Below are 57,671 nucleotides of genomic sequence, written 5' to 3'. Positions count from 1 at the left end.
CTATTACCGAGCATATAGACATGAGCCGCGAACGGGCGGTGAAAATCGCCAGGGAAATGGTCGCCAAGTTCTTTCTAACGGGCGCGGCAGTTTCCGAGAAGGTAATGCTAACTCCGGAAGTCTCTGGTATCCAAGATTTTGAAAGTTGATCTCGAAGACTCGTTTTACGGCCAGTCAACGTCCGTCCCTGATGGGGTAACCCCCCTCATTTTCAGCAGTAGGCGGCAGTAGAGCGAGTTAACGGGAGCCATTCCACTGCTATCCCGCATTGAGGAAAGAGCGGAAGTACTCAGCGGTTTCGTTGTCAGTGCAATACACATAGCATCCCTTCATTCCACGCGTCATGAGGGTTCTATAGGTGTTTTTGATAATCAGGTCGACCTCAGCTCTGGCCCGATCAGGGTCAGTCTTGAGTCGTGTCTTATATCCGCGAATAGTCTTGTCATGGCGATCCCTGTGTTCGGCATTCGTTATCATTTTCCCGTCACGTACGATAAGGTCATCGCCAATGATCACACCGATATAGTCCACCTCCAGGCCTTGACAGGTATGAATACAGCCGACCTGCTCGATGGATTTGGGCGCGATGATCCATAGACTGCTGTCTTTATCGAGATTCCACTGACGGCGATAGTCGCCAATGACGATGTCGCTAGCCTGAGGGTTTTTTTTGCTCAACCAAGGCCAACAATAGCCAGCAACAACGCGCGCTTTGTTCTCACCATTCTTGGCTTCTATGGCGTCATGCAACGCTTGCGGCGAGTCAAAGACTTTGAAATCATATTCGCCCACATCAAGCATCGGATTCGCCGTCTGACGGATATCAAGCGTGTTGTCCAACCAAGCCAGATAGCCATCGGAACCGCTGCATCGAAATTGTGAGGCGAGTTCATATTCTTCGATCGATGCACCTTTCGCCGCAGCAAAATCACGGATGGCTTGTTTGGTGCCGATATCGTTCAGCGTGACACGTTGGTCTTCGTCGATGAAAAAGATAGTGCATGCCGATGCGTTGATCAGTTCCTTGACCTGGTTTTCCCCCAGGTTTCCATAGAGCCCGCTTTTTTCGTTCAAGCGATGCGCCTCGTCGACAATCAGGAAATCGTACGAGTTTGGCTCGGTGTCGAAGAATCGTCCCGAGCCGGAGAACAGACTGGCGAATTTTGTCTTGGTGATGGTTCCAACCAGCTTTGATTGATACACCTCGCGCGGCGCGGCGTTCTTTGAAACGTATTGCCCTAACAGGCCCGAGCTCGTCAGCCGGACCAGTAGATTGATAGCGAGCACCGTCTTGCCCGTACCTGGCCCGCCTTCAATGATGATGACTTTTGGCGCATCGGCCGACGCAGTGCGGCCCGCCGCCAAGGCGGCCTCAAAGACCTCTTTTTGATCGTCGATCAGAACGAACTCTGGCTTGGCGGTCAACAGGCCCTTCAATGCGTCTGCCAGGGCTTTCGAGGGACGAATACGGCCGTTTTCGAGTTCGTAGAGAATCTCTTTTGAGTCCCCATATTTAACGTGCTTTTTAATGAAATCTCGCAGCTGCTGCCGTTCTTTCGCGCCCTTTAAAAACAGTGGGGCCTTTACCGTATATCCAGAATAATGAGGCGCGTCGATGACGCCGTCGCGTGTGTAGTTGTGTAAATAGGCACATGGCCTGATGGCGATTCCGCCGTCGTAAACCGCCTCGTTAAAACCCTCGAGCAGAGATGCGTATGACCAAGCTTGATACGACGGGTGCACGACCTCTCTTTGTCCTCCGCCCAGATACGTCACGACAATAGCGTCTTTGTCAGTCGCGACGGCTTTTTCCCATTGCTTGAGTTCGATGACGACTACGTTTTTGTTGCCGGCGTCATCTCGGCCAGTCAGCGTGACATCGATTCGCTTTGATGATTGCGGGATATGCAGCTCGACGGCGACGCCCATATCGTCGGGGATGTCATCATCACGCAGCACCATTGCCACGTGACTGAGCGATTCTCTCCAAGATCGTAGCTCGGATGTGTTGACGCCCTTCCCCGTGACTGTCTTGAAGCTCGTTAAGATGACGTTTTCAATGTCGTCATAGTCAGTGTGGTGTAGAAACTGTTTCTTATCGGCTTCGTAGACGATCATTACTGCTTGCTCCGCGCAATGAATGGGTGAGCTTTAGAGTTTTGTGTATTTCTTGCTTGAACCTTTTGCCTTGTCGGCAGGGTACTTTTCGGCGTTCTTTTGAAGCTTTGATTGCACAGCTTCGTTGAGATCGACGCCCAGTACCGATGCCAGACGGACTAGGTAAAGCTGCACGTCTGCGAGTTCGTCCTTTACTGCCTGTGCAGTATCAGGGTTGGTGCCGGCGGCGTGCGATTGCTCTTCGGTCATCCATTGGAAGATTTCCGTGAGTTCGCCTACCTCGCCGGTTAGGGCCATGACCAGGTTTTTGGGTGAGTGGAATTGAGTCCAGTCGCGGTCTGTGGCGAACTGATCTAGTGCCTTGCGGAGCGCAGTCACGTTGATCAGTGGCTCTTGTGGGGAGCTGTCGTGGGGATTTGTGGTCACGGGGTTGTCCATGTGCGTACTTCTACTTACACGACATGTTACCCGGTAGTTGCACTCAGGCAAATTGTTGCGTTATGCGGGTGTTCGTCCTAATCGAGCACTGTGCTGCAAGCGTCCTTGCTTTGATGTGGCAACGCGTCTACATCCATTCTGTTTACGTTGTTTTGGGACCGACGTATCGCGTCGTGAAATCTCTCGTTTAACGAGGCCGACGTTAACTAGGGGGCTTGATCTCATAGTGCGTGCTTCTCCCTCCACCAGTGGCCTTGCGCAAAACGCCGTGCTGAAGCAGCTCGGTAATATCCCGCAGTGCGGTGTCCTGCGAACACTTGGCCAGCGCTGCCCATTTACTGGTTGTCAGCTTTCCTTCGAATCCATCCAGCAGTCGATTTAGCACCTTGATCTGTCGTTCATTCATCGGGATAGATGCGGCGTGTTGCCAGAACTTCGCTTTGGTGAAGACCTGGTCCAGTACGACATGAGCACGTTCGATGGACTTGAGCAGAGTGGCCAGAAACCAGCCTAACCACGGCGTCACGTCCATGTCGTCCTTTTGTGTGCGTTCGAGGACGTCGTAGTAGGCTTTTCTCTCGCGTTGAATTTGCGCGGACAGGCTGTAGAAGCGTTGCGGGCTGCCATCTGCACGGGTTAGGAGCAAATCACCGATCGCACGCGCAATGCGGCCATTGCCGTCGTCAAACGGGTGCAGCGTGACGAACCATAGATGACCGAGGCCGGCTCGAATGAGGGCAGGTTCTTTTGGTGCGGGATTATTCAGCCACGTTAAGAACTGTTCCATCTCTGCTGCTAGCCGGTCGGCGGGGGGAGCCTCGAAATGCACTTTCTGTCGGCCAATAGAACCTGATACGACCTGCATGGGACCTGTGGAGTCGTTTCGCCAACGGCCTACGCGGATGGTGTTGATGCCAGAATAGCCGGTGGGAAATAACGCGGCGTGCCAGCCGAATAGGCGAGCAGAGGTAAGAGCGGCCGTTGCGTGAGATGTGGCATCCAATACCATGTCCACCGTGCCCTCGACGTGACGATCAACCGGCTCTAGGGCGCCGATGTCAACGCCCAAGTGACGTGCGACGGAGGATCGAACTGAAGCGACGTTCAGGGTTTCGCCCTCGATGGCGCTGGTTTGAACTACATCTTCGGTTAGCGCGGCTAGGCTGGCTTCGTCGCGTAGTGCCATGCCTACGTCTGCGAGGCGGCCGAGCAGCAGGCCTTGGGCGCGACTAACGGCCGCCAAAGGCTCTGCCAGGGCGGTGAGGTCGTATTGCCAAGTGGGCCAATGCGGCGATTGCCAGATATATTCACCGTAATTCATGCGGTGATTGTGGCGGGCTTAAGCCTTTTCGTCAAACCCATACGGGGGGGGTTATTACGATCCCCGGCAGCATTGCAGTAGCGGCTCTTCAATTGCAGGTGCGTTGGCCGGGAGCGGTACGGCGGGGGTCGACGTCTGTCGGCAGCCTGGAGTGTCGAAGACAACCTTCTACACATGGAAGAAGAAGTACGCCGATTTTGACATAAGCGAGTTGCGCAAGCTCAAGCAGTTCGATCGCAAATGCGACGGCTAGGTTTACGGTCGCTTGTTGATGAGATGAGCTACCATTGGAATAGATTTGTTACTTCGGTGAAGGTTATGCCTAGCTTCGTTTCCATTGACGTAGAGACGGCTAACCCGAACATGGCGAGTATTTGCCAAATCGGGCTGTCCGTGTTCCGAGGTGGGGAGGTGGTCGATCAGTGGTCGTCCTTGGTCGATCCCAAAGACTTTTTCGACCCTGTAAACGTGTCTGTCCACGGCATTGACGAGCTTGCGATTGCCGGCGCGCCTACGTTCCGCGAGGCGGCCAGAGAGTTAGAGACAAGGCTGCGCGGGTCAGTTGTGGTCGCTCATACAGGGTTTGACCGAGCCGCATTGGCTCAAGCATTTCGCGCCTCTGGAGAGCGACTGTTTGATTGCATATGGCTGGACTCAGCTCGGGTAGCAAGACGGGCATGGCCGGCGGTAGCGCAAAAAGGCTACGGCCTCGCCAATGTTGCCCATATGCTTGGCATCCGATTCCGCCATCATGACGCATTAGAAGACGCTACAGCGGCGGGAATGATCGTTGTCCGTGCGGTCAGAGAGAGTGGCAAATCGTTGGACTGGTGGCTGAAGCGCGTCGAGCGGCGATTGCCTAAACCTGATGGCAGCTACATCGCACCTATTGCGCAGGAGGGTAACGCCGAGGGCCCATTCGCAGGAGAGGTAGTGGTTTTCACTGGGCAGTTATCGATGTCACGACCTGAAGCCGCCAGGCTAGCCGCGGAAGTTGGCTGTGATATTGCCTCTGGGGTGAACAGAAAGACGACCATTTTGGTCGTTGGGGATCAGGATATTACGAAACTGGCGGGCAAGAGCAAGAGTTCCAAGCATCTGAAAGCCGAAGCGCTTATTGCTCAGGGTGCCTGCTTGAGAGTCTTGGGAGAAAGTGATTTCTTGGCCATGGTGACGGGAGCGCAGAATGGTGATTGAGCGGTCAGCACAAGCAAGCAACAGAACAGGGCTGTCAAACAAACAGCTTTGGCATGGGGAGGATGGTGGGTTAATAGCCTGTTGGGAGAGGGGCAAGGAGTTGGCGCGAGAACAGCCAAATTTGGCGGAGCGAGCCCGAAAGGGCGAGTTGGTCGTGCTTCCGTGGAAAGGAGGTGTTGAGGCTGCTATCAAAGGCAGGAAGTATGGTTCTCATAGATACTTGGCAATGTGGCAAGGCCTACGGGGCGATGATCTTCATATACACCCTGATTCCGAGGTTGAGATGTCGTGCCCAGTACATAAGGCGAAGGTCATATTTGTCAATGACGTGGATTTATTGGACACCTTGCCTGATTAGCATCATTCCGTTCGCGCCCTCGCATTGCTGCGGCAGAATTGATGTCACCGGTGCCTCCAGGGACTGACCGACGAGTGAGACGGGTAGATGGTTGCGGTAGTCCCCAATTGGGACTGAAATCAGTTCTGGGACACGCATCCGGATGCGGAACAACCTCTGAAGGCCTGGGCAGATGAGATTGCTAAAGCGAAATGGGCTCAGTCTGCTGACATCAAGGCAGACTATCGCAGCGCCAGCACCTTCAAGAGGCGGCGTGTGGCCTTCAATACAAAAGGCAATGACTACGATTAATAGTTGTTGTTGCGGTCAAGCTCGGCACCGTTTACGTGGAGTTTGTCGGCATGCACGCCGAATATGACCAGATCGACGCCGAAACCGTGGAAATGCAGTGATTATGGAAATCCGCACCGTACATACTGAGGCCGATTACAAGTCGGCTCTAAAGATAATTTCTAGGCTAATGGAATCGGATCCAGAATTGGGTACGCCTGATGGCGATCTGCTAGATGTTCTGACCACGTTGGTTCAGGCCTATGAGGCCAAACACTATCCGATCGATTTGCCGGATTCTGTCGAGGCCATCAAGTTTAGAATGGAGCAGGGCGGTCTTAAGCCGAAAGATTTAGAGCCTATGATCGGCAAACGCAATCGCGTCTATGAGGTGTTGAGCCGTAAGCGTAATTTGACGTTGCCGATGATTTGGCGCTTGCATCAAGAGCATGGCATTCCGGCTGAGAGTTTGATTCGGCACACGCATAGTCTCGCCTCCTTTCTAGAGCCAAACAAAAAGCCGCTCTGCATAGGCAACCCCTCTCCAATTTTAAACCGTCCAATTTCCGGGGGCACGTCAAAAAAACACCCCTAAAGTTGGATCGGTGTCCAACTTTAGGGGTGCAGTTCAGCAGTAGCGGCTTTCAAATTCTGGTGGTTGGGGCGGGAATCGAACCGGCACGCCTTGAGGCGGGGGATTTGTCATCCTAGCCTTATTGGTTATGTGAAGAGCACCACGGCCTCGTTGCAGCTGGGGCTTTGGCTGATTTCGGGCATGCTCATCTTGGGGGCCGCTCTACTGTCGTTTGTGGCGCTCAATCAAGGCAGGCGATAGCGTGGAGAGCAAGTATCGTACGGGCTAGGACACAAAAAGCAATGGTGTGGTTAGGCGATCGGCTGGTTACGGTGGTGCAGACCTGGTTTTCCCGATAGCCTTCCCATGACTAAGTCAACCAGCCCGCCGACCAAGGCCACGCTGATGTGGCGTTAAATGAAGAGGCGGCCAAACGGTGCATCTCCACTTCACTGAAACAGGATTTTGCTAGCGATAATGGCTTCTAACGGTAAAAAACGACGGTAAGGGGCCGTATCGATCACAGCCAATCCCTTTCAGCGAGGGCTTACGAGTCCCGTTGATGATTCGAGTGAGCCATAGTCCAGCAGGCAGCGGCACCGCTTTAGAGCGGTATCTGCCAATTTCGTGAAGCTCATGTGTTCCTGCATTAGCTCGATCACATTACGTTCGGAAGTGCCTGTCCGGGTACATACCGGGCACCTGCCCGTCGATAGATCAGCGACGCACGCGAGATGCGCGTTCAGTGAACAACTGAGCAATGCGGGTGTGGGCTGCCTCGATGATCTCGTCTTGGCGGCGTTCGATGTGCTTCCTTAGACGCGCCGTGCAAGATTTGATGTTGCCGTTCTTCAATGCTTGCACAATCGCCTTGTGGTCATGGTGCGTGGCTCGGCGAGTCGGCGTACCCACATCGATCCAGCGCACGAATTGTATGCGCGCGTTGATGTTGTCCAGTAGACGGCACATCTCAACGTTTCCGGCCAGTGCAACGAGGCGCTCGTGAAACTGCTCGTCCTGAGCCACTAACTCTGCTGCCGAACATTCCTCTCTGGTCGCGTCGTCACCCACCATTGCCGCGAGCGCATCAATCTGCTCAGTACTCGCACGCGTGGCAGCCAATTGCACCGCCGCTAGTTCAACCGTCAAACGCAATTCGTACAGATCAAAAAGCTCCTTTGGGTCGAGCTCCCTAAAGAAGAAGCCTTTCCCTGATACAGAGCGCAAAAAGCCTTCTGTAGCCAGTCGGTTGAGCGCTTCCCGTAGCGGAGTACGCGAAACGCGTAGTTCGTTAGCCAGCACGCCTTCGTTCAGGCGTTCGCCAGGAAGGAAGGAGTGCGTGATTGCTTTTGCACGCAGCGCTTCGTAAACCGTTGCACCAATTTTTTCAGATATTGCGCAATCGTCTACAGCAGAGATAGAGGCGTTCATTCGATCAAAGGGTGAGTCTTCTCGGAAGGGCGGCCGCAAATGCCCCAGGGGTTGGGGTCGAAAGACGCCAACGTCTATCCATTCTAACCCTATTGCGCTTTCTCTGAACTTAGGACAGAATTCAGTTCTGAATACAGAACGATATTCTGTTCAGCAGAATATTCCGACAAATACAGCACGGACTATTAGCACGGAGCCCGCTGTACAGCTCCGCCAATGGCACCGTTTCATTCGGAAGTCCTCTCATGACCATCAAGGGAAAAGCGTGCATCGCGGGCGCTTTCGAACACCCGCTTCGAAAAGCAGAACACCACTCGGTCGCCCAGTTGCATGCCGAATGTGCGCGAGGCGCGCTGGCTGATGCGGGGCTTTCCATCAAGGACGTCGACGCTTACTTCTGTGCCGGAGATGTGCCGGGGCTGGGGCCTCTCTCAATGCTGGACTACCTAGGACTGCGGGTGAAGCACCTGGACACCACGGAGACGGGCGGGTCGTCCTACCTCGTCCATGTCGCGCACGCGGCTCAGGCTATCGCGACGGGCAAATGCAATGTCGCCCTGATTACATTGGCCGGAAAACCACGCACCGATCCGTCAATGGCCAAGCCCCGCGAATACGGCGCCGCCTCGCCGGACGCCGCCTTCGAACAGCCCTTCGGCATGAACACCCTAGCCGGCTACGCGCTTGTCGCGCGCCGCCACATGTACGAACACGGGACGACGGCCGAGCAACTGGCCTGGATCAAGGTTGCAGCCTCTACGCATGCACAACACAACCCCTATGCGATGCTGCGGCAGCTCGTGACAGTCGAGGACGTCATCAACTCACCGTTGGTTGCGAACCCACTCCATCGGCTCGACTGCTGTGTGGTTAGCGACGGAGGCGGTGCGCTGGTGGTCACCCGTCCTGAGATTGCGCGTAGCCTGGCGCGCCCAGTGGTGAGCGTGCTTGGTGCGGGCGAAGCGGTGCGCGGCGTTTACAGCAGCTGGGAAGACCTGCTGGTCACCGGCGCGGCGCAGTCGGGAGCGCAGGCCTTCACCGAGGCCGGCGTGAAGCCGTCAGACATCCAGTACGCGTCAATCTACGACAGTTTCACTATTACCGTGCTGCTCCAGCTAGAGGATTTGGGCTTTTGCCCCAAGGGCGAAGGTGGGCGCTTTGTGCAGGACGGCAATCTTATCTCCGGCGTTGGCCGACTTCCCTTCAACACCGACGGCGGAGGACTATGCAACAACCATCCAGCCAATCGCGGCGGAATTACCAAAGTGATCGAGGCGGTACGTCAGTTACGCGGCGAAGCCCATCCCAATGTGCAAGTGCCCGGATGCGAGATCGCCTTGGCGCAGGGCATGGGCGGCAACCTAGGCGCCCGCCACGGCAGCGCCACACTCATTCTTGGACGGAATTGATCACATGTTTCTCTCAGATGACCGCGAGTGGCCAGCTCCTGCCACCAATCCCGAAAACGAGGCCTTCTTCGTCGCCGCCGCGCAGGGCCGTCTCCTGTACGGTCGTTGCCGCGTCTGCGGGCGTGCTCACTATTACCCTCGCCACAGTTGTCCGCATTGCTTTTCGACGGAAGTGGATTGGGCCGAAGCCAGCGGCCGGGGTCACATCTATACGTACACCGTGACTGGTGCGGCCTCGGACCGGCAGGTGTTGGCCTTCGTTGAGTTGGAGGAAGGCGTGCGCATGCTCAGCAATATCGTGGATGCAGCACCCGGGCGGCTTGCCGTTGGCACCCCGGTGCGCGTTGCATTCGGCCGCGCCGGTAGTGTCAGGGTGCCGGTCTTCGTGCTAGACCGGGTGGGAGAGGGCACGTGAACCTAGACGCCGTCAAGGCTTGGAGCCGCACAGTCGTCCACGACTACACCGCCCGCGACTCGGCGCTCTATGCGCTGGCTGTTGGCGCCGTGTCCGATCCTCTCGACGCACGTCAACTGCAACTGGTGGACGAGACCAACCAGGTGGCCGTCCCTTCCATGGCCGCCGTTATCGCCTCTCCAGGTTTCTGGGCGCGTGATGAGAAGTCGATGGAGATCGATGCCGCGCGCCTCGTCCACGGCGAGCAGCGGATTGCGTTGGAGCGTCCCTTGCCTGTACATGGCCGCGTCGTTGGTATTTCGCGTGTGTGCCGCATCGTCGATAAGGGGGCGGGAAAGGGCGCACTGATAACAGTGTGCAAGACGCTGCAATCGGAGAGTGGCGATCGCTACGGGCGCGCTTGGCAACTGTTCTTCTGTCGCGGCGATGGGGGGTTTTCGGCGACCGGGGCAGACGATCTCGTCTTGGGCGACGAACCCCTGCCGGCGCTGATTGCTTCGCCGGCGCGCGAGCCGGATCTGCGCGTGCAGTACTCCGTGCGTGCTGATGCAGCGTTGCTGTATCGGTTGTGCGGCGACAACAATCGACTGCATATCGACCCGCAGGCGGCGCAGCGCGCGGGCTTTCCCCGACCCATCCTGCACGGGCTAGCGACCTATGGCTTCGCGGCCATGGCGGCCATCCGGGCCTTCGCGGCGAGCGACGCACAACGGCTGACCGCTCTGGACGCACGCTTTTCGGCGCCGATCTACCCGGCCGAGGAGATCGAGTTCCGAATGTGGGACGAGCGCGACCACGTGGCGCTCGAGGGCCACGTGGTCGCGCGTGGGGTCGTGGTGATCAGCCACGCGCAGGCGCGTTTTAAATGATTAAAGGTGAATTCATGAACGAATCCATGTTAGGAAAGGTAGCTGTGGTCACGGGGGCCGGAGGCGGTATCGGCCGCGACATCGCACTGCAGTTGGCGCAAGCTGGCGCGCGCGTGGTGGTGAACGACATTGGTGTGTCACTCAGTGGCGAGGGAAGTGATGCAGGGCCGGCAGCGGCGGTGGTGGCGGAAATCCGCACCGCGGGTGGCGAAGCTGCCGTCAACACGGACTCCATTGCCACGCGCGAAGGTGCGCAACGCCTGATCCAACAGGCGGTCGACAGCTTCGGGCGAATCGACTGCGTGGTCAACAATGCCGGCATTCTGCGAGACCGCTACTTCCATAAGATGAGCGAAGAAGAATGGGACGCCGTCATGAAGGTGCATCTGTACGGCTCCTTCTATACCAGCAGAGCGGCAGCTGGGCTCTTCAAGGAGCAGGGCGGCGGGTCCTTCGTCCACATGACATCTACTTCGGGCCTAGTTGGCAACCGCGCGCAGGCCAACTATGCGGCTGCCAAGATGGGCATCGTTGGTCTATCGCGCACAATCGCCATTGATATGCAACGTTCGGGTGTGCGCTCTAATTGCATCGCACCGTTCGCCTGGGGGCGCATGGTCGCGTCAGTGCCCATCACGACCGACGCCCAGAGGTTGGCAGCTCAGCGCAAGCAGCAACTGATGACCTCGGCCAAGGTTGCGCCTCTGGCGGTCTTTCTGGCCAGTGACTTGGCCGCGGATGTTAATGGCCAGGTGTTCGCCGTACGTGGCAACGAAATCATGCTTATGAGCCAGCCGCGCCCGGTCAAGTCCGTGCACCAGTCCGAAGGCTGGACGGTGCAAAGCATCGCCGAGCATGCGCTGCCAGCGGTGCGCAGCGCGCTCACGCCACTGGAGGAGACGGCGGACGTCTTCAACTGGCCGCCTGTCTAAGCGTCGGCGCAATTACCGGTTGGGGCATCTGCGATATGGCGATGCCGCTGTGCCGCGAATGGCGGTGTGCCTTGTCCTCTCTTTGAGTCGAAATAGTCATAATTGGAGATAACGTGGATCTGACGTATAGCCCGCAGGACCTGGCATTCCGCGATACCGTGGTCGCATGGCTGCAGCAGAATTTGCCCGAGGATCTACGGGACAAGGTGCTCAACCACAGGCGGCTGAGTCGTGAGGACTTCGTGCGTTGGCACAAAATCGTGGCCGCGCAAGGATGGGTGGGGACCAGTTGGCCGGTCGATTACGGTGGAACCGGTTGGACAGCAGTGCAGCGCCACATCTGGGACGAGGCGTGCGCTGTGGCCGGTGCTCCGATTATCATGCCTTTTGGCGTCAACATGGTGGCACCGGTCATCATGGCCTTCGGCAGTGAGGCGCAGAAGCGCCATTACCTGCCGCGTATTCTGAACTGCGACGACTGGTGGTGTCAGGGCTATTCGGAGCCGGATGCTGGCTCCGACCTGGCTGCGGTTAAGACCCGCGCCGAACGCATCGGCGACCACTACGTTGTGAATGGCCAGAAGACTTGGACGACGTGGGCGCAGTACGCCAACATGATTTTCTGCCTCGTGCGTACCGATTCGAAGGCGCGCAAGCAGGAAGGAATTTCCTTCTTGTTGATCGACATGAACAGCCCCGGCATCACGGTGCGGCCCATCATTATGCTCGATGAGGAGCACGAGGTTAACGAAGTGTTCTTCGATAACGTCCGAGTGCCGGTGGACAACTTGATCGGCGAGGAAAACCGCGGGTGGACCTATGCCAAGTACCTCCTGGGGCATGAGCGCACCAACATCGCCGCTGTTGGGCGCTCCAAGCGGGAGTTGCGGCTGCTCAAACAGTTGGCACACAAGCAGCGCAAGAACGGCGAGTCGTTGATGAGGGATCCAGTGTTCGCCATCAAGGTGGCCTCCTTGGAGATCGAGTTGATGGCGCTTGAAATGCTCGTACAGAAGACCATCTCTCAGGAGGGTCACCGGACGTCGCCGGCCCCAGAGGCTTCCATGTTGAAGATCAAGGGCAGTGAGATCCAACTGGCTATCACCGAGCTGATGCTCGAGACGGTGGGGCCCTATGGTGCACCCTTTGATCCTGCGTTCCTCGCCGGGGAGCGCGCACACTGCATCACGCAGAACGACGACGCGGCGCCCCTCGCGTCGCTGTACCTAAACCATCGAAAGATAGCGATCTACGGCGGCTCTAACGAAATCCAGAAGAACGTCGTCGCCAAGCTCGTACTGGGCCTGTAAGGAGGGTCATCATGAACTTCGACTATACGCAGGAACAACAGCAATTCGCCGACGCGCTACGCCGCTGGATTGAAAAGGACTACGGCTTCGAGCAGCGCCGCGCTACCATCCATGGCGAGCTCGGCACATCCGAGAAAGCGTGGCGCGCGCTGGCCGAACTCGGCGCTATGGCATTGGCCTTGCCGGCGTCCGTGGGCGGATTCGAGGGCAGCGCCGTGGACATGTTGATCGTGATGGAGGAGCTAGGGCGCGGTCTGGTGGTCGAGCCTTGCTTCTCAACGGCGATGGGCGCGGAGTTCCTCAAACTGTCGGGCGGACATGACGCACGGCTGGAAGAGGTCGCGGCAGGCCGGCTCAAGCTGGCTTGCGCACTAGGAGAACGGCAATCTAGGCACGACCTGTTCGACATCGCGACAACTGCCAGGGCGAGAGAGGGCGATTACGTGCTCGACGGTATGAAAACGGTCGTGACACATGGCGCACAGGCCGACCACCTAATCGTGTCTGTCCGTACTTCGGGCGCGCAGCGTGAAACGAGCGGCATCTCCCTTTTTCTATTGCCGACCGACACGCCTGGTGTCTCAATGCGCGAATACCGAACCATCGACGGAATGCGCGCGGCCGACGTCGAGCTATCGAATGTCCGCTTGCCGGCGTCGCTCTTGCTATGCTCCGAAGGCGCTGGATGGGAGCCTCTGGAGGCCGTGACTGACTACGGCATCGTGCTGCTGTGCGGTGAAGCCGTCGGCGCCATGGATTCTCTGAACGCCGCGACGCTCGCGTACTTGAAAACGCGTCAGCAGTTCGGTGTGCCAATTGGCAGCTTTCAGGTATTGCAGCACCGCATGGTAGACATGGCCATCCATCTGGCCCAGGCGCGCGCCATCGCCACGCTGGCAGCAGCGAAGCTGTCGGCTGCCACCGATGCGCAGAATCGCAGGCGGATGGCATCAGCCGCCAAGGCGCGTGTCGGGCAGGCCCTGAAGTTCATCGCTCAGCAAGCGGTGCAGTTGCATGGCGGGATGGGGCTTTCGGACGAACTGCCCGTCTCCCACTACGTCAAGAGGCTTACGGTAATCGAACTGATGTTGGGGGACACGGACCATCACCTGGCCCGGTTCGCTGCGCAGCCTGCTTTTTTTGAAGATAGCGCCTTGACTTGAAATGGTATGCGGCTCATTTCCTTCCCCACGGTAACCGACTGGTTTCCTTGTTCGATACAGCAAAGGAGTCATCATGAAGCGTCGCATTATTTCCTCGTGTTGCAGGAACCTCATTATTGCTGCTGCGCTGACATCAGCGGGTACCTTGGCTGTCGCGCAGTCCAACTTTCCCGCTAGGCCAATCAAGCTTATCGTGCCAACCAGCCCGGGAGGCAGCATCGACACGATCGCGCGAATCCTCGGTGACGAACTCACCAAGGAGTTCAAGCAGCCAGTCGTTGTGGAGAACAAGACCGGTGCAGGCGGAATGATCGCTGCTACAACCGTGTCGCAAGCGGAACCCGATGGGTATACGTTGCTTGTCACGCACACGGGCGTCCTGCAAGCCGATCTGCTGCACAAGAAGCCATCCTATCGGTTGAGCGATCTCGCTCCTGTTGCAGAAGTGTCTAATACACCGGTCGTGTTCGGGGTGGGCAGCAACTTGCCGGTGACCGATTTGAAGTCGTTCGTCGCACTTGCCAAGACGGAGCCCGAGACGCTGAGCTACGCCTCTTACGGAAAAGGGACTTCGGCGCACATCTGGGCAGAGCAGTTCTCCCAGCATGCCGGCATCAAACTGTTGCACGTTCCCTATAGTGGGGAGATGCCTGCGTTGCAGGACGTTCTCGCAGGCCGCGTCACAAGCGGTTGGGGCGCCGTCGGCACATACAAGCAGCATGCCGATGCCGACAAGATCCGCATACTTGCTGTGGCGAACCCTACGCGGTCAGTTCTGCTTCCGAACGTGCCCACCTTTATCGAAGCTGGCTTCCCCGAAATGAATGCCAGCGGATGGTGTGGCGTCTTCGCCCCTGTTGGCACCCCTAAAGCTATCGTGGCGCAGCTATCGCGAGCTATCACCAAAGCCGTGCAGCGTCAGGATATTGCGCAGCGTATTCTGGCGACCGGACAGGAGCCGACCGGAGCCGACGAAGAAGCCTTCGGCAAGCGCGTGGTCCACGACCGGCAAACCTGGGCTAAGGCGATCGCCGACTTCAATATCACCCTCGATTGACCGCTTTCCAAGGAATGTGGATAAGGTCCCATGACGAAACCGCAGAATATCCGTACTTGGCCTCAGCATCTTCCGTATCAGTTGACGACGCCGGCCACGAACCTTTACTTCAACTTGGTCGTATCGGCGACCCGCTTCCCTGAAAAGACGGTCCTGATCGATTCGTTCGGCTCCCTGACGTACCGTGAACTGCTTGATCAAGTGGACCAGCTGGCTGGTTTTCTGGAGCAGGACCTGGGCGTCCAAGGCGCGGAGCGAGTCATGGTGTACATGCAGAACTGCCGCGAGTTCATCATCGCCTACTACGCGATCCTGCGCGTCGGCGCCGCGCTGGTACCCGTGAATCCGATGAACAAGCGTGGAGAGATCGGGCACTATCGAGCCGACAGCGAGGCGCGTGTCGCCTTCTGTAGCAAGGAGAACCTGGACGAACTGTTGGCCATGGACGGCGCCGCAGATCTTGTGGCGGTGATTGTTGCCAACAGACAGGCGTCGACGGGCGACGCCCCAGCTCGACTGCCGCCCGCTGCGGCGCCAGTGGTGTATGACTTCGAGTCTGCCATGACGGCCGGGCGCGTGCCAAGCCATCCTGTCGCGCATGACCCTGCACAATTGGCGGTGATCCTCTACAGCTCGGGGACCACCGGCAGCCCCAAAGGCTGCATGCATACGCATCAGTCGATGATGGCGAGCACCAACACAGTGGCGCATTGGATGGGCATGCAGTCGGAAACGGTAGTCTTGGCGGCGCTACCTTTCTTTCATATCACGGGCATGCAGAACATGATGAACGTTCCTATTTACGTTGGGGGGACGCTGGTCCTGCTGCAGCGCTGGAATCGGGACGCTGCAGCCGAGCTGATTGCTAGGCACAGGGTGACGCATTGGAATACGATGCCGACCATGCTTATTGACTTCCTGGCAAGTCCTCAGATCGCCAGCTATGATCTGCGCTCGCTTAGACGTCTTGGCGGCGGCGGGGCCGGCATGCCCCAAGCGGTGGGGGAACGCATCAAGGCGCTGATGGGAGTCGATTTTCTGGAAGGCTATGGCTTGTCCGAGGGTATGCCCTTTATGGGCAACCCGGCGGCGCACTTTAAGCATCAATGCTTGGGTGTACCTCTGTTCGACACGGATGCGCGCATCGCGGACCCCGAGAGCATGAGGGAGCTGTCGCAAGGCGAGGTGGGCGAGATCGTCATATCCAGCGATAAGATGTTCAAAGGCTACTGGCACAATGAACAGGCGACGCGCGAAGCATTCATCGAGTTGGACGAAAAAAGCTTCTTTCGCACTGGCGATCTGGGCTATGTGGACGAAGAAGGTTATTTTTTTATCGTCGACCGGCTCAAGCGCATGGTCAATGCCTCCGGCTACAAGGTATGGCCCACCGAAATCGAGGCATTGCTTCATGAGCATCCGGATGTGCGGGAGGCTTGTGTGATAGCCGCCAGCGATCCGTATCGGGGCGAGACGGTCAAGGCCGTGATTGTGCTGCATGACGCTGCAAAGGAACGTGTCGCTGCTGCAGACATCATCGACTGGTGCAAGGTCAGGATGGCAGCCTATAAATACCCCAGGCTGGTAGATTTCGTGGATGAGCTTCCCAAATTGGCCACTGGCAAGATCGCATGGCGACAACTTCAGGAAGCTCAGCGGGAAAAAGATCGAGCCGAGCCTGCGCAGATTTGACGGCCTTGCCAGATCCAATCACGCAGTGCCCGTAAAACTATCCGATCAATGGCTGCATTCTTCAAAATCAGGGTTCCGAAATGGAAAAGGGTTGCCGCAATAGGCAACCCGATCTCCATAGAACGAAGTTAACCGCCAGTCTGCAAAAGACTTACCAAATCTACTGTCGGCATTACATCGGCGTACTTGCTTGCCATGTCGAACAGGTTTACGGCATGCGATATCTGCGACCGGTCATAAACGGCGTCCTGGGGTACCACCACCTTATAGTTCAGCGCGCAAGCATCAACTACGGTGGCCCTGACACAACCGCTGGTCGTGCAGCCCGTGACCACCACCGTGTCCACGCCAAGGCCAACCAGGTAGCTTGCAAGTGCAGTACCGTGAAAGGCGCTTGCCTGGTGTTTTGGAATCTGGATGTCGCCTTCTTGTGGGCTGACCTCTTTGACGAAGTCATAGTCAGGCGCCGACACGTTCATGACGCCGGGTACCTTGGCTTCGAACTGGCCACGATCGTGGGATCGTTTCGGGGCGACATGCGGATACAGCACGGGTGCACCTATTCTCCGGAACTCGGCCAACAGTTGGGCGATATGCGGTACGGCGCGCCAGCCGTGCTCACCGCAACTAGTAGGCATGCTCTTGATGGCCTGCTCAATGGGCATAGGCTCGTAGCCCATTGAGCGGTATTGCACATCGATAACCAGCAGCGCGGGGCGCTGACCTATCCCGGTCTGCGCTCCCCAGCCCGCCGTCCGATATATGTTGAGCTCTTCGTCTGGAATGACCCCATCCCACGGGCGTACACGTTGTCCCTGAACTTCATTCATGGTGTCAGATCTCCACAGAGGTAGCGTCGTACTGAAGCAGCCAGTCGTAGCGCTCACTGACGGCCTGCTCTGACCAGTGCTTGTGGATGTACGGCCAGGCGGTGGCGCTTTCCGCGAGATCGGGGCTATGGAATATGCCAAACATGTTCAGCGACTCGGCCTTGGTGCGATTGGCGCGGTCGATCCGGGCGCGATCGTATCTTTGCAGCGCTTCGGGAATGGTGTCCGCGTTTTGCTCCAGGCAACGTGACAGAACGAAAGCATCCTCCATGGTCAGGTTAACCCCCATCCCCAGGTAGGGTGTCATGGAATGGCAGGCATCCCCAACCAGGGTCACTTGCCCCTTCGACCATGATTCGAGCGGATCACGGACGAACAACCCCCAGCGGAACAGGTTTTCCGATCCGACGAACAGATCGATGATGTCCTGGTGCCAGCCCGCGAAATCGTTCAGCGCATCGGCGAGATCGCCTTTCTCGGACCATGACTCGGTGTGCCAAGTATCGCTATCGACCTGGGCCGAGAAACTGACAAACATTTCGCCATCGCGCTGGACCGGGTAGGTGGTGACATGCGCCGTGGGCCCTACCCATGTGGAGGCCAGGGCCTCGCGGTGCTGCGGCTTCAGGTTTTTCATCGGCGCAAGGCCGCGCCAAGCCAGCGCACCGGTATAGCGGGCGGGCGCGGGACCGAACATTGACTGGCGGACCCGGGAATGCGCGCCATCGCAGCCGACGACCACATCGCCATCCACATGGTGGCCATCGTCAAGTAGCAGCCGGGCGCGCCCATCGACGGTTTCAGCGCCGAGCGAGCGGGCCCCGAAATGAACCGCATCCGGCTTGATGCTGATAACCGCTTCATACAGTACGCGCTGCAGCTCTGCTCGCAACACTTGAATCAGGGTATGGTCTGCCTTAGGCGTACTGCCTCGCAGGTTGTAGACCGATTTTCCCTCACCGGTCTTCCAGTACCGGATAAGCCGGTCCTTCGGCGGAAGATTGATGCGCTGCAGTGTTTCGGTCAGGCCAAGCGCCTCCATGACCCGCGCGCCATTCGCCGAGATCCACAATCCCGCGCCTACCTCGCGCAGCTCGGACGACTGCTCATAGATGTCGACGTCGAATCCTTTTTTCAACAAAGCGATTGCGAGGGTCAGCCCTCCCATTCCGGCGCCCGCAATAATCACGTGCGGCCGAGGACGAGTGTTCTTGGAATCAGACATTTGTTCCTCTATTGATAGTGCGATGGGTTTTGAATGAGGTCCATGATGGCCTCAAGAATCTTGACGTAGCCGGTGCATCTGCAAATATTGCCGCGCAGATAATGGCGTACGGTCTCTTCAGATGGTTTCTCGTGGCGCGCCAACATCGCCTTGACAGACAGGATCATCCCCGGCGTGCAGAATCCGCACTGCAAGGCGCCGTGCGCGATGAATGCGCGCTGGACGGGGTCCAGCTCTTTGCCATTCGCCAGCCCTTCGATGGTCGTCACGTCACGTTCGTGCGCGTCGGCACACAGCGTGGTGCAACTGGAAGTCGGGTTCCCGTCCACAAGAACCGTGCAAGCACCACAGACTTGGACGTCACATGATCGCTTGGTTCCCTTCAGCTGCAAGCGGTCACGCAGTACGTCGATCAACATCTCGCACGGTTCGATGTCCACGGAAGTGGCTTTGCCGTTGAGATTGAAATCCACGCGCATTATGGGAAATTCGTATTCGGTCTGGCTCATGGCAAGCACGCTTTAAGAGCCCGTTCGGCAAGAACGGATACAAGATGGCGTTTGTAGTCGGCGCCGCCGTGGAGGTCGTCATGGGCGTCGATGTCTTCGGCATCTTCGGCCACGGCAAGCCGCAGGTGATTCCATATCTCGTCAGCGCACAGGTCGGGGGAGAGGCCGGCCGCCACTTGCTCCGCTCGCCCCAGTCGAGTAGGCCTGGCGGATATCGCGCCGGCCCATAGGCTCAGGCGTTGCGGGTTGTCTATGGACCAGACGGCGGCCACTCCCACGGCGGGCCGCTCGGTATGCCCGAACGCTCGGTAAGCCGATCGGGTGCCCGATGACTGAGGCGCGATATCGATCGACGCCAAGATTTCGTCTTCCTGGCGAGCCGTTGCGAACTCGCCGAGATGAAAATCCCTGGACATGACTTCACGTTGCCCATCAGGGCCAGCCAGGACCAGCCAGGCGTCCAGGGCACAGAGCATGGTCGGCGCGTCGGCGTGGGGCTCGGCAAAGCAAAGCACGCCCCCCAGGGTGCCCGCGATCCGGACTCGGATATTGGCAACATGCTCGCTCAGCTCGGCATACCCCGGCAGCGATTCGCGCACGATCGGGTCATTCGCGATCTTGTCGTGCGTAGTCAGCGACCCGATTGCTATCGTGCCGTCGCTTCTTAGCCGCACCCCTTTTAGCTCATCAATTTGCTTGAGATCTATTACATGCTCGTATCGCAAGACATGGGCTTTCAACGCGACCAGCAGCTCTGTCCCCCCAGCATGGAACGCGGCGGCGTCGCCATACTGCTTCTTTAGCGCAATGGCCTCTTCGAGACTGCCAGGCCGGTGCAGAAAGAATTTCTTGGCACGCATTCAGCCACCTCGCTTGCCCAGGCTCGCAGCCGCGCCCAGTAAAGGAGCGGCCAGCCACCACCACGGCGACTGGCCAAACGCGACCGCACCGTGTGCGACCCCGATGGCGACGGCTACGTTGATACCCAGCCTGGGCCAAAGAAAAACCAGTTCGGTGCGGCCCTTTTCAGGTGCAGGCGGTGCAGGCGCGAAATGCGTGGGCTCCTGTTGCCGTGCTGCGGTGCTGGAAGGCGCGGGCTCGATCTGCACTGCAGATTCGGCGGCATGCGGTTTTCTGTCGGGTGCCGGTCTGCCCGGCGCACTGGGCTGCGGTTCCGGCGCCACGGCTCGGACGCCATCCAGGTTCGACAGTTCGGCGCGCAAGCGTTGCTCGAACTCGGCAAAAAGTTGCTCTGAACGCTTGCGCACAATCGGGTAGCCCAGGGAAGCAAGACGGCCTGCGACTTGCATGCTGGCGCTGACGTCCAGCTTGCACACCACGTCCTTGCCGTCGCGCCGTTCTTCGAGATTAACAACCATGCCTACGTCGATGGTCGTGCCCGTAGCCTTGTCTTTGCCGGCAGCTTTCAGGGAAACCTGCCGCTCTATATCGTAGGACTCGATAATGATGCGGGTCGGCACTTCCAGCTTGAAAGGCCCGATCTTCTGCCGCATGACTGCGGCGAACTCTTTGAGTTTTTCTACCTCGGCGACGTCCTCGCAACCCGGAATGAGGGCAGCAACCCGCTGTACATCGAAGAAGATGGCCCACAGTTGCGCGGCAGTGGCCGGTAATAGTGCGTCGATTCTGAAATCCATGGCGTCGCTTATTTCTCGTTTAGGGTTTTGTCTCTTAACGCGCGCCAGACGCGCTCTGGAGTCAATGGCAGTTCCTTCAACCGGATTCCCCAGCCTTGGAACAGAGCATTGGCTACGGCGGGCGCCGCAGGCAGGATCGCTCCTTCGCCGCCGCCACGTGATCCGAATGGGCCGGGTCCGTCACCGCTCTCTATCAGGGTGGTTCCAACCTGATCGGGCAGCTCTTCCATCGTGGGCACCTTGTAGTCAAAGAGTGTTCCGTTCACGACCTGGCCGTCTTCGTAGATGTATTCCTCTGACAGCGTGTGGCCCAGCGCCATTACCATGGCGCCTTCGTCCTGGCCTTCGGCGGCCTTGGGATTCATCACGTGGCCCAGGTCGGCGGCACCGCCCGCCCTCAAAACCTTGATGGCACCTGTTCCTTCGTCGAGAGCAATTTCAAATGCCCCGGCTCCCGTCTCCCAGAACAGCGGCTGCAGTTTGAAACTGCCGTCCTTGGTGTTGGGATTGACGCGGCCGACGCCCAGGAACTCGCCCGCAGCCATGCCGTTGAAGCGTCGCAGAAGCTCCATCAATGCAATAGATCCCTGTGGCCCTTCGACTGCGCCGTCCACCAGTTTGTAGTCGTCCGGGTTTCCTCCCAGCACTTGGGCAGCGGTGTCGCGCACTTGGCGCACGATGTCTTCGCATGCCATTTGCACAGCCAGGCCTATGATGACTGTCGAGCGGCTGGCTCCGGTGCCCCAGTCATACGGAGCCTGCAAAGTGTCCGGCTGCGCGACAGAGATCATGCGCAAAGGCTGGTTCAGAGTCTGGGCGGCAATAATGCGAAGCACCCCACGGCTTCCTTGCCCGATTTCAACCGTATTCGCCGAAACATTCACGGAGCCGTCAGCACGCAAGCGAACGATAGAGCCGCCGATCGGCATGATTCCGGGATCAGTCGCTCCCACAGCCACACCGACCCCGCGTCGCCCTTCGTGGCGGGACTCGGGCAAATTCTTGAGCGTGTCGAGCGCCGCACGTAACGACCGCCGCATATCGACGTCGATCGGCCGCAGATCGTGCTTCAGGGTCTGGCCTTTTTCAGCCAGGTTGCGCATCCTGAATTCGACTGGGTCATAACCCATGGCGTCGGCAATGATGTCCATCTGCGACTCGGTAGCCCATACAGCCTGCGGGCCCCCGATAGACCGGAATGCAGCGCCCGGTACCGTGTTCGTGTAAACGCCTACGGCCTCAAGTCGAAGATTGGGTATGTGATACGGCCCGATCGCCCGGATCGCGGCCTTGACGGCGATGGCGGGCCCTGTATCCGCGTACGCGCCCCCGTTCAGCACGGCGCGCACCGACTTCGCAACGATTCTGCCGCTTTTATCTACAGCCGTCTTGAGCTCCACCTCGGCGTCAAGGCGGCGGCAGGTCAACATCGACTCGGCGATCGTCAGGCAGACCCGAACGGGCGCCCGTGCCTTCCAAGATAGTGCCGCCACCAGGGGATCGATCTTTACCGATGCCTTTCCGCCGAACCCGCCTCCGACATAAGGAGAATGCACCCTGACGCAGGCCAACGGTATGCCCAGGATTTCTGAACAGACGCGCTGGATAGCGGTGGGGGTCTGGCCTCCGCTCCAGATCTCCAACGAGTTGGGCTTCCAGTCTGCGATGCAGACGTGCGGCTCCATCGCATAGTGGAAAACCATGGGAAAAGTGAAAGTATCCTCAAAGATCCGGACGTCGCCCTGGAACACGCGATCGACGTCGCCACTTTCATAGGCCCATTGCTGGAACTGGTTGGTTCCCTCGATTGGCGTGCAATGCCCTCGAAAATAATAGTCCTTGAGGACATCCATATCTTCGTGGACCAGTGCGGCGCCCTCGGCAAGAGCCTCTTGCGCCGTTGTCGAATGCGCCAGCGTCTCATAAGTGACAACGATGGCATCGACGGCTTCTTCTGCTGTGGCCTCGTCGATCGCGGCCACCGCGGCAACAGGGTCGCCCACGTAACGTACTTTTTCCAGCGCAATGACCGGACGATCGCGCAACGATAGTCCCCACCGGATCTCGGCACCCGGCAGGTCTTTGAGGTCGTCGCCTGTCAGGATGGCCACAACGCCCGGAATTGCAAGTGCCGCGCTCAGGTCCAGCTTCGCAATGCGAGCGTGCGGCACGGTGCTGCGCAGGATCTTGCCGTGCAGCATGTTCGGTATGGCGATGTCGCTCGCGTAGACTGCCGCACCCGTGACTTTTTCAATATAGTCTGAGCGGGGCTCGGTGCTGAGCGAAAACAGAGGCTTGGAATGCATGAGAAGGCCGGGTTTTAGTTTTCGAGCGAGATCTTCGAACGCGCGATCACGTCCGTCCACAATGCAGTCTCGGCGGCTTGCCGCTTTACAACGTCTTCGGGCGTGCTGGACGCGGCTTCGACGCCCACAGCGCCCAAGCGCTTCTTGACCTCTTCCGAAGCCATCGTCTTGGCGATTTGCGGCACGACCTTGTCGATGACGTTCTGCGGCACACCCTTGGGCGCATAGAGGGCAAACCAGGTAACAACGTCGAAGCCCGGAAGCACGGTTTCAGCCAACGTGGGAACGTTGGGCAAGGCTTCGGATCGCTTTGCCGTCGTGACGGCAAGCGCCTTCAACTTGCCGGACTTGATGTAGGCCAGCACCGCAGGCCCCTGCTCGATTGCCATGACGACTCGATCGGCGATCAGGTCGATCACCATGGGGCCGCTCCCCTTGTATTGCACCGGAAACACATCGACGTCAGCGCGCTGCTTGAAGAGTTCCATGAACACGTGCTGCGAGGTGCCAGCTCCGGCGGACCCGTAGCCATATTTGCCGGGGTTCTTCTTGAGGTAGGCAATTAATTCCTGGATGGAGTTGACTGGCAGCGTCGCGGGCACAACCACGTACGACGGATTGAATCCGAGAATGGAGATAGGTTCGATCTTCTCGTAGACGCCGCTCATCCGTTCGCTGAGCAGCGGCAGCACGGAAAACATGGAAGACGCGCCGATCAGCATCGTGTAGCCATCAGGCGCCATCCGGGCTGCGTAGTCTGCACCAATGATCCCAGACGCGCCTGCGCGATTCTCGACCACGACCGACTGGCCCAGCTCGTCTAGGCCCGCCGCGACCGAGCGGGCGTACAGATCAGTGGCTCCGCCCGGTGGATAGGGCGCGATGAGCGTGATGGGTCTGTCCGGATACTGCTCGGCGTTGGCTGCGCCCATCAAACAAAGACTGCCACAGGCCAGGCTTGCGAAAAGCTTCTTCCAGCTTACGTTATGCATCGTGGATACCCCTGGGAAGTTATAGGACGCAACAGCAAGAGCTGCAGCCCCGTGTTCTGTTAAGAGGAACTGTATTCTGCCTAACAGTACGCTACAATGTCAACTAGGATATGCACTAGAAAATTGAGTGAACAAATGTCGGAAGCTCCGGATAATGATGTAAAAGCGGGAGGCGTTGCCGCAGTAGAGCGGGCGATTGCTATACTCAACGCCTTTCGTGCGGGCGACAGTTCCTTATCGCTGAACGAAATCGCTCGCCGAACCAAGATGTACAAGAGCACTATCCTGCGCCTCTTAGCAACGTTGGTGCAGGAGCATTGCATCGTGCGCTTGGACGACGGAAGCTATCAGCTAGGTTCGATGCTGTTGCACTGGGGCGGGCTTTACCAATCTGCTCTGCGTCTGGACGATCATGTGCCACCGATTTTGCGTCGGCTTGTTCAGGAGACTGAAGAGGGGGCGTCGTTTTTCACTCGCGAGGGCAACCACCGCGTCTGTCTTTTCCGGGTGGACTCGCCGCGATCGATCCGGGACCATATCCGAACCGGCGACCTCGTGCCGCTCGATAAAGGAGCGGCGGGCCGGGTTCTGATGGCGTTCGACCCGGCGATCACTCCTCGATCACAGGCTCCCGTGCAGCCCTACATTATTACGATCGGCGAGCGCGAGCCAGATATTGCTGCAATCGCGGCACCCGTATTCGGCCCTCAGAGAAATCTGCGTGGGGCCCTAGCCATCTCCGGGCCGGCTGCCCGATTCTCTGCAGAGTTGATTTCGGCCATGTCCGTCCGCTTGCTGGCAGCCTCGGCCGATCTGACGCGCCGGCTGGGTGGTGATGCCACTATATTCGATAGTTGGCGTCCAGCGGACAGCTCCGTCGCATTGGGTGAGTCGGCAGACTAGGGCGATCCCACGGGTCATTCAAGCGTGGTGATCGACCCGCATTGCAGGGTGAATGACGTCGCCATCTTTCAGAATCTGTGTTCCATCTAACCAAAGGTTGCATCGGCGCATAGGCAAGTCCAGATGGCAAGCCGTGTCGTTGTCTCCCCCCACTTCCAGGTTTGGCCCCAGAGAAAAAAGTACATTGCCATAGAACGACAACGCGTTCATCACATGTTCGGCCGGCAATTGGCGTGTCACCGAGAACTGGTACCAACGCGCTTTCTCGTTGAGCCCCCAGCCTATGTGTGAAATCGCATAGGCCCGGTCATCACTGAAGCTCTTGATGTAGCTATCGATCAGTTGTGCATCAACGCCCGCGCCTGATATGTCCACGACATTGCCATTTTTTATCTTCAATGTCACCGGCGACTCAACATACTTCTTGAACGCGCAAAGAATATCGCCTGGCTGCAACACGACCGTGCCGTTGACTCCGCCATCATTACCCTGTGTGAAAGAAAATCCCGACGGGAAGTGATCCCAACGGCCAGGCTCATAGGTGTAGCCATATTCTGAGATCACAGGGTACTGGCCCAACTGATAGGTGACGTCTGTGCCCGCATCAGAGGTGAACCGAAGCTCTCTTGCTTGCTCGAGCATCTCCTTGGCGTATTCGACGCGACGCCGCAAATCTTCGGTAGGGAACATCTGCTTTAATACGTGAAAGGGTTCCATTACGCGAAGAATACGTACGCCGGCGGCCTGGATTTCCGCCTGTTCGCGCGAGAATAAGAGGCCAACCATATCGATTACCATGTCCGCCGACTTGAGCGTCCGCATTGCGAGTTCATTTCCCACAACGGGATGTCGCCCTTGCACACCCACCGCGTTTTGCTGGCTGCGGCGGACATTCAGATTGAAGGTCGTTGCTTCCAGGTGTTGGGCCGCGGCCATAAAAGCATTTGCGTTCTCTTGCCATTCATCATCGGCGGTCAATACTACGACCGTTTCTCCCGATTTGACGCCGCATAGCCTCAATTCTCTCGTGAACAGATCCAGTACTTCCGCGTCCAGTTTCAATTGCTGTTCCTCTCGATGGTCTGATGATGCTGGGCAAGAATATCGCCCAACGCCTGTTTGAATGCCTCAAAGTTCTCGGCCTGCATCTGGTGGCCTACGCCGGGTAGGCGCGCGACCGAAATATCGCTGCGCAACTGATGCATCTCCGTGACATCTGCGTCGGAAACGACCCCGCCTTTGCCCGCACAGAGCATCGAAAGTGGTTCCTTCGTCTGTGCGAGATCAGCGAAAAGATCTTCATTATGAAAATCGTCGTAGGCAACGTGCACAGCGCGCTCGTCACAGGTAGCCAGCCATTCCGCACGCAGCTGCTGCAGTTTGCCTGGCCATGGGGCGGCGCCACTTTGTTGCATCCACTCAAGCGCTTCACCACGATGGGCCGCGCGCAACAAGGCCAGGGTTCTGGACTTCGGCACTGGATAGGATCTCCGGCCGGGGCCGCTAGTGGGGGGGTCAATCAGCACGAGTGCGCCGAAAAGTCCAGGCGATAGCGTGGCAGCGCGGAGCGCGATTCGTCCACCCATGGAATGACCCACCACGATGGGTTGTTCCATACCTGTGGTCTGAACGAACGCGACTATATCGTAGGCGCAGGCAGTTACGCCGTAATCTAAATGTGGGCCGCTTTCGGATAGTCCGCGTCCTCTTACGTCTAGGATACGGCAGTCATATTCTTCACAAAGCTGTTGCCCAACGTGACGCCAGAGAGCGGCCGGACTGACGATGCCCGGGATAATGAGCACGTTGCGGCCAGCGCCGGCGAAGTGCAAATAGTGCTGGCGAATACCGTTCGCACGCACATGCGCTCCTGTCCCCGTATTCACGTCACCTCCTTTTTGGCTAGTTGCCACCGTTATCTGTCTGCCTTCAACCGGCCACCTCCTCACAGCGAAAAAAGGAATAGTGGTGCGTTAGGCAGAACTATATTCTATCAGCAGGAATTCTCAGGTCAATCTGGATATTCAAACCTACGGGTAGGCGAATAATGTGATGTACCGGAATAGAATCGGTCAGCCGGCCAGCCTGAAAACCGATCTCGACCGCTATGCGCAGTCTTGTTGAACAGACTTACGGCGTGCTGGTCGATGTCGTGACGCTGATTCCGCAGATGTTGGAATTGATCGCCAGTTGTCAGCAGCCGGGTAAATCGCTGACGGCGATTGCAATGGATCACGGGATCAATCCCAATTTGTTGCGTCGGTGGATGCTCGAACACGAGCGACTCGGACATCATGAGCCAACTCAAGGCATCCATACGTTGGCCGATCACACAGACGGATCGATGCGCAGCCTGGTTACGTGACGTCATGCGATGATCCGCATCGACCAAATCTGGCTGCGGCCGAACCAATGGACATGCGCGCGGGTACCGAGACTGCGTTGGCCCGAGTCGTAAAGGTGTTCGGTGCTGCCCACCCTCATCATGCATACCTATTTGCAAACCGCCGAGCCAACCGCCTAAAAGTGCTGGTTCATGACGGCATTGCCGTCTGGCTGGCTGCCAGACGATTGAATCAAGGTCGATTCACGCGGCCACGTCCTGACTCCCCAGGTCTGACGCTAACCGAAGAGCAGTTGCAGGCCCTGGTCATCGGCTTGCCCTGGCATCGAATGGGACCAAGCGGAATTATCGATAGTCTGTGACCGGTAGCGCGCAATCGGGGCATGCGCCAATAACCTCACCAGGGTGAACATGGCAACTGAGGGCTATGATCACGCCGCCCGCTACCGACCTCGCAAACCTGGACGCAGACGCCTTGCGCCAGTTGCTGCAGGACAGCTGGGCCGAGCGTCAGGCGTTAGAAGACAAGATCCGCTTCAAGGACACCAGAATCGCGCAACTGACTCACGAGATCACAGGGGTTGGCGTGTGCGGCGTGCAACTGCAGCCGTTGGCCGATGCCTTGCGCCAAGCCATCCTGACGCATCGCGTGGTCCATGCCGACGAAACGCCTGTGCAACAAGCATCCAGATGCGGAGCAGTCCATTAAGGCATGGGTAGATGAGATTGCTAAAGCGCAGTGGACTCAGCCTGCTGATATCAAGGCGCACTATCGCAGCGCTAGCATCTTCAAGAATCGGCATGTGGTTTTCAATATAAAAGGTAATGACCACCGACTAATAGTTGCTGTTGCATTCAAGCTCGGTATCGTTTACGTGAAGTTTATTGGCACGCACGCTGAATATGACAAGATTGACGCCGAAACCGCGGAAATGGAGTGATTATGGAAATCCGCCCCGTACATACTGAGGCCGATTACAAGTCGGTTCTAAAGACAATTTCGAGACTAATGGAATCGGATCCGGAATCGGGTACGCCTGATGGTGATCTGCTCGATGTTTTGACTACGTTGGTTCAGGCCTATGAGGCCAAACACTATCCGATCGATCTACCGGATCCTGTCGAGGCCATTAAGTTCAGAATGGAGCAGGGTGGCCTCATGCCGAAAGACTTGGAGCCAATGATAGGCAAACGTAATCGCGTCTATGAGGTGTTGAGTCGTAAGCGTAATCTGACGTTGCCGATGATTTGGCGCTTGCATCAAGAGCTTGGTATTCCGGCAGAGAGTTTGATTCGGCCGATGGCCCACGCATAGTCTCTTTCCTAGAACCAAACAAAAAGCCGCTCTGCATTTGCAGTAGCGGCTTTTTAAATTCTGGTGCCCAGGGCCGGAATCGAACCGGCACGCCTTGCGGAGGGGGATTTTGAGAATGACGGAATTTGAGATGATAAAACCCGCTGGAACCCGCTAAGCCGCGCTAGGCTTGGTTTTCCGGAGGGTCGGATCAATTTAGCATTACGCTGTAATTGGACGATTTTGGGTGAGTTTCGCTCTCCCGTGGCTCCTATTTGGTTCCTGGAAATCGTCATTTAACAGGAGGCGTTATGGCTATTTTGAAGCTAACCAAAACCGTTGTGGAAACTGCCGCAGCTGCGGCCAAGGACTACGAACTGCGTGACACGCTCGTTCCTGGCTTCGTTTGCAAAGTCACCACCAAGGGCAAGAAGATATTTGCCCTTCAGTATCGCACAAATGCGGGGGAGCGCCGTAAGCCGACCATCGGTCGCCTTGGAGAATTGACCGTTGACCAGGCGCGAGAGATTGCACGAGACTGGCTTGCCGATATTCGCAAGGGGCACGATCCCAGCGCGGAGAAGGCTGCGGCCCGTCGAGCTTTGACTGTCAATGAATTGTGCAAACAATTCATTGAGGAGTACTCGACGCCGCGCAACAAGCCCAGCACGGTTCAAACATACCAAGAGCATATCGACCGTTACATCATTCCGGCCTTGGGCCGCATCAAGGTGCCAGATCTGACACGTGCCGATGTGAGTGAAATGATGCGTGCCTATTCGCGCATTCCTTCCACGATCAATCGTGCGTTCGCATGCCTGCGCAAGATGCTGAACATGGCAGAGGTGTGGGGGTATCGTCCGGATGGCTCGAATCCTTGCCGTCATGTACCGATGTACCCGGAGAAGGGGAAAACCCGCTTCATCACTGACGAGGAGCTTGTGCGCATCTACGAGTACCTGGATCATGCGGATGCGGAGGGCTTGGAGCATCCACTATTGACCCTAGGCATACGTCTGCAGTTTTCTTTCGCAGCACGTATGTCTGAGATCAGGCAGATGGAATGGGCGTGGGTGGATTTTGAGAATCGCCGCATCGAGTGGCCGGACAGCAAGACGGGGAAAATATCGAAACCCATGAGCGAAGATGCGTATCAGCTTCTGATTTCGGCGCCTCGCATTGAAGGGTCACCTTACGTCTGCCCAAGTGTATTTCGTGCCGATCAACCGATGTCCGAGGGAACCTATAAGAACGGTTGGACGCGTATTTTGGAGCGTGCCAAGGTACCTCACGTCGGCACCCATGGTATTCGTCATCGGGCCGCTACTGACATTGCCAATTCGGGGGTGTCAGTCAAGATTGGCATGGCGCTGACAGCGCATAAAACGGCAACAATGTTTATGCGATACGTCCATGCAGAAGATCATCCTATTCGGGAGGCGGCCGAACGCGTGGCGAATTTGCGTAAGGGACTGGTCGGAGCAAGTCTAGAGGGGAGTGCCCCACAGGTTGCTCTAGGCCCAACCGATCAGGATAGAGGGCATACCAGCTTGGGGAAGTACCGACCGTATCGACATCGTCGAGTGTTGGATCGCGCTATTCCGCCCGGGACCAAACACGCAGGTTCGTTGAAGGTGGAGCAGTCATGACAGATGAAAGATCTAAGACGGAAGAACAGCTCATTGAGCGCTACGGTATCCTCTTATCGCTGGATGAATTGTCAGCGGTTCTTAAACGCAGTCGGGATGGCGTACGCGTAGCGATGTTGGGTGGCTCGGAGTTTGCTCGGACCTGGGGGCCACTCAAGAGAAAGATAGGGCGGCGTGTATATTTTCGAGCGAGCGATGTCGCACAAGTAATTGACGGTAATCATTGATATTGAGCCATAACCGTAGTTTAGGCGGTGTCCGACGGTTGCAGCGCTTTGTCCGAAATTGCGGACAAGCAGCCGCAATTTACGCTAGTGCGGCCGCGCGTTGTGGGCTGTCGGCAAACATTCGGATGAATGGACCTAGTTCAATCGTTCATCCGGCATGGCTGCCTCGATTCTTCCATCTCAAGAACGGAATGTCCGTTGCAGTGATCCGCTGGGAAAGCAGTGCATTCATCAGGGCGTTGGGAATCTGAGATCGAACAGAGAACGAAGGACGGCCTCGACGGTCTTCCGGTAATCATCCACCTGCCGATCGGTAATTCCAACGGTGGCTCGTTCGTGAACGAGCTTATTACGCAAACCATAGTAGTGGGCAATTTTGCTCAAGATATCAGGTTTGATAGGGATATGAGCTGTCACCTCTTTAATGACATTAGAGCGCCGTGAGAATATATCAAGTATTTTCGCATCGTTGTATTTGTGGGGTGGAAAAAGATCCGTTCGATTGACGATGAATTCCTTGAAGGCGATCTCCAGATTACTGTCGAGCAGAATAAGGGCCGCCCGATTTTTTGTCTCCAACTTTTGTTTGCCGATCACCTCAATGAGCCCCATCGCTTCTACGAGCCCAACGGTCCAGGGTTTTGTGTCCATAGCGCGTTTGTTGAACGCCCGTAGTTGATCGACCCGAGCGACTTTACGCGCTCGGGGTAACATGGGCAGGACTGTGCGCTTGGGGGAAGTGGCTTCGGCGGGGTCAACGACCTCCATCTCGCCTTTCGTGTAATGAAACACCGCGCCATCCCAATCATGCTTAAGCCGGCGGGAAAGGGAGCTAAAATAACTAACGAAATTAATTAAACGCGGGCGAATCTGGGTGAACGCGGGGTGGTTGTAATTCAAATCACTCTTGCTACTGTTCCACGGCATTACTTCAGGTGGGCCATTAAATTCCACAATCGCCCGGCAGAGCGACGCGTCCGGATGGGGTACTCCAGCTTCGCTTGAAATGAAGTAGCCGACATCTCGAGTGCGTAGCTCTTTTACGATAAGGCGGTTGTTGCAATAGAAATAAACGCCGTAATTTTCCGCTTCAGGGATCCGGTCACGAATGAGGCCCGCCCGAAGAATTACCGTGAGCTTCTTTTCGTCGGCGGGTATGATCTCGAACGACGCGGTGCGAGGCGGATATTCTGGCGGATATGCCCAATTATCAAAAAGAGTGGCCGTGACCGGTTTCCCGTCTAGCCGAATTTCGCATCCCTGCTCGATGAACCAGGAGTAGGTTTCTCCTAGATGTGTCTGTAACAGGTCCACATCGGCCACGCTGAAACCCTGACGCACCTTCGTGATGTCAACCGTGGTGGTGCTAGGAGAGATATCGGGGATTTCGTAGATGTCGATATTCCAATCGTCATCATTCAACCAATCATTTGTGATATCGACTTGAATACTCTTCCCGCGACCGAAGCGAGAACGGATTTCCACTTGTTCGCCGAGGGCAACGCCAGCGCGCTTTCCTCCAACACCAAATGTGCCAATAACGTCATGACCATCTCGAAGACTGCTAGCGCCAGGCGAGATCAGTAACCGCGCATCATCTTCTCGGACGCCCCCCGCATTGTCGGAGACACGCATCATTTGACGTTCGACGTCGAGTCGAACATCAATTTTCAATCCTGGCTTTCTTCCATTGGTGAGCCAAAAATCGAGCGCATTATCAACTAGCTCGCAGATGCCGGTGCGAAGATCGTAGTCACTAATGATTGCAAGGAACATCCTTTTTTCTGGCGTTCCGTCAATTCTTCTGAGTATTTGCTTGCTCGCTACCAAAGGTATCTCCGGCGTGACAAGTTGAGCACAGCATACCAGTTTTACGTCGAAATGTAAGCATGCTTGACATTGCAAGTCTAGCGGATAGCTCGCCTCTCTGGATAAATGCCGGTTGCTGGTGGGTGCCGTTTACTGAGTGGGTTAACGTTGCTAAAGCCGCGGCGACACCTTGTTCATCAACGTAGTTCTCAACCCACCGATAGACAATGGGGATTCGGACTACGCCGCGGATCTTCCCGAGGGGGATGTCCACGCCCATTGCTGGCTAGAGCGACGATTTGGAGTCTGGATTCAAGATGGGGGAAATGGTTTCTCTTGTCGCCGCGCTCTTTTGGCTAGGGTTTCAGGGGCCTCCATTGATCCGCATGGCTACGCTGACTTTGGCAGCTTCATTCTGTGAAGTGGTGGTTCGTTACGACCCGCTACAGGGTCGCCGCGCAGCCCTGACCGCGCTCCGCGGCGGTTCCCAATGCGGAGGAGGTGTCACGAAGCGTAGCGGGGCAATCAATGTGATATGGTTTTCCCGCGGCATGGTGCGAACGTCAGGCGGCCGCACCATCAAGCGTAGGTTCTCCATTTCGACCCGATTGAAGTTCGGTCCGGTCAACGATCTCTTGGAATTCACTGAGATACTCGGGCTGGTGTTGGGCGAGCCATCGTACGATGGCCGCGTTCGAGAGCAGCGTGGTCAGGTAGCGCTGTATGACGGATAGCTGGAGAACATCCGGGCCATACGAGTCTTGAACCGCGCCACTCTGCATTTGAAGAGCTGCTAGTTCGCGCTCCATGCGTGCGATGGATTCCGCCGATGCGCCGTCTTCTTCTCCCCGTGCTCTGAACTCGTCCGCAAGCTGTGCTGGAGGGGTTGCAACCAACATCGCATTGGCAAACATTACGGAAAAATTCTTGTTGCCTACCATCAGCTCTGCGGTCTCAATTTGCCTAAGCGGCTTCATTTGACGCAGGATGCTGAACACCTTCGCTGGCGTGGGTGTGTCGGCAAGTTGTTCAACGACTTCGTCGCAGATGCCGTTGAGCAGCCGGAACCGATGCTGAATGGTCTGCGGGGACAGGTGAAAGGCTCGGGCAAGGCGCTCGGCCGAGACGCCGCGCTCCATTGCCAGGACGATCATCTTATGGTCTTGGACCGCGGAAAGCCGATTAATCCGTTTGTTGTACGTATAGGTATCGTCGTCGGTCGCCACCAGGCACTTGGCCACGGTGGTGCCGAGATCTTTCAATGCCTCCAGGCGTAGGTGTCCATCCAAAAGCAGATACCCTTCCGACTTGCTTGGGGGGGACGTGACGATCAAAGGCTCGACTATGCCGACCTCACGAATGGAGGCCACGATTTGAAGGTATTTCAGACTTTGCTTCACGGCCCCCTTGATCGGTTTCAAGGGAAGAATCTCGGAGAGATCCACTTGAACGCACTCGTTCAGGAATGCTGCCTTGATTGACTTGATAGGAGAGCGTATCGAAGACTGCGGTGTACTGTTCACGACGCACCTCGCTCATTGAGTCGATTGGCTAATACCTTGGGCATGGTGTCGAGATGCTGCGCCCGCAGAACGCTGCCGAACTCTGGAATGGTGAGCAATTCCTTTAAAGCCTGGGTGGCGACGGCAAGACGCTCGTGGACAATGGCAGCCTGCTTGACCATCAGACGATGTTTCTCTGCCTCTTGCTCGAAGAGCTTCCGCATCTCTGCGATGGTTATTTTTTTCTTTCTTGAGCGTCCGCTGCCTGGGGAGTTGGACCGCAGCAGCCCATCCCGCCTCGTTCTAATCTCCAGAAGCCGGCGCAACGTCGTCAGCTTCTTGCCACGGAACCCACGCTCATAGGCTTCTGCCAGCAGCGTTTGAATTTCCGTGTCGCTGCTACGCGCGATGTCGGTGGCAAGACTGAGCGGGATCAATCCCGTCTCGACCGCCGACAGTAGTTTTTCCTCGCCCCGATCAAGCAGCCCGCCGATCATGTTGACCCAAGACGCGGTGACGCCGATCCTCGCGGCGATCTCGCCGTCGGTATGGCCTCGTGACCTCATGCTGCCCACCTCTCGCATCAGATCGATCGGGCGATGCTGCCGACGCGCGACATTCTCGACTAGGCTCATGACTAGGCTGTCCTCTTCTGAGGCGGAGATGACATGCGCGGGAATTTCGACTTGGCCCAGAGCGAGATAAGCCTCGATGCGGCCTTGTCCACATACCAGGTCGTATAAGTGCTCACCATCCGGCTGCGCCTTGCGGCTTACGGTGATCGGGCGTTTTAAACCGATTGCCTGGATGTTTTCGATCAACTCCGCGTGGATGCGCTTGTTGCGAGACCTGGGATTAAGAATGTGTATCGACCCAATCGGGATGGACTGCACGACTAAGGTTTCGGTTTCCTGGCTCATTATGCGGCCTCCTTGATGAGTGTGCGTTCAGCTAAGTCTTCTAAAATCTGCAGCGTATCGAACCGATAGCTTTCGATGAGGGGGATGTTGTTCTCGCCTAGTTGGCTTGGCCAGATTCCACAGTCGATCCTTGGAAAGATGTAGTAATCGCGCGCTGTTTCATTGTCTTGGTCCATCCGAACCGCGACGGTCAGGTCGGCCTGGCATTGGGAGTCGAAGCGCAGCCGCCACTTGGATCGATACGTGGAGGCGCGGATGCAGCGCGCGATGATGACCGCGGCGCTCCATTCTCCATTGACCACGATGATGCCACTTGGCTCGTCATGGTGGACGTGCGCGCCGACATCCCGAAGCGATTGGGCAATGCCGGTCACAACCTGTGGTCGCCATGCTCGTAGCGCCCGATTGACGGCGACGAAACGGTAGTCCCGTTCCGGCGCATAGCCGATCAGTTGATACGCGCGCAACAGGCCGCCAAAGCGGCTCTGATAGCTGGAGCTGGAGGGCATGTCCTCTTGTTCGTCGATGATAAGGCCGGAGAGGCTGCCGGTTTGCAAAAGCAGCGTCTGCAATCGCGCCAACATATCTGCGTCGCTCAGACGATGACAACGCTCGTCGATGATATGTCGCGCGGATTCAAACAAGGTCGGGGGAACGATCCCCTGAAACGCGCCATCGCAGCGTATCCAGTCCTCGGGGGCGTTGCGTTGCGGGCGTTGGCGCAGTCGGGACGAAGTTCGGTTGTAGACGTTGTTGCCAATGTATTTTTCGTTCGTCAGCACTTGATGGATCGTGCCTCGTGTCCACGGCCGGCCTTTGTCCGTCGTCGCACCTAAGGCGTTCAATGTTTGCGCGATCTCGCCTTCGGACCTGTGGCCCTCAACGAAATCCTCATAAATCCGGAGAACCACAGCGACCTCTTCAGCAGGGCCGGGGGCAAGCACCACACGATCGGTTTGTAGGCTCTTGCGCTCCCCTGGTTGGAGTATTGTCTTGAAATCGTGGTGGCTGTCGATCAACATGCGGCGCAAACCGAACCCGGCCGGGCCGCCTTGCCGGTACCCCAGCCTGATCAGGCGGCACTGCCCAGCAAATACTTTCGTCGATAACTCACGGCTGTATTCACCGGCCATTGCGCGTTTGACGCTCTTGACGATCGTGTCCAGGGGAGAGTTGTCATTCTGGAACGGCTCGGCGCAGTAAACGACTTTGATGCCGACGCGCGTGCATAGGTACTCGTAGTACGCGCTTTCATCGGCGTTCTGAAACCGGCCCCAGCGGCTTATGTCGTAGACGAGAATGGCTCGAAATTCGCACGTTCCGCCTTGGACAGCGGCCAGAAGTTCTTGAAGTCCTCCGCGTCGCTCAATGTCCAGGCCACTTTTGCCCTCGTCCATAAACGTTCTTACGATGCGCATCCTGTGAGCATCGGCGTAGGCTCGGATGGCCGCAGCTTGATTGGCCGTAGAGTAGCGCTGATGGTCGGTGGACATGCGAACATACTCAGCGACCGGTAATAGCGGCGTGAGTGTGCCGGGATCGGACTCCTGCGAGTCGAGCGAAGAGGAGGGCATCCTGACCTCCAGCCCAAAAGAACACTACTTTAGGGAGGAGCGCAAAATGTCAGCGCTTCATGCACTTTTAGTCCTGAAGGCACAACTTCTCAAGAAGTTCCACACAACTATTACATTTTTATACGTTCAATGCATCGAGTGGTGAGTTTGCACCGCCCTTGCCCCCTGCTGTACTGGACCGCAAGATGGGTAGGCGCTGCCGTTGTGTCCCTATGCATCGCGCGAGGCGATTATGAGCGCTCGCGCGGAAGCGATGGACAGCCGGCACTCGGTCTGTGAGGTGCGTAGGACTGCCTATTCGGCGTCGGAGGCTTTATTCGGCTAAACGGGCTGATTTCCACCCGGTCCATATCGTCATCGTAAAAGTCCGACCCGCGCTGAGCCACTTGGCACGAAGCGCGCCACTGAGCCCGATGTGCAGCCGACTGGTCGATTCCTGATCGCCCCCTGTCCAGGCAAGCCGTGGGTGGGGTGGGGAGCGTTTCCTGCTGGGTGCTCGTTACTGTCCAAAACCAAAACTAATAGTTACAATAAGGAAAAAGAAAGAAACAACAGGAACCCCGGGCTTAAGCTGCTTGTTCTACCGACATAGGTTATCGAGCTACGCTAGCTACAGGAGAGATGCATAGTGGCAATTACTATCGTCGACGTGGAAGAGGTGTTGGGTCAGCGGCCGCATCCTCTGACACTTCCTCAGTTGCAGGCGTTGAACCCGGCTCGTGAACCCTATCGCGCCATCCTTCTTCAACCCGCAGGTGTCATCGAAGCAAACGATATGCGGGTGGGCCACGCGGACGCTGCGCTAGGCCATTCGCTTTGCAGCGGCTTTCTCTCAAATGCGGTTCAAGTGCACGCCGATTTGGCTGTTGCTCCCGAATACTGTGTTCCATGGACCGTGGTAGAAGAAATTATCGAAGGGCGATATCAACCAGCCGTTGGGTCCTTATGGGTTCTGGGCTGCGAAAGCATTCCTCCAGCAGAAATACGAGCGCTGGCTGAACGTTGCAACGCGGGTGGGCAGTGCGTGTTTCATCACGAGCCGCTTGATCCGCGACAGGTGGCGCAAAAACGCTATGTCGATCCGCTGCTCTACGTTTTCTGGGCCGAGGATGCGGTTGGACAACCTGTGTTGTTCTTGCTGGCGCAGTTCAAGACCGTCGCGTGCCGGGACTACCGCGATATCGAGCAAACCGCGCTTTGCGTCGGCCAGGTCGTCTATGCGTTCAATCGCGGCGCTGGACAAATGGGGCTGTTGTCGATTATCTGCTCCGACGCTTTCGATTTCACCGACCACATCGAGCAAGCACACCCCAACTGCTTGCTAATCCATATCCAACTCAACCCGAAGCCCGCTCACGCCGACTACGCCGCCTATCGCGCGCGTCTATGTTCGGTGGGCAGCAACAATCACGTCGAGCTTCTTTGCGTCAACTGGGCCCACAACATCAAGGAGGCTAAGGGCGATGGCAAGTGTGCGGAGTGGAATAATGTTGCAGGGTCCGCTTGGTACGCGCCGCCGGCAAAGTTCGGCGCAGACGACGGCCTGATCGATGAGTTGCATCGCCGAGGGCTGTACTACAGCCTGTTGGCGCAACGATGGCATTCGTTCTTTCTGAATTACGAGGGGCAAATCCTCCTGTTGCAGAAGCAAAAGCTGCTCTTCCCAGGGGAACAAGCGATCGTGCCGAAGAACTTTGTCGCGGTCGAAGAGCGCTGGACATGGAGCGCCGCCATGAGCGCCTGGGAGCCGGGCGCGATTGCCCATGATGGCTTCGCTGTCGCGTTGGCCGGCTTTCAGGCGATCGCGGCCCCGCTGCAGCAGGCGTCGCAAGCGAGCCCGCTCGCAGTGGAAAGAGCCATCGAAATTCTCGTTGGTCCTCGCGGGAATCCGACCACGTGGTATGCCGTCAACGAACTAGACGCTTTCCAACTGGACCGAAATGAGGAATCGATTCGGCGGGTCACGGTCCATCAGGAGTTGGACCCTGCAAGGCCCGGTGTCGCCTACCGCAGAGGACGCCTGCAGCGCGCGCACGACGCGATAGGCTTGGCCAAGCGAGATGTGCCCTGGCCAGCGCCAGTGCGGGATCTAGCTGATGGCTTCCACTTCGCATGGCGGGGTGAAGCCCCGCACCACAATGTTGAGCCCGATACCGGAGCGCGAGGGTCTGCAGCACTCGTCTATCTCGCAGACCAAGCAGATGATGCGGAGGTAAACAGCGTCCACCAGAAACTCACGCAGGCCGTCGTCGGCCATGCGCTGAACGCTGCTATCAAAAATGGCCAAAACGGCGAAGCACTCGCTGACGCAGTTGTGCGAGCCCAAGATCGGCTGTGCGTCGTTTTTCGCAGAGACGATAGCTATGGCGCACGCGGCCCGCAGGGCACGAATCTCATCGACATTCCCGCCGGCGCATCGCCGGTGGACATTGCGGAAGACAGACCATGATCAACGCCCAGCGTGTGGAAGCAATGCTCAGGGGTCGATACCCCGATCTCGAAGGTGTTGGGCCTGGGGTGTTTCGTGCGGTGGATAGGTTCGGCAGGCGCGAATATGCGATTCGCTATTTCGATCTCAATGATCGACTGTCCACCACCGCCCCTTCGCTCAAGCGCTACCAAGAAGAGATTCTGTCCCCCATGTACTTCTCCACACAGGTCGCCACGGATCTGCGCTGGAGCCACTACCTCTATTTCGTCACGAGCAACGAGGAAGCAAGTCGAGGCGAATTCGGCCGCGTCAAGGCCGCCGTCGAAGCGGACCGGGAGTACGCTCGCAAGCAGGTCATCCGAGAAGAGGACGTTCCTAAGCTGCTCGCCAAAGGAAGCCCGGCGACGCCCGCAGGACCCATGCCTGCCGATCTGGCTACGACATGGTCGCAAACGCTTGAGCAGCACGGGCTAGGCTTCGTTCTCGATGACGACATCTCGGTGCCCGACGCGGTACGCCGCATCGTAGCGGGAACGAAGGATAGGGCCGCGCGGCAGGTTTCTCCGATGCCGCTGTTGCCAGCCGAAAAAGCAGCAGCCAGTCAATTCCTAAAACGCCTGACGATCACAGGTTTTAGGCCCCATCCTGAGCAAAAGGATCACCTTCTGGGACGTGTCAATCTGATCGTCGGCACCAATGGGGTTGGTAAAACCTCGCTGCTCGAAGCGATCGAGTTCGGCTACTGTGGAAGGAATCGCCGGTCCTCTGCTGTGCTGAACCGGACATCCATCACTTTGGAACTGGCGGGCACCTCGGAAAAGTTGTCCTCTACTACCGACGCGGCGCGCCTTCGAGCACGCCACTCGAACTGGTATGCGAAGACCGAGCTGAAAAAGGTCAGCATTCAGGACAGTTTTGGGAAGTTCAATTTTCTCGATACCGACGCGGCGGTCCATCTCAGCGTATCGGCAAGTTCGGATCAGATTGGTGCGGACGTCACGCGCCTCGTGCTCGGTGCGGCCGCCGAGAACCTGGCTGACCGACTCCGCCGTGTGTTGGAGAAACTGCGCGAAGAATTGAAGAGTTTTCGTCGCGACAACGAAGCGAACACGCAATTGAAGCGAGCTGCGCAGGATCGTGCCGATAGCATCAGGAATGCGCCGAAGCTCTCTGACAGTCTGTTCCTCGAACTGCTTGCCGCGTTAAAGCAGTCTGGATGGTTGCAGGCACCAGAAGATGCGGGCGGCATTTCCTCCTTGCGCCAGAGCCTTCAAGAAGCTATCTCGGCAACCGAAATTCTTCGACAGTCGTCGTTCAATGTGTTGCACGGCGATCCACAAAGTGCGCTGCAGCTATTGGCGAACCTGAGCGAAGAGGCGGTCAACGCCACTGCGCTAGATGACCGCGCAAGGGCTGCCAGACTGGAGCACGCCAAAGCGCAGCGTGCGGCACAAGCTGCGGTGGAGAGTATTTCGGCGATAGAGGCGCTGCTACCCTATGCACGCACGGAGTTTTCGCGGCTTGCCAGGGAGGGGCGGGAGCTTCAGGACGCGGTCCGTACACGTGGATCAAGGCTAGCCCTGGTTGCCTCCCACGTCAACGAAAACGCTGTCGAGCACGTGCTGGACCAACGAGTGGAGGAAGCCAACTCAACCATCGAGGCGCAAGCCGCAGAGTTGCAACGTCGACTCACGACAGCTCGATCATCTCTTCAGGCGCTGGAGAAAACTCAGAACAGCCTGACCGTTCTCAGGCAGCGGCTCCGATCTACCGCCCAAGATATTCTGAAGCGCGTTTCTAATCCCGATCATTGCCCCCTCTGCCACAACGAATTTGAAGGCGGTCAACTGCTCATCCGAATGATGTCCGATGTCGATAGCAACACGTCCGAGCAAGCGACGCAGTTCCAAGCAGAGATTGCCGAAGCGGAAGAAGCATTGATAGGCATTCGCTCGGCCCAAGCGGCGCTCGAAGCCTTGCGGGCATTCCTTGGCGAACGTGCGCAATCAACGACAGTCCACGAGGCGCTCACTCAGATCGATCAGGATAAGGCCCTGTTCGAACGAGATCGAACTAGTCTGGAAGCGGTACAGAGCCAGATCCAACAGCTTCAATCCGATGGGCTTTCTTTGGAAGACCTGTCCGCTAGGCTGCTAGCCTCCGGCCTGGAAGCACCGCCAACCATCGATCAGTTGCAGACCCTGGAAGCGGATTATAAGGAGGCGCTCGCGGCCGCGCAAGAAGCGTCCAAGATTGCAGTGCAGGAATCTGATGGCGTACAGCAAGAGTGTGAAGCACTGGCTGCTCGTCTGTCGATCGATCTTCCTGAGAGTGCCGAAGCGTTGGCAAAGGTAGTCACAAAGCAGGTTTTCGATATGGAGGCCGCGCTGAGCGCTCGTCAGATTCTCATGTCGCTCCTAACGATCAGTCAGGACGCAACTGTCGATGAAATCATCATTAACCTGTCTTCTGCTCAACAACTTATATCGAAAGTCGCTACGGCTATTGCGCAGGAGGGCGCCAACAATACGGCGCTTGATAAAGAAACAAAAACAGTCGCTACGCTCACGAGCAAAATCGACGAATGCAGGACTAAGATCAATCGTTTGGGTGATGCAGAGGGTATTTTGGAGGCGCTGACAAAGGAAAGTTCCGGTGGAGAGTTGACCAACCAGATACTTGCCGAAAACGCAGAAGAGATTGCTCGTACCTTCGCCAGCATTCACATGCCGAATGAATTCGAACTAAAGGTCGAAAATGGGATGCTTGCTATTGTTCGTCGTCAAACAGGGAGGCAAGTCGAACTCGACCAGATGAGTACCGGTCAACGCTCTGCCTTCGCATTGTCACTGTTCCTAGCTATGAATGGCCGCCTTCGGTCAGGCCCCCCCGTACTGATTTTCGATGATCCCGTCGCCCATGTTGATGACATCAATGTCCTTTCATTCCTGGATCACCTTCGCCATCTGGCAATCAATGGGTCGCGACAGATTTTCTTTGCAACTGCGGACACTAAGCTTGCTGGCCTGCTCCGCCACAAGTTCCGATTCCTTGGCGACGATTTCAAGGAGTTAGTGCTTTCCCGCGCATAACGCGACGCTTGGGATACGGACAATGGCGCCCGAATAATTTATGAGCTCTCGTGATGTTGAGATCGCTACATAACTTACCTTGCTGAGAAAAACTAGCCAAGTCATTGGGGCATTACAAGTGCGGTATGGGCGAGATAGGCTTCCCATCGTCTGGCTAGCGGAGCGTGTGCCGGTCTTTTGCCTGTTGTGAGCTGGAGGCTACTATTCTCGAGTGACTGATATCCTGCATTTCGGACGTGCTTCGGAAAGTGCAGTGTCAGAGCGTCGGGCTCGATACCCATCAGGTTCAGATCAAACAGCGTATGCAGATCGGCCCTGAGCAATAGGCCGTTCTCCGGATGATGGTCGTTGGCATCACGAAACGGGTCGATGTGGGCTGCTTCGATAATATCCATCAGCTCACAACCTGATGCTAAGCAACGAGCGCCGTATCGCCGGATTAGGTGATCGCGGAATTTTTTTTGCCCACGCCGGACTCGAATCGATCGCAGTACGCTTTCGCGGGTATCGGTCATCGTTGTGATGAAAGCCGTCCCTGATGTGTTGCTGGCGTCTGCTGCTGAGTCTGCTTCGGAAGGGGGGAGCACATACCCATACAGAAAATGTTCAATCAGTGCTCGTGTCTGAGGGTAACTTACTAGGAGTATCTGCTCGATTTTGGAGAGATCTAACTCTTCAATTGAAAGCTGGTCATTGGGTCGAATGGCGGCAGCTTTCAGATCTGAAATGGGTACGGCTTTCGGTGTTTGTACGAAACTTTGCTCGTATCTGGCCTCGAATCCGACGATGTCAATGACTTCCTCCACAGGCGTCTGAAACTCGTGTCCTTTGGTGCATCGCCAAGGTACTGGGTTGGATTTGCGACGCTTGATACCTGTTTGTCCGCATACGGGGCATCGCCTTCGGGTTTTCTGGATAGTGGATGCAGAGATGCTTTCTATCCGTGCGACACCCAGGAGGTGCTTCGAGTCTCGTATGAAGACTAAGTCACCTCTCGCCAACTGCTTATGGTTGGCAACGCTGCTATCGTAGCGATAGACTTGTTGGACTTCATCAGAGTAGCCTGTATTTCCTCCGTATTGACGGGCTTCGGGCTCCAGGGAGATAAGAGACCACGTGCGGGAGGTTGTCATTCGTCAGTACCGTCGCCATATGAACCGGTCAGAGCAATCTCATCTGTATCGAAGTCGAGGAAAGCAGGCAGGACTGAAATGCCGTCCGCGGTCACGCCTGTAGGAAGTGCACTTAGCTGGCCCAGGATGTCTCGTAGTTGTGGACCGATATTGCGTGCAATCCGCATCTTTGCGGTGTCATCTGTCACTTCGTAAAGACGATAGATGTCGTAGGGCTCCGGGCCGTGAACAGCCCGTTGTACCTCTCCGAGCGACAGATGAAGCGGATTGGTAAATGCTCCGCTGGTACTTTTGGCGTCGATGACACGAGTTTCGTCAGGGGTTGGGCTCACCTGGAAGTCAAATGGAGCAACGGCGTTGATACTTGCGGTCCATTCGAATTCGCTGATCCGCCCTTGAGAGAGCTCATAATCCAGGTAGGTGTTCAGCAGATTTTCTCCTGTAACGCCAGTCTGTTCTGCTGCTTGTCGGGAACGGATGAAATCTTCGGGGGGGATGCCACGGCCTCCCGAACGCCTGTTGATGGCTGCGGTGCCGGTGGCACCGCCCAACGCGGCATCCTCGAGGGCATCGCTCTCAATCCAACCATTAAGTGGATGCCCGGCTGGTGGTGCCGCTGCCGCCAGAATGTCTGCAATGGTAGTTTCCTGCAGTAGCCACATAGAGCCAGATGGGTACCTGCGGGTAAGTTCCCGATGTATTGCTGCATCTGAGGCGACGTTGTGTGCAACGAAGTTGATTTTTACTACTTCCGGTTTTTCATTACCCGAGAACTCGAACAATGCGAAGTCTCCCGGAGAGAGTATGTTGTAACGTTCCGGGTCGTCTTCAGGGTTGTCAATCTGCTCACCATTCAGACGCCAGTTCTTCTGCTGTTTCAGAATCTTCCGCGCCAGCGTATATGGCTGCACGAGACCTGGCCCGAAAAGATGAAGAGTGAGAAGGTAAATAGGGTTCCGTAGGGTAGATCGTCTGCCCAACTCCGGAAACATTGCGCCAGTCAGAATCCGGGCGTCCAGATTGAATGCTTTCTGGTTTCCCGCTGGCTGATGCTGGAAATGCCATTTGAAGAATGTCAGATCTGATGCGGTCAGACGTTTCAGAGCCAGCTTACGGGACATGTGAGTTCCTACTTTCTTCTGGTTACTTTTTGCGTGGCTTGCAGGTTACCACAGTGGTGGTGCAGATGTATGCACAGTGGTGCATAATGACACCATTGCCCACCAACTGATGGACGAGATATGGCCAGAAGTCCGATCACTCCTGACCGGAAAACTGTGAGAACGTCTGTGATGCTGCCGGAGGTGGCACACTTGCGTGTTCAGGCGCTTGCTGATGCGAACCATGTGTCGGCCGCCTGGGTTATCCGTACGGCGGTGCAGCGTTTCCTCGATGAACATCAGGGGCAGCTGGAGCTTCCCTTGCGCCTGTCGTCCCGAGAAGGATCTGACTTAAATGAGTAATGACGTCATTTTTCGTAAGCTGGTACGTCTGAGGGAAGGTGCCAAACCCCGGGTGCTGGACCTGTTTGCCGGTTGTGGCGGTATCTCCCTCGGCTTTGAGGCCGCCGGCTTTGAGATCGGTGGTGCAGTCGAGTTCGACCCCGAAGCCGCCAGGTCCCATGGTCTCAACTTCCATAACGGCGCTGAGTCGCACAGTAAGGCGATCGATATTACGAAGACGACCCCTGCTGAGCTATGTGAGCAGCTTGGCCTGGGAAGCGTGGCAGAGGCGTTTGACGTGGTTGTCGGAGGACCGCCTTGTCAGGCTTTTGCCCGGGTGGGCCGGTCAAAGCTGCGTGAGATTGAGGAGCATCCGGAAGCCTTCATCCACGACCCCCGGGCTCAGCTCTACAAGAAATACCTTGAGTATGTGGACGCTTTTCAGCCACTGGCTGTGCTCATGGAGAATGTGCCGGATATCCTGAACCATGGTGGCCATAACGTTGCGGAGGAAACTTGCGAAGTTCTGGAAGGCAAGGGCTATCGCTGTGGTTATACGTTGCTGAACGCAGCTTTCTATGGTGTGCCGCAGATGCGGGAACGGATGTTTCTCATTGCCTACCGCAACGAGCTGACCACTGATGTGTCCTTCCCGTCGCCGACGAACTGGCTTGTGCTGCCTCCTGGCTACGAGGGTTCACGCTCAGTCGCGCTTAAAACATTGCGCAGTCTTGAGTGCGATGCTCATTCTTACATCGCTCCTCCCGCCGCCAGCGAGGATCTTCCGCCTGCGGTGACGGCGGAAGATGCTTTAGGGGATCTGCCGGCAATCAATGCGCGTGAACTGCTGGCGGCAGGCAAGATCGCCCGGGGGGCACGCCGTTTTGACACGCCAGTCAGTTATGGGCGCAGAAAAACCTCGGCCTATGCCCAACGGATGCGTAACTGGCCAGGACACGAGGCTCCTGATGAAGGGATCACCGACCATGTGATCCGGTATCTTCCCCGGGACTATGAACTCTTTGCACGTATGAATCCTGGCGATCAGTATCCTCAGGCGTATGTTCATGCTGTGGCCATGTTTGAAGAACAGTTAGCCGCGGCCAGAGCACGGGGAGACAAGATTCCTGAAGGCTCAGCAAAATACAAGGCGCTCTGGGAGTCCGTTGTACCTCCCTATGATGCGAGCAAGTTCCCGAATAAGTGGCGAAAAATGTGGCGTGACCAGCCGGTACGTACGCTCATGGCGCACCTGGGTAAAGATGGGTACAGCCACATTCATTACGACAGCAAACAGGCGCGGACTATCTCCGTGCGTGAGGCGGCACGCCTTCAGTCGTTTCCGGATGGTTTCCGCTTCAGCGGCACCATGAATCCTGCTTTCAAACAGATCGGTAATGCCGTACCGCCTCTGCTGGCCAAGGCGATTGCCACACATATGATGCAGACACTTCAGTCGGCACTTAAAGTCAAGGAGACGGCTGATGAGCCTCGTCGAGCGGCAGCGGCAGTTTCTTGAAGCAGCACAGCGGCATTTCGGAACTTCGAGAGCTGTCCGGCCTCGTGAGTTGTTCGGTGTTTCCAACAGCGCGAAGATTGTTGAGGGTGGTATTCAGCTTGGCGTAGTGAACCTGGACAATGTGCGGGATGATATTGAGGCGATGATATTTGGTTGCGTGCTGCGCTTTCCGCCCGAGGACGAGGTCTATTTCGCGGTGCTGGTACGCAATGACAAAGCGAATTTCCTGCAGCGTCTTGCTGATATGAAACGCTTTGGGGCCGCAGCAAGAAGCGATGGCGCTGATGAGTCTGCGTTCGCCTTGGAGTCCTCCACTAGTGATGACGACTCTTCTGAGCTCCCCGGGGCTACCATCAGATACAGCGCCAGAAATAACCTGGTGCCCATCTATCTGGCGCAGGATGGGAAGTTGTGGTTACGGAACGCTAAGTTCTGGGACAGTCTTGCCTTCGATCTGACGCCTTTCGGCCCGAGTACTGATCCGGATGAAATCGTAGTCGCATTGCACCCCCCCACCGCATCGGCCAGGCGCAGTCTGCTTGCCCGTGAGTTCATCGGCTGGCTGGGTACTCTGGTGGGCCGCGAGAAAATCCACGAGTTGCCGGTCTGGACAGATACGGCGACGCTCGGTCCAGACATGTGCCGCATGCCTGCGACGATTCCGGTTGAGGAGATTGAGGCTGCCGTCAGCGCCCTGGGCGGTCACTATCCCAATGGGGAAGTCCGGCGGTTTCATGCTGCACTGAATTTTCTGGATCACAAACACTTCGTGATTCTTTCGGGCTTGTCGGGGACGGGCAAGACGCAGCTGGCGTTGAAGTATGCCCGGGCGGTCCATGGTCTGACTTCTGATACAGCCGCTGATCCTCTGATTTTTGAGTGTCCGGTACGTCCAGAGTGGACTGACCCGTCTGGTCTGACAGGCTACTACGATGTATTGACTAACCGATATGTTGTGCCGACATTTCTGGAGGCGGTGCTGGTGGCGACAGCGCACAGGAACTCGCCAGTATTTGTCGTGTTGGATGAAATGAATCTGGCACGGGTGGAGTACTACCTGTCGGATGTGTTGTCTGCCATTGAGTCCAGGGGGGCGTTGCAATTGCATTCCAATAACGTCCCGCTGGAGGGGACGACGGGAACGAGTGTCCGGGCGGAAATCCCGCTGCCTCACAATCTTTTTATTATTGGCACGATTAACGTTGATGAGACGACTAATCCGGTCAGCGATAAGGTGCTGGACAGGGCGTCTGTGATTGAGATGTCTGCTGTGGATGTACCGGGCTTCCTGAGCTCTCTGGAAGCGCGTTATCCTGAACTGGCTGCCGCCCGTGCCGCGTCCGAGCCGAAACTGACTGAGGTTCACGGGCTCATGCAACAGCATGGTCTCGGGTTCGGCTACCGTCTAATTGAAGAGTTTGTGCGTTATCACGCCTTTGATGCCCGGCATTTGGGAAATGCGCCTGATGAGGTGACCGATCAATTGCTGGTGCAGAAGGTGCTGGTGAAACTGCGTGGCTCGGAACGCCAGCGGGCTTTACTTAATCGTCTGGATCAGAGTTGCGAAGGCTTGCCACGCGCGCAGGCCTTTATTCGCACACTCCTTAATGATCTTGACGAATTCGGGTCATTCCAGGCAATGAGGTAAAGGCGTGGCCGCACTATATATCCTGCGAGAAAATGGCGGATCCGCCTGGCAGGTCTGGCCGGTGCAGGATGAAATCCCGCCCGGTGAGGTGCGCGAAGCCGTTTCTTATCTGTTTGAGTTGCGCGAGTGCGACGATGCCCTTGATGCAGATCTGTCGATTGACGATGTTCCGGTGGAGGCGTTGCGGTCCCGCCAGCCTCGGGTAGCGCGGTGGCGCTGGACGCCCGGCTTTCACGCAGGCGTTGCTGAGGTGGCACTGCGTCTTCCGGGCACCGGGATACGCAGTTTTGAGATCACCACCGATCCGGACCTGCGCAAACTGACTCGGGCCGACTTCGACACTATGGTGCGGGAGGTTCTCGAAGATACTTTCGCCCTGTTTTCACTCAGCGCATTTCGCAAAGGCATCGCCCGGCAACCCGGTAACCGGCCGCCACCGCTGGCACGGCTGGAGTTTCTGCGGTCACGTGCGGATGAAATTATGCGGACTGTCTCTGCGATCAATCGTTCGCCGCGTCATTTTCTGCGTGCCATGGAGGTGGCGGTACCTCTGCACAGAGCGGTTCGGGCGACCGGTCCTGAGGTTATCAAATCGTTCAGGAGCGGTCGGATAAGAACCGAGACGAATACGACTTCCAGGCTACCTGCGGCACTTGGGGGGCGTTTGCCGGCCCGGATTACCTTACGTCAACGCCAGAACAGCGTGGATATTCCAGAGCACCGGCAGATCAAAGCCTGTCTGAGAGCCTGGGCTGCCTGGTTGTCCGGAGTTGCTGAGTTGCTTGCAAAGGCAGATAAGGAAGACGATCTGGAAATTCGCACCGCCACAGGAAGCTGGTCGCAGCGCGCGCGGCGTATAGCCCGTGGGTTTAACGATGCAACCAGTACAGGCTTTATGGCCGAAGTTAGCGACGGCCCGGCGATGTTGCAGATGTCTTCGCTGTTTCGTAACGACCCGGTCTATCACCGCTTTTACCGTCTCTGGCAGGACATGAATCTGGGGCTGGCGGCATTGTTCGGTGACTTTCTGCAGATGCCACTGGCCCGTACTTACGAACTGTATGAGTTGTGGTGCTTTCTGAGGCTGCTGCGAGCTGCTGTGCAGGAGTACAGTCCGGCTGGAGCGGAGCTTGGCAATTTATTCGTTGCCGATGCAGCGGGTGGGGTGACGATTGCCGCCGGTTCCGTCATTGTGCCCGTGGGGATAGACAAGCTGTTCTGCTTTCAGCGGCAATACCGGGAATACTGGGTTGAGCCGGAGAGCGAAGGCAGTTTCAGCCGTATGATGGTCCCTGATATCGTGTTCGCGCAAAAAAAGGCCGGGAGCTCCAGGCGGCGGGTGATCGTACTAGATGCGAAGTATCGTATTAACGACGGCTTGAACGAAGCGCTGAATTCGATCCACACCTATCGGGATGCACTTGTCCAGGAAGTACAGAGCGGTCAGGTGGAAGGCATCGTTACCGCTGCCTATCTGCTCACACCACACGTGCCAGTGCTGGGGACTGATTTCCAGAAGACGGCGATGCCGGGTCGTCTGTTTCATCCGGAATACCGTGAGCAGTTCCGCTTTGGTGCGCTGACGCTTCGGCCCGGTATGAGCACCGACGAATTGCAGGCAAGCTTGCGGACTCTTGTTGAAGACGCTGCAGCATAGGACGGCATATATATGGTTGATGTCCTGACGGAAGAGCAGCGTCAGCTCAATATGAGTCGCATCCGTGGGCGTGATACCAAGCCGGAGATGTTGATCCGTCGGGGGCTGCATGCACGTGGGTTTCGTTATCGCCTGCAGGATCGCAGTCTTCCCGGCCGGCCGGACCTCGTGTTTCCCAGATATAAGGCTGTCATTCTGGTGCACGGTTGCTTCTGGCACGGCCACGATTGCCCGATGTTCCGCCTGCCTGCCACACGTAGCGAGTTCTGGTCGGAGAAGATCGCTGCGAACCAGAGTCGCGATGCCAGAGCGCATGAGGCTCTGCTCGCTTCGGGCTGGCGCGTGCTCACTGTCTGGGAGTGTTGCTTAAAGGGTAGGGCACGCTTGCCGTTCGATGCTGTGTTACGGCTTTGCGATAGCTTTATTTGTGGCAACCAGACAGAGCTCATTATCTCAGGAGCATGGTCCGACTTCCGCTCAGCGCAGGCACGCTGACCGCCAGTTGGCAGCCGGTTTTCGCCAACGCCTTGAGTAGCTGCAGTCTTTCCATTGTTTTCCCCTGCGGCTGTCAGTGTACGGAGGACGGGATGACGTCGTGGACGCCGTTGTCAAAGACCGTCCGGTCCATCATTGTCTGAAAAATTTGCATGATTGCGGCTTCGCTGGGTGCCCCAGCACTTTGACGGCCAAGCGCACAGACTATGTCAGCGCAGCTTCGATATGCTGGCTTATCACGTGCGGCGGTGCCGTCCCGCCGGGAAAAGGGGTATCGAGTGGCCCCGATGTTTCGTCATTGTCGTCGTGATGGAACATGCCTCTGTCCTTTGATGTATTGGTTTCGTTCTCTGCGACGGGATAAAGGCTGTCTATTCATAGTTCTAACAGGGTTCAATTTTTCCTGCTTGGCTGTTTGCCATCCAGAAAAACTGAGCGTCACCCGCTGATGGCGGGTCGGGCGGATTCAGGTTCGCTGTTCGCTCATCCTTGGCGGGACTGGCGAAGCCAGTCTTGCTACCTCCTGACGCCTGCCGCGTGCCTGCCGGCACTTGCCTCAAACCCAGTGAGGGTGGGTGGCGGCCTTATTTCCTCCCAATGTGCCATGCCGTTCTCGGGTTCAAGGGCGGCGCGCATGCATGCGCTTGCGGCCTGGAGCCGTCTGGCGACCCTGTGACCCCTTGCGCTGCGGCATGACTCCTTCGGATCCAGGCAATTCCGCCTGATTCCGAACCGGAGGCTGACATGCAGCAATACGATCTTTCCCTTGAACCTCTGAACGCTGATGCACTGTTGGTACGCGAAGCAGACGGCGCTGTGCGCCCTGCCAGCCGCAAGGAGATCCTGGCGGTAGCGCGTGAACTGGTCAATGCTGACGATCTGCGCGGGCACAATTTGTCCAATCCTGTACTGGTCAGGGAGTTCCTGCAGTTGCGTCTGAATGCAGCGTTAGAGTACGAAGTCTTCGGGCTGATTCTGCTCGATGGCCAGAACCGCTTGATTGAATACCTGGAGCCGTTTCGCGGTACCGTCAATCAGACAGCGGTCTATCCACGGGAGGTAGTGAAGCTTGCATTGGCAAGGAATGCAGTGTCCGTCGTGCTGGTACATAACCATCCTTCCGGTTCGTGCGAGGCTAGTCGTGCAGACATCGTACTGACCAAGCATCTGAAGGATGCGCTTGTATTGGTGGACGTGCGGGTGCTCGATCACTTCATCGTGGCTGGCGCGCAGGTCGTGTCCATGGCGGAGGCAGGATTGCTTTGAGCCAACATAGGGGAAGCCGTCCGGCTTCCCCTATGACGGAACAGTCCCGATAATATGCTTGCGTGCAACTTGCTCCTCACCAGGAGTGGACAAGCTCAGACTAGAGAATCCGTCTGGTTTTGAGCATGAAGTCTTTGCTGTGCTATTCCTGAATACGTGCTACCGGGTGTGAGCCTTGCCGGCGTCAGGGCGCAAGTCGGTGAAGCCGTCATGCGGGAGTACCGAGCCGGCCACCCTCCATTCGGGAGAGTGTGGCCCCTGCCTCCTTGGCCTGTCGTGAACCTTGACGGTGGCACGGCTACGCTGTGGGCTTCATGGCCACAACCTTGCAGCGAAAGCAATTCCCCACCGCTATGCGGCTTCCTCGAGGGCCAAATTCTTTTCGCTTCTAGATTTTCCGCTGCGCTTCGACCGCAAGCGGTGCGGCCAGCCCATCCGCCGCCGGACGGCTCACAACAAGGACGCACTGGCGCGACCTTGTTCAACCCGAAAGGAGAAATCGCAATGGCTAACATCGGCACCTTCTCCGCAGAGAAAAAACGGCTTCACCGGCACGCTGCACCCCCTGACCATCAATGACAAGGGCGAGAACGAAAGCGCCCCCGACTTCCGCCTTCACACGGCCGGCCACAACATCGGCGCGGCGTGGAAGAAAATCAGCAGGGCCGGACGCCCCTATGTGTCCGTGACCCTGGACGATCCTTCGTTCCCGGCAACGGTCTATGCCCGACTGTTCGAAGGTGAGGAAGGCACGCACGCCCTGATCTGGTCGCGCAGCCCAAGGCGGCGTAACCACTGCAGCGCCTCGCCCACTAGGACGGGGCGCTACACCTCGATGGCTGAAAGTCGGTTTTCCGCTTCGGCCATCAGCGCTGCTGTGCTGCACTGCAGCGCACCGGCAATCTTGAAGATGATCGCCAGAGTCGGCGCATGCTCGCCACGCTCGATCTTGCCCATGTGCGAGCGCTCAATGCCGGCCAGGTTGGCCAGCGTTTCCTGGGCGATGCCGCGTTCCGTGCGCAGTGCACGCACCGCCACACCGAAAGCCTGAGCCAGCTCGGCGTCGAAGGTGGTGGAGCCGGCCGGTCGGCCGCGCTGGACGGTTCGCTTCTGCATAGACAGAAGCGTCGATTCGCAGCACAATTAAAACCACGTTATATTTAACTCATTCATCCAATCTCACCTGTTTTTGTGCCTTTACTGAAATCCGCATTGGCGGCTTTCTTCAAAAGCGGAGAGCCTGATCCGTGTCTTTCCCGACTTCCGTGCATGTGCCTTCGTGCTTCTACGTCTCTGCGGATACGTGGGATTGCGCATTGGTGCTTTCGTTGGAAGGCGCGAAAGCGCCTCTGATGCTCCACACGTCTGTGGGAGTACAGCCATGACCCAGCTCATCACCGCCGATGAGCGCACGCGCCTGCTGGCCAACGGCCGAGTCCGCGCCGCCGGGCAGGACACCGACCCGCTGCCTATGGTGCGCCTGTTCACGCCAGATGCGCATGCCACTTGGCTGCTGGCTTCGCTCGACCCAGCAGATGGCGATACTGCCCACGGCCTGATCGACTTGGGGATTGGCATGCCTGCACTGGGAACGGTGAAGCTGTCGGACCTGGCCGCCATCGTCGGGCCACACCGGCAGCCCGTAATGCGGGATCGCTACTTCCAGCCGGTGCGGCGGCTGTCGGAATACCTGCGACTGGCCGAAGACAACGGCTCGATCACCGATTGAGGGCGACCGCGAAGCGGTGGCGCACTGTGTCTATTTCGGTCTGGTCTATGACCCGTTCGGTCTGAATCGGCAGTGTTGCAGCGAGGCGGTGCGTGCCAGATCGAAACGGTCATGATGCCTGGCGCGGGCTGCGGCAAGCTGACCGACGCGGCATGCCATTGGAGTGCGTTGCCGCCGTCGCACTCGGACGATTTCAGCAACGCATCGGAGTTCATCGGTCTTGATACTGCCAGTTTACGCTTCACCCATGACGTTTTGACTATGGCCTCGTAGCACGCCGTTTCGCCGTGGCGACGCACCCCCAGCACAGGGAGGTTGCCGCATGGTTGATCGCAGTGCCGAGCCGTGGTATGCCACGGCGGCCTATCTCTACGTTCTGCACCTGGATGGCCCGGCGTTGGCCTGGGAGTACCTGCGCCGTCATCCAGACTATCGTCACGACTGGCTGCGCCGTCGTCGCCAACCGGATGCTGCTGGGCATTGGGGGCTGCGCCTGCTGGAAGATCCCGCGCTGGACGCGCGGGACGCGCACCCGGCCTGGTTCCCCGATCACGATGCCGTGGTGCAGCTCTACCCGGATGCCGATCCGCCGCCCGATGCCCTGTGCTTTGAGTTCTGGAAGCTGCCGGGCCACAAACACCTGATCCATGACGGCAAGCGCTTGGTGCTGGTGGCGCGCTGGCCCGGCTGCTGCCTGCGCTTCGTGCTCGCGCCAGGCTTGGCCGATGGCATGGCTTACGCCTATGCCATCCGGGCCTGCGCCGCGCCTTGCGAACGCTATGCGGCCCTGGCGAGCGAATTGAAAAAGATCGCCGTAGCAGCCGGTGCCGTACCTGCGGCGACCGTCCGGCCACGTCCGCCGCTGTCCGCATTGCTGGAACTGCACACGCTTCAGGCGCTGGACGCGACCCTGGCGGGTGCGTCCTTGCGGAAGGTGGCCGAAGGGCTGTTTGGTGTGGATGCCGTTACCGCCGACTGGCACGCCGACAGCGCTCTGCGCGCGCGCGTGCGACGGCTGGTGCGCCGGGGCGATGGGCTGATGCGCGGCGGTTATCGCCGTCTGGCACAGCTTCCGGTTGTCACTTCGCATGAGGGGGGACGTTTCGCATCCGCAGCAGAACGTCCCTGAGCAAGAGCCTCAAGTTTCTTGAGGCTGCCTCCATCCGGCTGCGCTGTGTGGCCGGGCTTGATGGAGGTACATCCCATGCGACCCGCTCCCTTGCGGCCTGCCGCCGCTCCCGTTGCCACACCCGCACAACCCCAGCGCTATCTCACCAACGATGAGGCTGCCGACTACCTGCGCCTGTCACCGCGCACGCTGGAGAAACAGCGCGTCATCGGTGGTGGCCCGAAGTTCCGCAAGTTCGGTCGCCGCGTCATGTACGCCGTGGCTGATCTCGATGCCTGGGCGGAAACGCGCAGCTTCGAGACCACTTCCGATCCTGAATATGCCGAGCACCACTCGGCTGACAGCCGTGCGCGCTGATCGGCGCATCGTCGGTGGCCATCGCCATGTCCCGCCCAGCAGGGCACGCCTTGCAGCAGCGCGAACAGCTCGACCTGTTCCGCGCACTGCCGGGCGAGGACATGNCACCGCGCGATGCCCAGGACTTGATGGCCTACCCGTTTTTCTCGCTGGCGAAGTCGCGGCGCACTGCGCCGATCAACTTTCGCAGCGGCAACATCACCATTCGCGTGGAAGGCACGCAGGAGCATGGTATTGCCACCATCTGGGATGCCGACATCCTGATCTGGGCGGCCAGCCAGATCGTCGAAGCCAAGGACGCGGGCATCCAGCCGTCCCGGCGGATGCAGGCCACGCCCTACGAGATCCTGCGCTTCATCGGGCGCGGCAAGTCGCTGCGCGACTACCAGCGCCTCAAGGCCGCGCTCGACCGACTGCAATCTACCACGGTGGCCACGTCCATCCGCGAAACGACGGGAAGGCGCTTGCACCGCTTTTCGTGGATCAACGAATGGAAGGAACTGGCCGATGCCAACGGCACGCCGCTGGGCATCGAGTTGATCCTGCCGGACTGGTTCTATGCGGGCGTGCTGGACGCCGCTCTGGTGCTGACCATCGACCCGACGTACTTCCGCCTCACGGGCGGCATCGAGCGCTGGCTGTACCGCCTGGTGCGCAAGCATGGCGGCAAGCAGGAATACGGCTGGCAGTTCGACTTCCGGCATCTGCACCGCAAGTCGGGCAGCAGCACGCGGCTTTCGGATTTCGCCTACGACCTGCGGGCGCTGGTCGCCCGGCAATCGCTGCCGGGATACGAGCTGGGCATCGTGCGGATTCCCGAGGACGACATGGAATTGCTCACCTTCCGGCCCGTGCCGCAGACGGCACGGGGATAACAGCGGGACAAGCTGTGGATGGGGTCGTGCTATCAGGAGTAAGAGGTGTCGTGCTATCAGGAGTACGCCTATCGTGCTATCAGGAGTACGAAAACGCCGGAAAGCCAGTAACGGCGAGAGTTTGCGATCCCTCTAACATTACTAACTTAAATTCTCTAACTATTGATAGAGAAACAGCATTGCGGTGGACAACTGCCGCAGGCCGAAAAAACAGCCAGCAAGAACCGAAAAAAACACCCCGTTCGGCACGGCAGAAACAGGCCGGTCTTCCAAGCTGGAGGGCCGCGCCATGATCGTCGCCTTGCTCAATCAGAAAGGCGGCGTCGGCAAGACCACGCTCGCCACCCACATCGCGGGTGAACTGGCGCTGCGCGGCCAGCATGTCGTCCTGCTCGATGCCGACCCGCAGGGTTCATCGCTGGATTGGACGCAGCGCAGAGGTCAGCAGGGCTTGCCCCGGCTTTTCGGCGCAGTGGGCCTGGCACGCGAAACACTGCACCAGGAAGCCCCAGAACTCGCCAGACGGGCCGAGCACGTCATCATCGACGGGCCACCCAGGATTGCCGCCTTGGCGCGTTCTGCGCTGCTGGCGGCCGAACGGGTGCTGATCCCGGTACAACCCAGCCCCTACGACCTGTGGGCCAGCGTCGAGATGGTGGCGCTGATCCGTGAGGCCCAGGTGTTCCGGCCTGCGCTACGCGCGGCCTTCGTCATCAACCGGCGCGTCAGCACCACGGTAATCGGGCGCGAAGCACGGCAAGCCTTGGCCGAGCAGCCGTTGCCAGCGCTGCGCAGCGAGGTGCGTCAGCGCATCGTCTTTGCCGACAGCGTGGCTGCGGGTCGATTGGCGCGGGAGACAGCCCCCGATAGCGCAGCGGCGCAGGAAATCACCGCGCTGGTCGATGAGCTGCTGCGGTGGCCGTCATGAGCGACAACAGCAACCTACCCAACGGCAAACGCCCGGCCAAGGGGGTCGGAATCGGCGCGCGTCCGCCCGCTAATCCGCACGCCGAGGCGTGGATTCGCAAGGGCGACGCGGATGCGCTCAACAAGGGCGACCTCTACACCGCTCGCCTGACCCTCGATATCACGCCCGCCATGCGGGCGCGCATCAAGGTGTCGGCCTTCACGCAAGGCGTGACCGTGGCCGATCTGCTGCGCGGTTTGCTGGAGCGCGAGTTTCCAGAACACCGCAGGGAGAACACGCCATGACCACATCCACATTGTCTGCTACCGCACCGCCCGCCATCGCGATCACGGCTGCGCACGCGGCATCGTCCAGCCAGCTTAGCAGCGCGCCGTTGACGCGCGTATCGCTCACCTACATCGAACCGCGTTTCAAGCTCTACCTGCGCTTCGGCGAACCAGCGTGCACGCTCCAGCTCGACCGCTGGCGGCGCTGCGCCATGTTCATGCCGGGTGCAATCCTCTGCCGCGTTCGTTGGCAGGCCAACGACTACGGCACGATCCGCTGGCAGCTCATGGTGATGCAGGCTGCTACACCGCTTGATGCCGTGCAGCGCATCCCCGGCGTGCAGCCAGGCGCGTGCCTGCTGCTGCATGCCGAAGGTGATGCCAATGTGCGCGCCGTGCTGGAACGCATCGACGGCATCGAGGCGCTGGGGATCGCTGCCATCGACGCGTCGCCCGCCTACTGGCGCACGCTCGCCAACCGGCTCGCCGCGCATTTGCCGCTGCCCGAATACACCGCCGAGCGGCACGCTGCCTGGCTGGCCGGGAGGGCGCTGCCATGACGGCCCATCCCACCGCCGCACGCACACCTAAAGCCGCGCCGCTTCCTCGCTCGCGCCTGCGCGCTCGCCTCGTGCTGGCGGGCTTCGCCGCCGTCGGCCTCGCTGCGCTGGCCTGGGCAGCTTTCGTGCAGCCGTTGCCGCGCCTGATCTACAACCCGTCCGACAGCGTTCCGGTCGGTTGGTATCGCGTCGATCCGCAGCGCCACGGTGCCGATTCGCTGCCACGTCCCTTGTCCGTGGGCAGCGTCGTCCTGACCACATTGCCGCCAGAGGTAGCCGCGCTCGCTGCGCAGCGCGGCTACCTGCCGGCACACGTTCCGCTGCTCAAACGTGTGGGCGCGGTCGCGCCGCAACACGTCTGCATTGTCGCGGGTCAGGTACGCATCGACGACGTGCCGGTGGCCGCTGCGCTGCCTACCGACCGGCTGGGCCGACCGTTGCCATCCTTGCAGCTTTGCCGTCGCCTTGAGGCGGGCGAACTGTTCCTGTTGAGCGTGACCAATCCGGCATCGTTCGACAGCCGCTATTTCGGCCCGGTCAGCGCATCCGCCGTGATCGGCGTTGCGCATCCGGTCTGGATGGAGGCACGCCCATGATGGCCGCCGATTCACTGTACGTTGCCGTGCCTCTTGTCGTGCCATCGGGCATGTCGTTCTGCTGGCCGTCGCGGTGTCGTCGTGCGGGTGCATTCGCACCGCACTTCGCGCTGCCTTCGGCGCAGCCGTCCAGCGTGCAGGCGTCTTGTCTCGAACGCGCTCGGCCTGCGGCCATTGGCGTGTTCGCCGGCGGGCTGGCTGCGGGTGCAGCAACGCCGCCGGGCCGCCGCNGCCCGGCGCGGCCGCGGGGGG

General features: G+C 57.9%; 52 protein-coding genes and 4 pseudogenes (1 of these 56 running past the window's edge). 36 read left to right on the top strand and 20 right to left on the bottom strand.

Annotated elements, in window-relative coordinates; translation table 11 throughout:
- On the top strand, positions 1-149 hold the final stretch of the coding sequence (locus ACNA0I_RS01495) for a GntR family transcriptional regulator (protein WP_415804289.1). The gene continues 643 nt to the left of window position 1, outside the view; 149 of the gene's 792 nt are visible here — the last part of the coding sequence; the start codon falls outside the window, past its left edge; its stop codon occupies positions 147-149.
- Positions 150-258: 109 nt separating this feature from the next.
- On the opposite strand, the gene ACNA0I_RS01490 is transcribed toward ACNA0I_RS01495, so the two are convergent.
- The 3 genes from ACNA0I_RS01490 to ACNA0I_RS01480 all read right to left on the bottom strand — a co-directional run bounded on the left by ACNA0I_RS01490 (position 259) and on the right by ACNA0I_RS01480 (position 3,877).
- A complete protein-coding gene (locus ACNA0I_RS01490) occupies positions 259-2,118 on the bottom strand; it encodes a DNA/RNA helicase domain-containing protein (RefSeq protein WP_415804288.1) in 1,860 nt (619 codons plus the stop codon).
- A 33-nt stretch (positions 2,119-2,151) separates the two neighbouring features.
- The gene (locus ACNA0I_RS01485) at positions 2,152-2,556 is read right to left on the bottom strand and encodes a nucleotide pyrophosphohydrolase (protein ID WP_415804287.1); all 405 of its coding nucleotides are present in this window, start codon (positions 2,554-2,556) and stop codon (positions 2,152-2,154) included.
- A 202-nt stretch (positions 2,557-2,758) separates the two neighbouring features.
- Positions 2,759-3,877 (bottom strand): Fic family protein, encoded by a 1,119-nt coding sequence (locus ACNA0I_RS01480; protein ID WP_415804286.1) that lies wholly within the window; start codon positions 3,875-3,877, stop codon positions 2,759-2,761.
- 103 nt (positions 3,878-3,980) lie between these two features.
- Between ACNA0I_RS01480 and ACNA0I_RS01475 the strand changes: the two genes are divergently transcribed.
- The 4 genes and pseudogenes from ACNA0I_RS01475 to ACNA0I_RS01460 form a co-directional block, all read left to right on the top strand.
- Positions 3,981-4,130: a transposase gene (locus ACNA0I_RS01475; RefSeq protein ID WP_415804285.1), complete on the top strand. Its 150-nt coding sequence runs from the start codon at positions 3,981-3,983 to the stop codon at positions 4,128-4,130.
- A 65-nt stretch (positions 4,131-4,195) separates the two neighbouring features.
- The gene (locus ACNA0I_RS01470; protein ID WP_415804284.1) at positions 4,196-5,074 is read left to right on the top strand and encodes an exonuclease domain-containing protein; all 879 of its coding nucleotides are present in this window, start codon (positions 4,196-4,198) and stop codon (positions 5,072-5,074) included.
- A 514-nt stretch (positions 5,075-5,588) separates the two neighbouring features.
- Positions 5,589-5,824: pseudogene (locus ACNA0I_RS01465) on the top strand (type II toxin-antitoxin system HigB family toxin).
- Positions 5,821-6,180, top strand: a pseudogene (locus ACNA0I_RS01460) (helix-turn-helix domain-containing protein); the annotation flags it as partial. The pseudogenes ACNA0I_RS01465 and ACNA0I_RS01460, both read left to right, overlap by 4 nt.
- A gap of 813 nt (positions 6,181-6,993) precedes the next feature.
- Here ACNA0I_RS01460 and ACNA0I_RS01455 read toward each other — a convergent pair.
- The gene (locus tag ACNA0I_RS01455; RefSeq protein ID WP_415804283.1) at positions 6,994-7,707 is read right to left on the bottom strand and encodes a GntR family transcriptional regulator; all 714 of its coding nucleotides are present in this window, start codon (positions 7,705-7,707) and stop codon (positions 6,994-6,996) included.
- 245 nt (positions 7,708-7,952) lie between these two features.
- Here ACNA0I_RS01455 and ACNA0I_RS01450 point away from each other — a divergent pair, with 245 nt between their 5' ends.
- The 8 genes from ACNA0I_RS01450 (at position 7,953) to ACNA0I_RS01415 (ending at position 16,554) form a co-directional block, all read left to right on the top strand.
- Entirely contained in the window at positions 7,953-9,116 is a 1,164-nt protein-coding gene (locus tag ACNA0I_RS01450; RefSeq protein WP_415804282.1) for a thiolase domain-containing protein, read from the top strand.
- Between the two features lie 4 nt (positions 9,117-9,120).
- Positions 9,121-9,531 (top strand): Zn-ribbon domain-containing OB-fold protein, encoded by a 411-nt coding sequence (locus ACNA0I_RS01445; protein ID WP_415804281.1) that lies wholly within the window; start codon positions 9,121-9,123, stop codon positions 9,529-9,531.
- Positions 9,528-10,400, top strand: coding sequence for a MaoC/PaaZ C-terminal domain-containing protein (locus ACNA0I_RS01440; protein ID WP_415804280.1), 873 nt, complete (start codon positions 9,528-9,530; stop codon positions 10,398-10,400). The genes ACNA0I_RS01445 and ACNA0I_RS01440 overlap by 4 nt, the downstream gene beginning before the upstream one ends.
- A 14-nt stretch (positions 10,401-10,414) precedes the next feature.
- The gene (locus tag ACNA0I_RS01435; RefSeq protein ID WP_415804279.1) at positions 10,415-11,332 is read left to right on the top strand and encodes an SDR family NAD(P)-dependent oxidoreductase; all 918 of its coding nucleotides are present in this window, start codon (positions 10,415-10,417) and stop codon (positions 11,330-11,332) included.
- A gap of 113 nt (positions 11,333-11,445) precedes the next feature.
- A complete protein-coding gene (locus ACNA0I_RS01430; protein ID WP_415804278.1) occupies positions 11,446-12,642 on the top strand; it encodes an acyl-CoA dehydrogenase family protein in 1,197 nt (398 codons plus the stop codon).
- An 11-nt stretch (positions 12,643-12,653) separates the two neighbouring features.
- Complete coding sequence (locus tag ACNA0I_RS01425) at positions 12,654-13,805, top strand: acyl-CoA dehydrogenase family protein (RefSeq protein WP_415804277.1); 1,152 nt, start codon at positions 12,654-12,656, stop codon at positions 13,803-13,805.
- A gap of 73 nt (positions 13,806-13,878) precedes the next feature.
- On the top strand, positions 13,879-14,862 hold the full coding sequence (locus ACNA0I_RS01420; protein ID WP_415804276.1) for a Bug family tripartite tricarboxylate transporter substrate binding protein: 984 nt from the start codon (positions 13,879-13,881) through the stop codon (positions 14,860-14,862).
- Positions 14,863-14,892: 30 nt separating this feature from the next.
- Complete coding sequence (locus ACNA0I_RS01415) at positions 14,893-16,554, top strand: long-chain-fatty-acid--CoA ligase (protein WP_415804275.1); 1,662 nt, start codon at positions 14,893-14,895, stop codon at positions 16,552-16,554.
- Between the two features lie 128 nt (positions 16,555-16,682).
- On the opposite strand, the gene ACNA0I_RS01410 is transcribed toward ACNA0I_RS01415, so the two are convergent.
- The 7 genes from ACNA0I_RS01410 to ACNA0I_RS01380 are packed head-to-tail and all read right to left on the bottom strand — an operon-like array spanning position 16,683 to position 24,074.
- The gene (locus ACNA0I_RS01410; protein ID WP_415804274.1) at positions 16,683-17,384 is read right to left on the bottom strand and encodes an isochorismatase family protein; all 702 of its coding nucleotides are present in this window, start codon (positions 17,382-17,384) and stop codon (positions 16,683-16,685) included.
- A 4-nt stretch (positions 17,385-17,388) separates the two neighbouring features.
- Positions 17,389-18,609, bottom strand: coding sequence for an FAD-dependent oxidoreductase (locus tag ACNA0I_RS01405; protein ID WP_415804273.1), 1,221 nt, complete (start codon positions 18,607-18,609; stop codon positions 17,389-17,391).
- A gap of 8 nt (positions 18,610-18,617) precedes the next feature.
- Positions 18,618-19,118, bottom strand: a complete 501-nt coding sequence (locus ACNA0I_RS01400) for a (2Fe-2S)-binding protein (protein WP_415804272.1) — start codon at positions 19,116-19,118, stop codon at positions 18,618-18,620.
- Positions 19,115-19,978 carry an FAD binding domain-containing protein gene (locus tag ACNA0I_RS01395; RefSeq protein WP_415804271.1) on the bottom strand — a complete coding sequence of 288 codons (864 nt, stop codon included), beginning with the start codon at positions 19,976-19,978 and terminating at the stop codon, positions 19,115-19,117. The genes ACNA0I_RS01400 and ACNA0I_RS01395 overlap by 4 nt, the downstream gene beginning before the upstream one ends.
- Positions 19,979-20,776, bottom strand: coding sequence for a CoxG family protein (locus ACNA0I_RS01390; protein ID WP_415804270.1), 798 nt, complete (start codon positions 20,774-20,776; stop codon positions 19,979-19,981).
- Between the two features lie 8 nt (positions 20,777-20,784).
- The gene (locus tag ACNA0I_RS01385) at positions 20,785-23,082 is read right to left on the bottom strand and encodes a xanthine dehydrogenase family protein molybdopterin-binding subunit (RefSeq protein WP_415804269.1); all 2,298 of its coding nucleotides are present in this window, start codon (positions 23,080-23,082) and stop codon (positions 20,785-20,787) included.
- A gap of 14 nt (positions 23,083-23,096) precedes the next feature.
- Positions 23,097-24,074, bottom strand: a complete 978-nt coding sequence (locus tag ACNA0I_RS01380) for a Bug family tripartite tricarboxylate transporter substrate binding protein (protein ID WP_415804268.1) — start codon at positions 24,072-24,074, stop codon at positions 23,097-23,099.
- A 123-nt stretch (positions 24,075-24,197) separates the two neighbouring features.
- On the opposite strand from ACNA0I_RS01380, the gene ACNA0I_RS01375 reads away from it, so the two are divergent.
- Positions 24,198-24,977 (top strand): IclR family transcriptional regulator, encoded by a 780-nt coding sequence (locus tag ACNA0I_RS01375; protein ID WP_415804267.1) that lies wholly within the window; start codon positions 24,198-24,200, stop codon positions 24,975-24,977.
- An 18-nt stretch (positions 24,978-24,995) separates the two neighbouring features.
- On the opposite strand, the gene ACNA0I_RS01370 is transcribed toward ACNA0I_RS01375, so the two are convergent.
- Together ACNA0I_RS01370 and ACNA0I_RS01365 are read right to left on the bottom strand one after the other, a co-directional pair.
- Positions 24,996-26,039 carry a M29 family metallopeptidase gene (locus ACNA0I_RS01370; RefSeq protein ID WP_415804266.1) on the bottom strand — a complete coding sequence of 348 codons (1,044 nt, stop codon included), beginning with the start codon at positions 26,037-26,039 and terminating at the stop codon, positions 24,996-24,998.
- Positions 26,036-26,839, bottom strand: coding sequence for an alpha/beta fold hydrolase (locus tag ACNA0I_RS01365; RefSeq protein WP_415804265.1), 804 nt, complete (start codon positions 26,837-26,839; stop codon positions 26,036-26,038). The genes ACNA0I_RS01370 and ACNA0I_RS01365 overlap by 4 nt, the downstream gene beginning before the upstream one ends.
- Positions 26,840-27,084: 245 nt before the next feature.
- Between ACNA0I_RS01365 and ACNA0I_RS01360 the strand changes: the two genes are divergently transcribed.
- The 6 genes and pseudogenes from ACNA0I_RS01360 (at position 27,085) to ACNA0I_RS01335 (ending at position 30,264) form a co-directional block, all read left to right on the top strand.
- Positions 27,085-27,342 carry a hypothetical protein gene (locus ACNA0I_RS01360; protein WP_415804264.1) on the top strand — a complete coding sequence of 86 codons (258 nt, stop codon included), beginning with the start codon at positions 27,085-27,087 and terminating at the stop codon, positions 27,340-27,342.
- A 47-nt stretch (positions 27,343-27,389) separates the two neighbouring features.
- Positions 27,390-27,683 (top strand): IS66 family insertion sequence element accessory protein TnpB, encoded by a 294-nt coding sequence (tnpB, locus tag ACNA0I_RS01355; RefSeq protein ID WP_415804263.1) that lies wholly within the window; start codon positions 27,390-27,392, stop codon positions 27,681-27,683.
- A gap of 218 nt (positions 27,684-27,901) precedes the next feature.
- A pseudogene (locus ACNA0I_RS01350) lies at positions 27,902-28,000 on the top strand (IS66 family transposase); the annotation flags it as partial.
- Positions 27,978-28,262, top strand: coding sequence for a type II toxin-antitoxin system HigB family toxin (locus ACNA0I_RS01345; RefSeq protein ID WP_415804262.1), 285 nt, complete (start codon positions 27,978-27,980; stop codon positions 28,260-28,262). The pseudogene ACNA0I_RS01350 and the gene ACNA0I_RS01345, both read left to right, overlap by 23 nt.
- A complete protein-coding gene (locus ACNA0I_RS01340) occupies positions 28,259-28,636 on the top strand; it encodes a helix-turn-helix domain-containing protein (protein WP_460478283.1) in 378 nt (125 codons plus the stop codon). Before ACNA0I_RS01345 ends, ACNA0I_RS01340 begins: the two co-directional genes overlap by 4 nt.
- A gap of 290 nt (positions 28,637-28,926) precedes the next feature.
- Entirely contained in the window at positions 28,927-30,264 is a 1,338-nt protein-coding gene (locus ACNA0I_RS01335; protein ID WP_415804260.1) for a tyrosine-type recombinase/integrase, read from the top strand.
- Between the two features lie 458 nt (positions 30,265-30,722).
- Here ACNA0I_RS01335 and ACNA0I_RS01330 read toward each other — a convergent pair whose 3' ends face one another.
- From ACNA0I_RS01330 to ACNA0I_RS01315, 4 genes are all read right to left on the bottom strand, one after another.
- Positions 30,723-32,321, bottom strand: a complete 1,599-nt coding sequence (locus ACNA0I_RS01330) for an ATP-binding protein (protein ID WP_415804259.1) — start codon at positions 32,319-32,321, stop codon at positions 30,723-30,725.
- Positions 32,322-32,863: 542 nt separating this feature from the next.
- Entirely contained in the window at positions 32,864-33,745 is an 882-nt protein-coding gene (locus tag ACNA0I_RS01325; protein ID WP_415804258.1) for a plasmid partitioning protein RepB C-terminal domain-containing protein, read from the bottom strand.
- Between the two features lie 74 nt (positions 33,746-33,819).
- Entirely contained in the window at positions 33,820-34,722 is a 903-nt protein-coding gene (locus tag ACNA0I_RS01320) for a plasmid partitioning protein RepB C-terminal domain-containing protein (protein ID WP_415804257.1), read from the bottom strand.
- The gene (locus ACNA0I_RS01315; protein WP_415804256.1) at positions 34,722-36,296 is read right to left on the bottom strand and encodes a recombinase family protein; all 1,575 of its coding nucleotides are present in this window, start codon (positions 36,294-36,296) and stop codon (positions 34,722-34,724) included. Before ACNA0I_RS01315 ends, ACNA0I_RS01320 begins: the two co-directional genes overlap by 1 nt.
- Positions 36,297-36,924: 628 nt before the next feature.
- Between ACNA0I_RS01315 and ACNA0I_RS01310 the strand changes: the two genes are divergently transcribed.
- Together ACNA0I_RS01310 and ACNA0I_RS01305 are read left to right on the top strand one after the other, a co-directional pair.
- Positions 36,925-38,745, top strand: coding sequence for a hypothetical protein (locus ACNA0I_RS01310; RefSeq protein WP_415804255.1), 1,821 nt, complete (start codon positions 36,925-36,927; stop codon positions 38,743-38,745).
- Positions 38,742-41,819: an AAA family ATPase gene (locus tag ACNA0I_RS01305; RefSeq protein WP_415804254.1), complete on the top strand. Its 3,078-nt coding sequence runs from the start codon at positions 38,742-38,744 to the stop codon at positions 41,817-41,819. Before ACNA0I_RS01310 ends, ACNA0I_RS01305 begins: the two co-directional genes overlap by 4 nt.
- Positions 41,820-41,920: 101 nt before the next feature.
- Here the strand turns inward: ACNA0I_RS01305 and ACNA0I_RS01300 are convergent, their stop codons facing one another.
- Together ACNA0I_RS01300 and ACNA0I_RS01295 are read right to left on the bottom strand one after the other, a co-directional pair.
- Positions 41,921-42,625, bottom strand: a complete 705-nt coding sequence (locus tag ACNA0I_RS01300) for an HNH endonuclease (protein ID WP_415804253.1) — start codon at positions 42,623-42,625, stop codon at positions 41,921-41,923.
- 323 nt (positions 42,626-42,948) lie between these two features.
- Positions 42,949-44,073 (bottom strand): hypothetical protein, encoded by a 1,125-nt coding sequence (locus ACNA0I_RS01295; protein ID WP_415804252.1) that lies wholly within the window; start codon positions 44,071-44,073, stop codon positions 42,949-42,951.
- A gap of 334 nt (positions 44,074-44,407) precedes the next feature.
- Between ACNA0I_RS01295 and ACNA0I_RS01290 the strand changes: the two genes are divergently transcribed.
- The 6 genes and pseudogenes from ACNA0I_RS01290 to ACNA0I_RS01265 form a co-directional block, all read left to right on the top strand.
- A complete protein-coding gene (locus tag ACNA0I_RS01290; protein WP_415804251.1) occupies positions 44,408-45,913 on the top strand; it encodes a DNA cytosine methyltransferase in 1,506 nt (501 codons plus the stop codon).
- Complete coding sequence (locus ACNA0I_RS01285) at positions 45,879-47,561, top strand: McrB family protein (RefSeq protein ID WP_415804250.1); 1,683 nt, start codon at positions 45,879-45,881, stop codon at positions 47,559-47,561. The genes ACNA0I_RS01290 and ACNA0I_RS01285 overlap by 35 nt, the downstream gene beginning before the upstream one ends.
- Before the next feature lie 4 nt (positions 47,562-47,565).
- Positions 47,566-49,218, top strand: coding sequence for a DUF2357 domain-containing protein (locus tag ACNA0I_RS01280; RefSeq protein WP_415804249.1), 1,653 nt, complete (start codon positions 47,566-47,568; stop codon positions 49,216-49,218).
- 12 nt (positions 49,219-49,230) lie between these two features.
- Positions 49,231-49,713 carry a very short patch repair endonuclease gene (locus ACNA0I_RS01275; protein WP_415804248.1) on the top strand — a complete coding sequence of 161 codons (483 nt, stop codon included), beginning with the start codon at positions 49,231-49,233 and terminating at the stop codon, positions 49,711-49,713.
- A 744-nt stretch (positions 49,714-50,457) separates the two neighbouring features.
- Positions 50,458-50,979: a JAB domain-containing protein gene (locus ACNA0I_RS01270; protein WP_415804247.1), complete on the top strand. Its 522-nt coding sequence runs from the start codon at positions 50,458-50,460 to the stop codon at positions 50,977-50,979.
- A 504-nt stretch (positions 50,980-51,483) separates the two neighbouring features.
- Positions 51,484-51,757: pseudogene (locus ACNA0I_RS01265) on the top strand (DUF736 domain-containing protein); the annotation flags it as partial.
- Between the two features lie 47 nt (positions 51,758-51,804).
- Here the strand turns inward: ACNA0I_RS01265 and ACNA0I_RS01260 are convergent.
- A complete protein-coding gene (locus ACNA0I_RS01260; RefSeq protein WP_415804246.1) occupies positions 51,805-52,095 on the bottom strand; it encodes a helix-turn-helix domain-containing protein in 291 nt (96 codons plus the stop codon).
- Between the two features lie 265 nt (positions 52,096-52,360).
- Here ACNA0I_RS01260 and ACNA0I_RS01255 point away from each other — a divergent pair, with 265 nt between their 5' ends.
- The 8 genes from ACNA0I_RS01255 (at position 52,361) to ACNA0I_RS01215 (ending at position 57,419) form a co-directional block, all read left to right on the top strand.
- Positions 52,361-52,708 (top strand): DUF2958 domain-containing protein, encoded by a 348-nt coding sequence (locus ACNA0I_RS01255; RefSeq protein WP_415804245.1) that lies wholly within the window; start codon positions 52,361-52,363, stop codon positions 52,706-52,708.
- Between the two features lie 322 nt (positions 52,709-53,030).
- Positions 53,031-53,837 carry a DUF2285 domain-containing protein gene (locus ACNA0I_RS01250; protein WP_415804244.1) on the top strand — a complete coding sequence of 269 codons (807 nt, stop codon included), beginning with the start codon at positions 53,031-53,033 and terminating at the stop codon, positions 53,835-53,837.
- A gap of 75 nt (positions 53,838-53,912) precedes the next feature.
- Complete coding sequence (locus ACNA0I_RS01245) at positions 53,913-54,194, top strand: helix-turn-helix domain-containing protein (RefSeq protein ID WP_014995090.1); 282 nt, start codon at positions 53,913-53,915, stop codon at positions 54,192-54,194.
- A 105-nt stretch (positions 54,195-54,299) separates the two neighbouring features.
- Positions 54,300-55,069: replication initiator protein A (locus tag ACNA0I_RS01235; protein ID WP_415804243.1), on the top strand; the 770-nt coding region annotated here is incomplete at its 5' end.
- A gap of 289 nt (positions 55,070-55,358) precedes the next feature.
- Complete coding sequence (parA, locus tag ACNA0I_RS01230) at positions 55,359-55,997, top strand: ParA family partition ATPase (protein ID WP_415804242.1); 639 nt, start codon at positions 55,359-55,361, stop codon at positions 55,995-55,997.
- The gene (locus ACNA0I_RS01225) at positions 55,994-56,281 is read left to right on the top strand and encodes a chromosome partitioning protein ParB (protein ID WP_415804241.1); all 288 of its coding nucleotides are present in this window, start codon (positions 55,994-55,996) and stop codon (positions 56,279-56,281) included. Before parA ends, ACNA0I_RS01225 begins: the two co-directional genes overlap by 4 nt.
- Positions 56,278-56,823: a DUF2840 domain-containing protein gene (locus ACNA0I_RS01220; protein WP_415804240.1), complete on the top strand. Its 546-nt coding sequence runs from the start codon at positions 56,278-56,280 to the stop codon at positions 56,821-56,823. Before ACNA0I_RS01225 ends, ACNA0I_RS01220 begins: the two co-directional genes overlap by 4 nt.
- Positions 56,820-57,419 (top strand): S26 family signal peptidase, encoded by a 600-nt coding sequence (locus tag ACNA0I_RS01215; RefSeq protein ID WP_415804239.1) that lies wholly within the window; start codon positions 56,820-56,822, stop codon positions 57,417-57,419. Before ACNA0I_RS01220 ends, ACNA0I_RS01215 begins: the two co-directional genes overlap by 4 nt.
- Positions 57,420-57,671: the final 252 nt, after the last annotated feature.

The sequence above is a fragment of the Bordetella muralis genome, from assembly GCF_965139205.1.
In the GTDB taxonomy this organism is placed as follows: Bacteria; Pseudomonadota; Gammaproteobacteria; order Burkholderiales; family Burkholderiaceae_B; genus Bordetella_A; species Bordetella_A muralis.
This window is presented reverse-complemented; position numbering and strand designations above follow the sequence as displayed.

Coding starts and splice junctions, on each gene's coding strand:
- ACNA0I_RS01490 (WP_415804288.1), bottom strand. CDS start 2,118: ATGATCGTCTACGAAGCCGATAAGAAACAGTTTCTACACCACACTGAC.
- ACNA0I_RS01485 (WP_415804287.1), bottom strand. CDS start 2,556: ATGGACAACCCCGTGACCACAAATCCCCACGACAGCTCCCCACAAGAG.
- ACNA0I_RS01480 (WP_415804286.1), bottom strand. CDS start 3,877: ATGAATTACGGTGAATATATCTGGCAATCGCCGCATTGGCCCACTTGG.
- ACNA0I_RS01470 (WP_415804284.1), top strand. CDS start 4,196: ATGCCTAGCTTCGTTTCCATTGACGTAGAGACGGCTAACCCGAACATG.
- ACNA0I_RS01455 (WP_415804283.1), bottom strand. CDS start 7,707: ATGAACGCCTCTATCTCTGCTGTAGACGATTGCGCAATATCTGAAAAA.
- ACNA0I_RS01450 (WP_415804282.1), top strand. CDS start 7,953: ATGACCATCAAGGGAAAAGCGTGCATCGCGGGCGCTTTCGAACACCCG.
- ACNA0I_RS01445 (WP_415804281.1), top strand. CDS start 9,121: ATGTTTCTCTCAGATGACCGCGAGTGGCCAGCTCCTGCCACCAATCCC.
- ACNA0I_RS01435 (WP_415804279.1), top strand. CDS start 10,415: ATGAACGAATCCATGTTAGGAAAGGTAGCTGTGGTCACGGGGGCCGGA.
- ACNA0I_RS01425 (WP_415804277.1), top strand. CDS start 12,654: ATGAACTTCGACTATACGCAGGAACAACAGCAATTCGCCGACGCGCTA.
- ACNA0I_RS01420 (WP_415804276.1), top strand. CDS start 13,879: ATGAAGCGTCGCATTATTTCCTCGTGTTGCAGGAACCTCATTATTGCT.
- ACNA0I_RS01415 (WP_415804275.1), top strand. CDS start 14,893: ATGACGAAACCGCAGAATATCCGTACTTGGCCTCAGCATCTTCCGTAT.
- ACNA0I_RS01410 (WP_415804274.1), bottom strand. CDS start 17,384: ATGAATGAAGTTCAGGGACAACGTGTACGCCCGTGGGATGGGGTCATT.
- ACNA0I_RS01405 (WP_415804273.1), bottom strand. CDS start 18,609: ATGTCTGATTCCAAGAACACTCGTCCTCGGCCGCACGTGATTATTGCG.
- ACNA0I_RS01400 (WP_415804272.1), bottom strand. CDS start 19,118: ATGAGCCAGACCGAATACGAATTTCCCATAATGCGCGTGGATTTCAAT.
- ACNA0I_RS01395 (WP_415804271.1), bottom strand. CDS start 19,978: ATGCGTGCCAAGAAATTCTTTCTGCACCGGCCTGGCAGTCTCGAAGAG.
- ACNA0I_RS01390 (WP_415804270.1), bottom strand. CDS start 20,776: ATGGATTTCAGAATCGACGCACTATTACCGGCCACTGCCGCGCAACTG.
- ACNA0I_RS01385 (WP_415804269.1), bottom strand. CDS start 23,082: ATGCATTCCAAGCCTCTGTTTTCGCTCAGCACCGAGCCCCGCTCAGAC.
- ACNA0I_RS01380 (WP_415804268.1), bottom strand. CDS start 24,074: ATGCATAACGTAAGCTGGAAGAAGCTTTTCGCAAGCCTGGCCTGTGGC.
- ACNA0I_RS01360 (WP_415804264.1), top strand. CDS start 27,085: ATGCGCAGTCTTGTTGAACAGACTTACGGCGTGCTGGTCGATGTCGTG.
- tnpB (WP_415804263.1), top strand. CDS start 27,390: ATGGACATGCGCGCGGGTACCGAGACTGCGTTGGCCCGAGTCGTAAAG.
- ACNA0I_RS01345 (WP_415804262.1), top strand. CDS start 27,978: ATGCCGACGAAACGCCTGTGCAACAAGCATCCAGATGCGGAGCAGTCC.
- ACNA0I_RS01335 (WP_415804260.1), top strand. CDS start 28,927: ATGGCTATTTTGAAGCTAACCAAAACCGTTGTGGAAACTGCCGCAGCT.
- ACNA0I_RS01320 (WP_415804257.1), bottom strand. CDS start 34,722: ATGAGCCAGGAAACCGAAACCTTAGTCGTGCAGTCCATCCCGATTGGG.
- ACNA0I_RS01315 (WP_415804256.1), bottom strand. CDS start 36,296: ATGCCCTCCTCTTCGCTCGACTCGCAGGAGTCCGATCCCGGCACACTC.
- ACNA0I_RS01305 (WP_415804254.1), top strand. CDS start 38,742: ATGATCAACGCCCAGCGTGTGGAAGCAATGCTCAGGGGTCGATACCCC.
- ACNA0I_RS01295 (WP_415804252.1), bottom strand. CDS start 44,073: ATGTCCCGTAAGCTGGCTCTGAAACGTCTGACCGCATCAGATCTGACA.
- ACNA0I_RS01290 (WP_415804251.1), top strand. CDS start 44,408: ATGAGTAATGACGTCATTTTTCGTAAGCTGGTACGTCTGAGGGAAGGT.
- ACNA0I_RS01285 (WP_415804250.1), top strand. CDS start 45,879: ATGAGCCTCGTCGAGCGGCAGCGGCAGTTTCTTGAAGCAGCACAGCGG.
- ACNA0I_RS01275 (WP_415804248.1), top strand. CDS start 49,231: ATGGTTGATGTCCTGACGGAAGAGCAGCGTCAGCTCAATATGAGTCGC.
- ACNA0I_RS01270 (WP_415804247.1), top strand. CDS start 50,458: ATGCAGCAATACGATCTTTCCCTTGAACCTCTGAACGCTGATGCACTG.
- ACNA0I_RS01260 (WP_415804246.1), bottom strand. CDS start 52,095: ATGCAGAAGCGAACCGTCCAGCGCGGCCGACCGGCCGGCTCCACCACC.
- ACNA0I_RS01255 (WP_415804245.1), top strand. CDS start 52,361: ATGACCCAGCTCATCACCGCCGATGAGCGCACGCGCCTGCTGGCCAAC.
- ACNA0I_RS01250 (WP_415804244.1), top strand. CDS start 53,031: ATGGTTGATCGCAGTGCCGAGCCGTGGTATGCCACGGCGGCCTATCTC.
- ACNA0I_RS01245 (WP_014995090.1), top strand. CDS start 53,913: ATGCGACCCGCTCCCTTGCGGCCTGCCGCCGCTCCCGTTGCCACACCC.
- parA (WP_415804242.1), top strand. CDS start 55,359: ATGATCGTCGCCTTGCTCAATCAGAAAGGCGGCGTCGGCAAGACCACG.
- ACNA0I_RS01225 (WP_415804241.1), top strand. CDS start 55,994: ATGAGCGACAACAGCAACCTACCCAACGGCAAACGCCCGGCCAAGGGG.
- ACNA0I_RS01220 (WP_415804240.1), top strand. CDS start 56,278: ATGACCACATCCACATTGTCTGCTACCGCACCGCCCGCCATCGCGATC.
- ACNA0I_RS01215 (WP_415804239.1), top strand. CDS start 56,820: ATGACGGCCCATCCCACCGCCGCACGCACACCTAAAGCCGCGCCGCTT.